Source organism: Streptomyces sp. NPDC026589 (assembly GCF_040638385.1).
GTDB lineage: Bacteria > Actinomycetota > Actinomycetes > Streptomycetales > Streptomycetaceae > Streptomyces.
In genome coordinates this window covers 327,384-381,954 of the sequence record NZ_JBEZYG010000007.1, presented here as the reverse complement: position 1 = coordinate 381,954, position 54,571 = coordinate 327,384, and the positions used below count along the sequence as shown (strand labels likewise).

Here is a 54,571-nt window from a genome sequence, read left to right as displayed (position 1 = left end):
CGTCGTCACGGTTGGCTTCGTGAACGAACTCGGCCCGCAGGACGAGGGATTCGTGGACTGCGTGGGTGGTCTCGTCCGACCAGGTCCGCCACTTTTCCCACTCCCCGTGCGACTCGAGAAAGTCGTTCAGGAGTGCTTCGTGGTTGCCAGCTGCGGCAACGTGGGCGTCTACGAGCCGGGTTGTTGCCGGGGCCGTCGGCGTGTCGGCCGTACTCGGTAGCGAGGTGCGAGCCTGTTCAGCTTCGCGCTCCGTGCTGGTGGCCGGCGCCGGGCCGGGGCGTACGGCGTCGCCGTAGAGGCGATCGAACTCGGTGATGGCGTCGACGGGGTTGTCGTACCGCATCGATTCGGTGCGCAGGTGGTTCTCCCCGTGGAGGTGGATGCTCTGGCCTTCGCGGTAGGTGCCGACGGCGACGGTGGTCCAGCCGTCGTGGGCGTAGGCGTGGATGATCAGGTGCCCGTGCCGGATGTCGTCGTAGATCTTCTGGGCGTCGTTGGACACCTCGCGGATCTCCTCGCGCGAGCACCAGGGCATGGGGTAGTTGGCCCAGGTCCATTCGGTGTCGATCTCCTCGCGCAGCTCAGGGGTGATGTCCACGGTGATGTTCTCGGCTCGCAGGGCGCGTGCGGCTTGCTCGGCGTAGTGCGGTTCCTCGCGGTCGATGCGCGCCATGACCATGGTCTGTTCGTCCAGCGGCTCGAAGCCGTGGATGGTGAGGAGGGCGTGGATCGTGCGGGTGGGGCTGCCGGTGATGGTGGCGGTGACGGCGCTGGAGCGGTCCTGGTACAGGCCGAGACGGATGCGAGGGGCGGCTTCGGGGTGCGGCAATCTGGTCTCGTTTCAGGGCTCCGGCCGGCGTGGGCCGGCCGGAGCGGGGGTCATCGGAGTGCTCGTGCTGCGGTGGCCCGGGCCGGCGGACCGGCCCGGGTGACGGCCGGGCTGCGCGGGGCACGGGGAGTCGTCGGTGGTGTGGGGGCGGTGCTGCTCTGCCAGCGGGTGCGCAGGGCGGTGAGGATGGCCAGGGCGCGGCGGCTGCCGGTGATCAGCTGGTGCGTCGTGTTGGCCGGGTCTTCGGCGTAGGTGGCGATCCGTGTGGCGACGTCGCACGCGCGGGCCAGCAGGGCGCGTTGGAGGATGCGTTCCCCCCAGTATTCGGCTGACCCGACGGGCGTGGAGACCAAGGCCATCAGGTCACCGGCGGCGAGGTCGGCGGTGAGGAGTCCGCGGTGCTGGGCTTCCCAGAGCACGGTGACCGGGTCCACGGGCTCGGCGCGGTGGACCAGCGAGGTCAGGCACTGCCACAGCGCTGCGTGGAGGGGCTGCGTGAAATCCTCGGGCTGGAGCCAGCGCATGTCGTTCAGCGCTGCCGGGTGCGCGGTGGCGGTGGCGAGGAGGAGTCGTTCCTCGTCGAGGGCTTCCTCGTTGCTGCGCGCCGTGGGTTGTATCGGCAGGACGGTGCGTGGCAGGGAGCCGGGGTGCGGTGCGAACTGTCCGGCGAGCGTGTCCAGGAACTGTGCGAAGGCGTCGGCCTGGGCCAGGGTGGCGACGGCCCGGTTGGGCAGGGTCGAGTCGGTCGCGGTCTGGTCGAGGCGTTGGGCGTGCATGAGCAGCGTGCGCCGGGCGTGATCGGATTGGATCATCCGGGCGTACGTGGGCGCGTGCTGGGGCCACGGGCAGACCTGGACGAGGGTGTGGAGGTAGGAGGCGGTCAGCCCGGGGGCCTGGGGACGGGCGGCGGCCAGGACGGTGTTGAGCCAGGCAGGGTCGGCACGGTGGTCCTCCGGATCGGGCAGCGGAACCGTGCGCATGGCCTGGAAGAGGGCACCGTGGGCGTGGTTGCTGAACTGCTCCGTTCCCAGGCCGCGGATGTCGGGAAGCCGGTGGGGGTCCAGGAGGAGCGCCCCGAGCAGGGACTGCTCGGCGTAGTGGACGGGCCGCGGAGAGGGCAGGTCGTCCAGGTCGTCCTCGTACGGGTCGGCGGAGTGGGGCATCTAGGCGGCCAGGGTGAAGTCGTCGGGGTTGAGGGTCTTGCCGAGATGCGGGGCCAGCAGATGGGCGGCGAGCCGGGGCGGCACCGCGTTGCCGATCTGGCCGAAGACTTGGCCCTTGTTCCCGGCCCAGGGATAGTCGGCGGGGAAGGTCTGCAGACGGCCGGCCTCCTGGGCAGTGATCCGGATGGACTCCGGCGCCGACTGCTCCTCGCCAGAGGCGCTGGGGGCGGCTTCGGCGATCCAGACGCATTCATTAGCGCGATGGCCGAAGAACAGGGTGCCGGCCGGCTCGTCGGACCGGCGGACCGTCGCGTTGGACTGGTTGTTGCTGCGCAGGGACCATGACCAGCGATGCGCTTCGCCCGTGAAGGTGGGAGCCGGCTCGTCGGCCGGCCGGTTCTCCCTGGCCCCGTGCCGAGCCGACCACCCCGCGCCCTCCCGGCGGGACTGCAGGACGAGGGTGCTCTGGGGCCTCCAGGTTCCGCGGTCGCGCGCGTCACTGAGGGTCTTGCGGGATCCGGACGGGAACGGCTCCGGGCCACCTCCCGGGCCTCCGCCGGCGCACACGGTCGGCACCGGGCGGTCGGTGGCACCCCAGCCGAGGGCATCGGCCATGGACACCCACCGGGCACGGCCCGGCCCGAACAGCGACTCCGGCTCGGCGACCTTCGCGTGCGTGGGCGGCGGGGGCTCGGCGGTACGGGTGCGGGAGGCGAGCAGGATCGCGCGCCGTCGCGTCTGCGGCACTCCGTAGTCCGCCGCGTTCAGGATCCCCGTCCACACCGAGAAGCCCCAGCCACGCAGGACCGCGGCGTACTGACGCCACAAGGGCAGGACGTCGGGCACTTCCTCCATCGCGATCCACTCGGGTTGGCCGTGCTGGTTGAGGGCGTGCAGGTAGCGCATGGGCTCGGCGGCGAGCAACGAGCGTTCGTCCTGGCAGGCGGTGAGGAGCTGCTCGCGGGTATCGCGGCCGACGGCGAGGTCGGCGAGAGCCTGGTGAACCAGCGGCTGGTCGCGAAGCCCGAGACGCTTTCCGGCCATCGACCATGCCTGGCAGGGCGGGCTGGCGATGAGGCCGGTGGTCCTTCCGACGAAGGGCCCCACCGGATACATCGCAACGTCGGTGCGGATAGTCAACTGCCGCGCCGCCGCGCGGGTCTTGCAGGCCCACGCGTCCCATTCCAGGCCGACGTCGCGCACCCCGAGGATGGTCAGAGCGTGGCTCCAGCCGCCGGGCCCGGCGAACAGATCGAGCACGATCACGTGGCCAGCCCGAAGTCGTCCCGGGTCAGCGCGTCCGCGTCGCCGCGGCAGGCCCAGGGCGAGCAGCCGTCTGTGACGCCTTCCTCCAGCGTGGCGGGGTCTTCGTCGTCTCCCAGTTCCTGCTGCATGGCGGCCCATTCGGCGGCGGTGACGTGATCAATGGGAGCGTCGGCCAGGGGTACGCGGGAGCGGTGCAGGAACGCCTCTCCCAGCAGCGGGTTGCCGCCGGCATTGGCACGGGCGTTGCCCTGGCGGATGGCGGCATCGAATTCGACCACGTCCGCCCACTCCTCGGGCGAGGTGTCACGGATGTGGCGCCACTGCGCGTTGCCGTGGAACGGGCAACCCAAGCACGACGACTTCGGGGTGTCGGCGAGGTCGAGGGAGGACAGGTACCGGATGCAGTCGGTGCGCGACCAGCCCAGGTCGATGAGCGGGTGCCGGTTCCGCATGTACTTCACGTCCGCGTCCTTGGCGCGGTGGAACTCGTCGGTGGAGATGCCGACCCACTGCTCGACGAACACCTCCCGTGGAATCCGGGCGGGGTAGGGGTAGCCGAGGAGGGCTCTGACCTGCTTCTTTATCGGTTTGATCTTGTATTCGCCGGTGCACTGCCGTCGGGTCATCCCGGCCTTGCCGTCCTGGTTGAGGATGTAGAGCGGCATGGAGGCGAACAGGTGGTGCGGGTCGAGGGCGTCGTCGCGGATGTTGCCGGTGGACACACGCAGGACGGGAATGCCGGCCGGAGCGGCTATCTCACGCTCCAAGCGGTCCAAGTGGTCATAGACGGCGCGGGGCTCCCATCCGGTGTCGGCGAAGATCGCGTAATCGACCTTGGGAAGGTCGCCTGCGGCGGACAGGGCGAGCAGGGTGCTGGACTGGACTCCGGCGCCGAGGGACAGGGCGCGGAACTGGGGCTGTTCGGTGATGGTGGGTCCTGGAGGGCGTGGGAAGCGGTAGGGGCCTCAGCGCGCCGGCGGTACGGGTACGGCAGGCGGCTGGGAGTGGTCTCGGCGCAGCGCGTGGCACCGTGCGAGGAGGCCGTCGAGCAGGTCGGCGGCCGAGGCAACGAACTGCTGCGGCGTGGGCCGGAGAACTACAGGCGGTGATGTCGGGGCGTCGGCTCTGCGGCACTGGTTCTCGACAGCCCGCGCCAGGGCGGCGGTCAGTTCCGCGCTCGCGTCCTGGGCCGCCTTGGCGGTGCGTGCCGCACGGTCGAGGCGGAGCAGGTGCGCGGACGAGTCGTGCGACGGCTCCCGCTCCAGGTCGAGGAAGAGGTGGAGCGCGCTGGCCGCGAGTGCCTGTGCCTCGGTGACCCGGTCGGTCAGGACCTGGGCGCAGTCGATGGGGGCGTGGCGCAGGCACTGCTGAAGGGCACGTGCGTCGGCCGCGATTCGGTCCACAGCCTCGTGGGGGCTGGAGGACTCAGGCATCGGGTGCCGTGCCGATCCCGGTACGCAGCGCGTGGGCGAATGCGGCCGTCACGGCGGCGGCCGGGGCCGGGTCCGACAGCAGAGCCCGGACGACCGGGGTGCCGATGACGACGGCGTCGACCAGGGGCGCCACGTGGGCCGCGAGGACGGGGCTGGAGATGCCCACCCCGGAGACCACGGGCAGCTGGCTTGCGGCGCGCAGCCGCTGGGCGAAGGCATCGAGGGTCGGCAGGTCGAGGGGGCCGCGGTAGCCGGTGGGGCCGGTACTGGCGGGTGCGTAGAGCGAGCCGGACGCACCGTCGACCGCGGTGCGGAGGTCGGCGTCTGCCGTGGTGCGCGGGACGAGGTGAGGCGCGGACAGACCTGCGGCGCGGGCGGCGCGGTGCCAGCGGAGCGTTTCATCGCGAGGAAGGTCGACCACCATCATCCCCGCAGCGCCCGCCTCGGCGAACAGGCGAGCCAGGTGTTCGGCGCCGTGGCGGAGGACGGGTTCCCAGTAGGTCATCACCACCGTCGGACGCAGCGACGCGGCGTGTGCGACGGCACCGACGGTGCGGTCGATGACCTCCCCCTTGACCAGGGCCCGGTGATAGGCGGACCGAATGAGGCGGCCATCGAGGGCCGGGTTGGCGCAGGGCAGACCGATCTCGAACAGGTCGGCCCCGGCCTGGGCGAGGCGGTCGAGCTGGTGGCACTGGATATCCGGATGATGAACGCCGGCGGGGACGAACACTCCGAGTGCGCACTGGGGTTGGGTGAGGACCGTGTGGAGGCGGGTGGCGGTTGCCAGGGTGTGTCCTTCTCAGTGGAGGCGCTGTCGCAGGTCAGCGGCGATGGCCGGCCGACGGGACGGGCGTAGTTGCGGCAGTGCGCGGTGCGGCGGGATGCGGGACTGGCTGGGGCGGCGCCGCGCGTGCAGTCGGTTCGGCGGTGAAGCAGGGCCAGACGGTGTCGAGGCCGTCGGCGAGGTCGCGCGTACGGTCCGTGGCGTCGCGTAGCCACTCCCATGTGGGGGCGGGGAGTTGACGCCAGTGGGCGTGGTTGCGTGCCCATTCGAGGATCTCGGCGGCGTTGCGGAGCTGCTCGGCGAGCTGCTGCAGAACCTGGCTCTGCCGTTCGGGCCCGTCGGCGGTGTGCGCGGCCTGCAGGAGCGCGTCGGGGGCGGCGGGAAGAGGCTCCTCGTCCGTGGGCAGGCCGTAGAGCTGGGCGTGCAGGGCTTGGGCGTAGACCGTCACGGGGCCGCCGCGGGAGCGGTAGCCGTGCTGGGCCGCGGCTTGGCGCCGGACGGTGAAGTGGACACTGACGTCGCGGGGAGCGGCGCCGGGGATCTGGTCGGCGAGCACTCGGGCGAAGTCGTGCACGGAGGGGGTGTCGGAAGGCGTAGGAACTCCAGAGATGCGGGTTCAGCGCCCGGCTGAGCGACGAGCCGGTTGAGGACCGGGCGGTGCGGTGGCTGGCCTTTGTGCCATCGGGCGTGAAGCGCGCCGAGGGGGATGGGTGTCCACGTGGTGACGGCGCACGGTGATCTCGCCGGAGGACGCCTCGGCGGAAACGATCAGGTCGCCCGGCTGTAGTTGGTGGACCTGTACGGTCAGCAGCGATGTGGCGGTGGCAGAGGCTTCGGGGGTCCAGCCAAGGGAGTGCAGAGCGGATTCGAGGGTGAGTTCGTGGCCGTGCATCCGGCCACGGATGACCTCTTCGGGGATGCCGGACAGGCGACCCCAGTCGGGCAGACTCATCCGCTGGCCCCACGCGCTGTAGGGCTGTCCGGTACCGAGGGTGGACCGGTTCTCGGGTTCCTCGGTGATGGCGATCTGCGGATTCCAGCCCGCCTTGATGCGCTTCCGGATGGTGCTGATGGAGGCGTTCGCTCGCGGGTCCACTCCCCATCGGTAGAGGGGCTTCGTCTCGCCGAAAGCGGTCACGGGCACCATGAAGTGCTCGCCGTCGGGCCCCTTGTCCAGGGCTTCTTCGAAGAAGAGGCCCTGGGTGTGGATGCGGCCGTAGAGCGTGTGGTACTTGATTCCCGACTGCTCGGCCCAGCCGCGGAGCGTCAGCGTCTTCTCGCCGAAGGTGAACTGCAGGGTGGGCAGTTCGTGCTTGGGCCTGATGACGGCTACTTCGGGATCCCAGCCCAGAGCGAGCCGTGTCCGCAGTGCTTCCTTCTTCACCTGGCAGCGGGGATCGATGGCCCATGCGCCGAGTGACTTGGATTCGCCGAACGCGGCGATGGGCCCTCGGGCCTTCTCCCAGTCGTAGCGGCCTATCCGTGTGTCCGGGGTGCGCGCGGCGGCGGCTGCGCCGGCCGCCGTCGTCTCGGGATTCGGGGTGTTCGGGGGGCGGGTCATCGGCTACGGGCCGGTTGCGGAGCGCCGCTCGACTGCAGGGCCGGGCGCGTGGTGGTCGGGGCAGCCGGGCGGGGGTAGGCGAAAGAGGCGGAGAGGTCGCGGCGCCCGGCCGGGCTCAGGTGCACGCGCTCGTCCACGAGCCACAGCTGGCAGTCCTCGCGCGTGATCAGGTCGCGGCTTTCCAGTGCGCGGATGGTGCTGATGCTGAAGTTGTCGTGCTCGCGGCGGTTCCACGGCCGGCCGTTGCTGATGGTGACTTCCCCACGGGCGACCGCAAGCAGTGTGCGGCTCTGGGTCCGCGACAGGGTGGGCGGCTGATGCGCGGGCAGGTAGCCGTAGTGGCGGCGTTCGGCGACGTACTGTTCGGCGGTCACCACGGCGTCGGAGGCGCCGAGAGCGGTGAGCTGCGAAACGAGGGTGAAGCGCCGTCCGATCTCCTGGCGGGCGTCCTGCTCACTCGGGACGGCCAGGAAGCCGTCGCCCAGCTCCATGGGCAGTCCCGCCTGTGCATGGATGAGGACGTCCCCGGCTTCGATCAGGTGGTCGGCCGCGTCATAGGCCAGGTGGGCGAGTTGGCGAATCCGGGCGTAGACGGCGCTGATGACGGGGCTGTGGTACATCGACTCCTTATTGAGTCTGGTGACGATGTCGAGCGCCGAGTTGGCCAGGGCTTGGGCACGCGTCGCCTGCGCATTCAGGATGTCAGCGGGCCGGTTCCCGTTCACCGCGTGTCGCAGATGAAGGTCGTGGAAGCGGGTGAAGTCGGATGCCAGGGCGAGGAGTTGATCGGCCGGATCGACGGAGAGGGTCTTCTCGGACAGGGGTGGCTCCGTAACAGGAGATGGTTAGCGATGGCGGGGGCGGCCGAGCTGGGCGAGGGCGTGAGCGACCTGTGGGTTGATCGCAGCCCCGCGGACCGGGGTGATCAGGCCGCTGTGCTCGTACCGGGTGCTGAGGGGGATGTCGGCGAAGGCGCGCTCCACCGCGTTCGGCGTGGCGAGATGGGCGAAGAAGTTGCCGACGAGGTGGTCGGGGGTGCGCCCCATGAAGGTGGCCAGCGGATCGTTCTCGAAGTAGACGTGCTCGACTTTCCAGGCATCGTCCGCGTCCGGCGTGTGCTCGATTCGGCAGTACCGGTCGGGCGAGACGAAGGAGCTGCTCTCGGCAGACCAGCCGTTGAGGGCGGCGATCTGCCCCAAGGGCTCGCGTGTGACCGGGATCCGCTCGGCGTGGCGGTCATCACCGAGGATCTGGGGCAGGGCCTGGGTGAACGCGGCCACTGCCTCCAGCGGTGCCTGTCGGCTGAACACCGCTTCCCAGTAGGGCTCGTGGTGGACGACCTTGCACCAGCGTCCGAGCGGCTGCAGCGGGACGAAGTCGACCGACACGCTGCCGTCGGGGCTGTCGATGCCGACGTCGCCGTTGCCGGCATCGTGCTCGGCCTTCCAGCCGAAGAGGTGGATAAGGGGGCCGATCACGTCGGCGATCCGGTCCCCGGCACCGGCCATGTACCGCGGGGAGACCATGACCCGTTCGTCGGGCGCGTACGGGCTCATCGGCGAACACCCTGCGCCGCCACAGTGGCCTTCGGGGCGGTGGACGCTGCCGTTGACAGGGCGGCGCGAGGCCGAGGCTCGGCCAAGGCGCGCTGCCCCGCCTCGGTCACGGTGATCTTCTGCCCCTGGAAAAGTGAGGTGCCGGTGTCGGAGCGGACCAGCTTGCGCTTGGCCAGAGCGCGGTAGGTGGCGATGGAGACGCGGGTGCCGTCCTCGGTAGCTACCCGGGTGACGCCCAGCCCCCGCGCCGAACTCTCACACAGCAGTCCGCCGGCGGCCAGCGCGGTGAGAGCGTCGTACTGGGCCGGGCTGAACGCGGCCCCTGCCGTCTGCCGGACGGCCGCCGTCTTGTGATCTTGAGCGGAGGTGAGGTCCTCGGTGATGCCGTGGGCGAGGTAGTGGCAGCCGGTCGCGCACAGGTCGAGCTGGTGGACGGCATCGTTGAGGTGCCCGCTCATCTTCGGAATGGCTTCGGCGTGCCGGTGGGCGCGTGCCGCCTCGTCGTCGGCCGGGTAACCGGCGAACTGCGCTCCTTCGTAGGGGTTGGCGAGAAGGGCATGGGCCAGGTCCGTGCCGGCGAGCGATGACGAGGACACGACCGAGGACAGCAGGTCCAGGCTGGCACGGCTGCCGGCGACGTGGGTGTACGCGCTGTTGTCGAGCGCGGTCAGGCGCACCATGGCGGTGGCAGTGAGGTCCTGAGCCTGCAAGAGGAGGGGGCCGATGCGGCGCAGCGCGTCCGTTCCGGGCGTGTACGAAACGTCGTGCACGCGCAGCTTGAGGGCTTCGAAGTCACGGGCCAACTGGCGGAGTTGGCGGACTTGTTCGTGGAGATCGGTCGGAGGCGTGGGGATGGGGGCTCCTGGGATGGTTCAGCGGCTTCGGGCGGTGGCCTGCGCGGCGGCCGGGAGGGGGCGGGGCGTCGTCCCAGGTGCCGCACTCGGTCTGGCCGGCGGCAGTTCGAGGACAGAGGCGAGGGAAGCGATGCCCGTCTCGGTGAGGCGCACGCGGTCCTGGGGCGGGCCCCCGACGTAGGCGGGGTGCGCCGAGTCCGCGGATCTCTCGACCAGGCCCCTCGTCTCCAGGGAACGCAGGGTGCTCATCAGCACCTTGGGCTCTCTGGAGCGTGTGAATTCGCGCTCCAGAGAGCTGCCGGCCACGACGTGCCCGCGGGCGATCTGGGTCAGGGCTTCGCACTGCACGGCTGTCAGCCGGAGATCGGCGACCGGGGCGGAGGCCCAGCGGCGTCTGCGCATCTCGGTGGCCAGGGTCACCGCGCAGCTGACGGCGGCTTCCGGGGCCAGGGCAGTCAGCTGGCGCGCTGTCCCGGCACGGAGGTCCGCCGAGGCAGTGGCGAGGAAGGCGAGCTGCTGCAGGCGCATGACCGTCTCGGTCAGCTCCACGCTCTCGTAGAGCCGTTCGCCCTGGATCGCCTTGATCGCGGATTGAGTGCTGGCTGCCGTGCGCAGGGCCGAGTCGGCATGGGTGTTCGGCCCGGACGTGGCGGTGGTGCGCAGGACGAGGTCGAGAGCGTCGTTGTGCTGGGTGTACTGGTCGGCCAGGTGGAGCAGCCGCTCGACGGATGTCGGCGGCGGTGGCACCTCGAACAGCAGGGCTTCGGTGGGCGGTGGCGTCATGCGCTAGGACTACGGCGGGTTGCGGGTGTCGAGGGTGCCGTCGGAGTGGTGGAGGGTTTCGGCGCTCGCTGTTCCTCTGCGAGGTGGGCGGGCTCGTAGGAAGCGAGGACGGCAGCAACGTCGGCGAGGTGTCGGGTGCAGGCGAGGGCCTGCTGGTTCGTGGCGGGGTGGGTGAGGGCCCGCAGGGTGACGTCGGGGTCGCTGTTGCCGCATTCGAGGCAGCAGCGATGGTTGGGATTCCAGTCGTCGGGGACGTCGTGGACCTGTGTCATGGGCGGCTTCCAGGTGAGCTGTCGGATGATGCGCGGCGGGGAGCGAGCGAGGCAGTCGCCCTACGCGGCGGGCCCGACGTCGGACTGCTTCGGGGCGGCCTTGGCGATGGCTCGGGCGGTGATGCCCTTAGAGGCGCGGTCGGAGGCGGCGGAGAGTTCGCCGGCCCCGGGTTCGAGATACCAGGGGCGCAGATCGAGCATGGCTGCGCGCATGCCGGTGGCGAACGCGAGTGCGGTGCCCTTGGGCAGCGCGCGGATCGCGTCCGCGGCCAGGATGCGTTCCTGCCGCATGGACACGGAGGTGGACTTGCCGGACTCCGAGGTCGAGGTGGAGGTCGTCTCGACATCGTGGTCGCCGATCAGCCGGGAGAGCTTGTCGGCGAAGTCGGGGTCGTCGATGCCGGAGCCGATCACCTTGATGGTGGAGGCGGACCACAGGGCGTCCATGCCCGCGTCAGACCAGACTTTCTGGCCCTGGCGGTAGCTCTGCAGGATGGTGATGGGGATGATGCCGCGCGAGCCGAGGTGGGAGTACAGGTCCGGAAGGTCCGAGATTTTGCAGACGTTCGCGGCCTCGTCGAGGATCGCGAGCATCGGCGGGTCCAGGCGTCCGCCCGCGCGTTCGGCCTGGGCGGTCGCGGCCCGCATCACGCTGTCCGCGCACGCGGCGATCAGCGCCGAGGCGCCGCCACCGCCGTCCTTCGACAGCAGGTAGAGCGTGTCCGTCGAGGTGACGAACGTGGACGGGGTGAACTCCGGCACGGTCTTCTGCGGGGTAACCCAGTCGGCGATTTCCGTGTTGAGGAGGGCGGCGGCATACTGGCGGGCCGTCTCATAGATGCCATCGCGTGTCTCGGGCGGCCCCTCCACCGTTCCCTTGAGTTGAGCGGCGACTGCGGCGAAACCGTTGTCACGCAGGATGTCGAGCGGGCTTCGGTCGGCGGGGAAGGCGAGCCAGGCCATCACGTCGGTGATCGGCCTCTCGGCCAGCGCGGCGGCCAGGAACAGCTGGCTCAGGATGTTCGACCCGGCCTTGGACCAAAAGTCACCCTGCTGACTCGCGTCCACGGAGGCGGCGAGGAAGTGGCCGGCCAACCTCCCGGCGCCGTCGAGGGTCTTGGCGTCGGCCAGCGGATTCCACCACATTGCCCGTTCGGCGTGGGCGATCTGCTGGGGGTCCATCGACCAGGTCCGGCCGACGGCTGCCCGTGCGTCGATCGTCGCGGTGTAGGCATCCCCGGCGGCTTTGTTGGAGGTGAGGAGCACCGGGCCGGGCGCTGCCAGGATGGACGGGATCGCCAGGCTGGTGGTCTTTCCGGAGCGGGGCGCCATGATCGCGACGGCCACGTCCTCGTATCCCATCCGCACCTCGTACTTGGTGCCCTGGAGGTTGCCGAGCAGGATGCCGGAATCGGCTGCGTCGATGTGCTTGGCGTCCTTCAAACTCGGGCGCAGAGAACGGGCCTTGGCAGTGATGGCCTTGGACATCAGAGGTTCGATGTCCTTGTGTTTGGCCATGCCCACGACGCGCTTCTTGCGTCCGTTTCCGCCGTTCTTGTGCCGCTTGTAGAGCACGGCGGCGGTGACGGCAAGGGCCAGCAGCAGGGTGCCGGGAACGATGCGGGTTCCGATCAGCAGGGGCGTCTCACCGAGGTGGGGCCAGAGCTGTTCGGGATGGAGGAGGGCCTGGACGGGGTGGTAGGGGGCGCCGGGGCCGGCCTCGGTGATCTTGGCGGTGATCGTGCCGCCCACCCAGGCCAGATTGGACAGGGGGACCGCGATGGCAAGGGCGATGCCCAGGACGCGGAAGGCTATGTCGTATCCGTCGGTGGACGCGGAGTTGGGCTGGGGCAAGGGGCTGTTCCAGGGAGCGTGGAAGGGGCGCTGTGATGCTGCTCAGCGGGTGCGGCGCGGCGTGGGGGCCGGCGGCGGAGCGGAAGGCGCCGATGCGGAGTTGCGTTGGGCGAGGGCGGTGGTGCGGTTCCTGAGCGCGAAGGCGACGGAGTCTGTGCTGACCTGCCGGGTGCTGGTAGTGCCGTGCGTGACGGCCAGCGGGGGAACGTGGTGTGGATGCCGGACGAGGGGCGTCGTGTCGGCCAGTGCGCCGAAGAGCGCGGACACCACGTGGGACGGCGTGTTGCCGTCTACGTGCGCGCGCCAGATCGCGTGGCGGTGATGGACGGACGTTTCGACGACCCAGCCGGCACTGCGTCCGCTCTCGTCGACAATCCGATCGACCCGCGCCAGGCCGTTGGGCGAACTCATCCCCTTGGGCGAGGTGAGACCGTCGTGGTGGCGGGGAGCGTGCCAGCCCGCCGCGTGCAGCGGACGGTACGGGTCGACCGACGCCGTCGGCGGTGGGGCGGGAGCGGTGAGCGTGTCGGTGACCGCGGCGATGATCTCGACCGGGGTCTGGGCGTCGAAGGTGATCTCCCAGGCGCGTTGATCACCGTGGTGCGCATGACGCAGGGTCCACCACGGCTCGGCCGGGTTCGGGTCCGGTGCGATGCGCAGCTGGGCGAGCTGGTCGGGGCTGGTGAGGATGACCCGCGGCACCAGCGGATCCCCGGCGGTGCTCCAGCCGCAGGCGCGACGGAGGGGAACAGTGACCCAGGCCGGGTCGCCACTGCCGGCCAGATAGCCGGGCGATATGAGCGTCTGCTCGATGGACTCGGTCACCGTGCTCCCCTCCGCACCCTGGCAGCAACGGCGGGTGCCGGAGTCGCAGCGACCGCCGTGGGCGCGCCGGCCTTTGACTGCCGTTCGGCCAGCGCGTTGACGGCGAAGACGGCTTCGCCGTGGATCGCCCACTGGTCCAGGTAGTGCCACGCTTCCGCATAGCTCTCGGCGAGCGGTTCCTCGTAGGCCGACGTGCCGGGCCGGGCGCTCTCGGGCAGCGCGGCGCGTACGGTCAGCCAGTCGTTGTAAACGGCGTACAGGCGTTCCGTGGCCTCACGCAGCTCCCGTACCCGCCAGGCGTAGCGCCGCGTGCGGTCGGATGCCGGGAGCTGGGCGAGCTGCTGTTCGGCGACATACACCAGTTCGTCGGCGTGGTAGTACACGCGGCCGAAGGCAGCCAGGGTGTCGGCGTCGCGTTGCTGCTGGCGCCGACCGTAGGCGTCCTCGTCGTGGGGCTGGAACGTCTCGGGGTCGCAGTGCCGTGCGGAGTAGTGGTCCCAGGCGGCGAGGATCTGCCGGCTGCGACGCAGGTAGTGGGCGAGCTGGCGCAGGTAGAGCCAGTGCTCCTCGCCCCCGGGTTCAAGTGAGATGGTCAAGAAGGTCCTTCGGGCGAGCGGTTGTGGTTGGGCGCGGTGCGGAGCGGATGGGGCCGCTCCGCACCGCTCAGCGGCTGCGGGCCGCAGCCGTGGTCGTCTCGACACCGGGCGCCGGGGCCGGCCGTGTGGTGAGTGCGGTAGCGCGACGGGCCTTGCGGGCTGCTGTTCGGATGGCCTTGAGCCGCTCGTCGTGTGCGGCGGCGAGCTGATCACCTATGGCACCGCGTTCCACCTGCGTAACCAGGTGGGAGTGGGGGACGTCGTAGCGGCCTCGGAAGACGGGGGCCGGATCGGCGAGGGCGGCGGCGAAGCCGGCGAGGAGGTGGCGAGGGGTGCTGTCGTCGAAGTACGCGTGCCACACCCGGGTATGGCCGCCGAGCCCGTTGGGCAGTGCGACTTCGGCAGTCCAGTCGAAGTGGGAGCCGGCCGGCGTGGCCCGCCGTTCCATGGTGGTGATGCCGTCCGGGTGGCGTGCGTGCTCGTATTCGTGTTCGTCGCGCTCGTAGGTCCAGCCGGCTGCTCGCAACGTCGGCCAGATGTCCGGCTCACCCTGGGGAGCGGGGCGCACGAGCGCGTCGGTGAATCCGGCGATGACCTCGGCCGGCGTGTTGGCGCCGAAGGACGCGTGCCAACCGCCCCACGGCGTCGACGAGATCCGCCACCAGGAGCCGTACGTCTCCGGTATGGGCTCCAGGACGAGGGTGTGCTGGTAGTCGGGGCTGGCCAGGACGACGTGGGGGAAGTCGGGGTCGCCGAAGTTCTTCCACCCGGCGGCCCGCAGGGCCTGAGTGACATGGCGCGGATCTCCGGGGCCGGCGAGGTGGCGGGGCGTGGTGTCGCACCACATACGGGACCAGGGGTCGTCGGCTTGGCTGGCGATGTACGGGCGTGCCGTCACGTGACCGTGGCCGGCCCGGCTGCCTTGGACGCGTAGCCGCGCAGGCGCTGCACGTCCCAGTGCAGGACGTGCCAGTCGGTCGCCTCCTGGGCGGCCTCCCGAAGTCCGGTGATGATCAGGCGGATCTCGTCGTTCTCGGCGCTGGTCTGCTCGGCTATGAGGCGCGCGGCGCTGCGCAGAACATCGCCGAGCAGGATGGGCACTCCAGTGTCCTCGTCGAGAAGTCCGGCGAGGAGCGGCAGTACGTCCGAAACGGGCGGCTGGGTCCGTAGGTAGTCCTTGGCCTGGGCCAGGGTGGCGGTCGCCTGCGCGACCTGGTCGGTGCTGGGCACAGAAGGGTTGGGCATCAACGTCCTTCGGGGAAAGGGAATGGGGAGGGCGTACGGCACCTGGTCAGCGGTGCTTCCTGTGGCGGGGCAGGCCCCGGGGCGGGGGCGGCGCTGGCGGCGATGGGTCCGGTGAGCCCGGACGTCGAGCCGCTTCGAGGCGCTGCAGATGTCGGCGACGGTGCTGTTCGGGGGTGACGGCGCTTCGGTGGGAGTCGAGGTACCCGAAGGCGAGGGCCGGAATCTGGCCCTCGTCGCGCAGCAGCGTGCCGGGCTCGGTGAGCGCGGTGACGAATCCGGCGAGCGCGGTGGCCGGAGCGGTTTCGTCGATGGAGGCGATCCAGATCCGCCGACGCTCCCCCTCGGGGTGAGGTGCGGAAACCTGGACGGTCCAACGCCACTGAGGCGTTTGCGATATGGAGGGAACCAGGGACAGGAGTGCAGTCTCGTCCGGAGACACGGCCGCCCTCCCTTTCCCGCTCCGGAGCAAGGTCCACCCCCGATGGACCGCGAGGTCCCACAGGCCCACGTCGCGCTCCGGTGCTGGGCTGTCGAGGGCGTCGGTGAACCCTGCGATCATCTCGACGGGCGTATGACCGCCGAACTGGGCGGACCACGCGCGGTTCTCAGCCGGGTGGATACGCCACCAGGCGTGGTGTGGGTCGGGTTGAGGCTTCAGGGTGAGGTGCAGGCGACCGCCGGGGCTCTCCAGCAGGACGTGCGGGAAGCCGGGCACCGCGTGGTTGCTCCAGCCGGACGCGAGCAGGTACTCGGTCACGTGCCGGGGGTCGCCGCCTCCGGCCAGGTGGGGCGGCGAGACCTCTTCCAGCCAGCGGACGGTGTTGACGCGATGCAGGGTCGGGCCGTTGACACGGGAGTAGAAGCGTTCGTGGCTCACCGCTGCCGCCCGGCCTTGGCGGGCGGGCGTGCTCCGGGGCCTTGTGGGCGCGCCTTGTTGGTGGCGAAGGCGTTGCTGGTCCAGGTGGCGGTGCGAGCCGCGGTGATCCTGGCCTGCTGCCAGGCGCCCAGTTGCGAGGGCAGCACGGACACGGAGGTGGTGCGGATCCTCTGGGAGGGCGGGATGTGGCCGAGGGGCCGCATCACCGGCTCCGGATCGGCGAGCGCGGTGCTGAACGCCTGCACGAGGTGCATCGGCGTGGTCGGCGTGAACACGGCCTCCCACACCCGGCCGTGTTCGTTGCGGGCTCCGGCCCACCAGTGCGCCTGTCCGGGGGCCGACTGGTGAAAGCGGACGAACGCGTCGCCGTCGGGGCTGCGCGCGGTGAAGTGCAGTCCTGGCTCGGTATCCCAGCCCTGTTCCTGGAGGGGTCCCCACACGTTGGGGGCGTGCGCGGTTTTCGGCCGGGTGAGCGCGTCGGTGACGCCGGCCACGATCTCGACGGGGACCTGGCGGCCGAGGGTGGCGTGCCATGCCTCCTGCGTCGCGGTCTGCCTCCCGCTGATGGTCCAGCCGCCGGGCTGGATGTACGGGTCGTATCCGATACGCACGGACTTGTCGGGGCTGTCGAAGACGACCGGTCCACCGTTCTTGGACCTGTCCTTCCACCCGGAGGCGCGCAGGAACTCGGTGACGTAGCGCCCGTCGCCGCCGCCGGCGAGGTGGCGGGGCTCGACGAGGTAGTGCTGCTGGGGCTGCTGGCTGGTGGGGCCCCAGCCAGCCCACTGTTGGTTCTTCTTCACCGGCGCCGCCGGATGACCATCGCGGACGCGACCGGTGCAGCGGTCGGTCTGCTGGAGGGGGCGGTGGGCTTGGCCACCTGCTTGATCGTGTCGGTGTGCTCGGCGAGGTCGCGGCCCACGCTGTCGAGTTCGTTGGCGGCGCGGCCGAGGGCCAGCCAGACCTCGGGGGGCAGGATGCCGTGCTCGGAGTGGACCTTCGCGAAACGCGATCCGGTTTCCACGAGTTGGGTGACCTCGCCGAGGATGCCGGTGTCATAGTCGAGGACGCCTGCGAGGATCTGGGCCGCCTCGTGCGGCGGCGCCAGGGCGAGGAGGCGACGGAGGCGGCCGATCTGCCCGGCGACGGCTCCGGCCAGTTGCACGGAAGGGAGGTTCGAGTCGGTCATGGGCCTCCTGAACAAAGCGGTTCGGCGGTGTTAGTCGTGGAGTCGGAGGCGGTTGCTGTCGACGAAGAGGTGGGCGTCGCGGCGGCGGGCTTCGTCGAGTGCCGCCTCGGGGCGTCCGCCGGCCAGCGGGATGGTGCGTTCATTGCTGCCGACGGTCACGGCGCGCAGGTATCGGCGGAACAGGGCTGTGACCAGGCGGGGTTTGCGGCTGGAGCTGATGGGTGGTGGTGCGCGGTCGGGTTCGTCGGTGACGGGGGCTCCTGGTGAGGGTCGCTGCCGGCCCCGGTGGTACGGGGACAGACTGGTCGGGTGACGGACAGGTACGGCGCGGATGCCGGGGCGTGCTTCTGGTGCCGGTCGTCTCACCGGCGGCGGGTGCCTGGCGGACGGTCGGTGGATCGGACGGCGGCCACGGCCGGCGGAGGGGCCGGGGCGCTCTGGTTGCGCATCGCTGTGGCGGCGTCGGTGTAGGCGGCGGAGTCCCAGACGTCATCGGTGATGTGGACCATGTATCCGGCCTTGTGCAGCCAGGGCACCGCATGGGTGGCGAGCTGTTTCTTCGCGGCTTCGTCGAGGTTGCCGGGCGCTTCGTGCCAGATGCGGACGGGCTCGCCGGTGGCCAGGGTCTGGCGTTCGAAGCCGAGGCGGTCGAGCAGGGCCAGGAGCGGTTCGGGCGCGCCGGTGGGGGTGTCGGCGAGGACGGTGTCGGTCAGAGCCTTGCGGTAGATCGTGACGTCGGTGCCTTCGTCGTCAGCACGGTTTCCCACGTGCGGGTGGCTCCTCTGGGTCGGGCTATCGCCGTCGGGCAGACGGCGCGGCCGAGGGGGCTGGAGGCGGGACGGCCTTCTCGGGCGCGGCGGCCGGCGAGGTGTGCCGGGCGGCCTGGTTGCGGACCTGCGTGATCCGCCGGGCGCTGTCGGAAAGGCTGCTGGTCGTCTCCATCAGCTGGTCCACGGGTTCTTCATCGAGGCCGGCTTCGCATCGGCGCTCGCCCCACGTCGCCCACGTGGTGATCAGGGACTGCACCAGCTGCGGGAGCAGCCCCTCCTCCGGGGCGGCGATCTCTGACAGGACGGCGGCGACGTCCTGATCGGTCTCGGCGGCACGGGCGCGCTCAGCGAGTCGGTCGAGATAGCGGCGGGCGGCCTGCCGGTCGCCGTCCGGAACGGTCAGGGTGTTCAAAGAGGGATCGAGATGGACGCTGTACCCGGCCAGGAGCAGGGCGTGGGCCGCGACCGTGGCGCCATGGCGCTGGTGCTCGACCGGCAGGTGGTGGGGGAGACGGTGGTAATCACGGCCGGCGACCGGGGCCGAGCAGAAACCACCGATGGTCTGCAGGATGCCCGCCGCACGAGCGTCGCCGCCGATCGCGACGACCAGCTGGGTGCGCGGGTCGCGGGTGATGGTGACGTAGTCCAGGGCGAAGAAGGTCGGCTCGTCGTCGCGGTGCGTCATCGGCTTCGTTGCGGGGAGGCGACGGTCGGCGGCGGCGCGGCCGGGGCGGTGCCCAGTGCCGGCCGCGCCTGCGGATGACGCAGCTGGACGCCGAGGCCCAGCGTGCTCAGGCGGGCCCCAGCGGCTCGTGCGGAGACGGCCTGTTCGCTGGTGTCGTCACCGGACAACACGTAGACGTCGCGGTCCGGGTCGAAAGTGAAGCCGCTCTCGGTCAGGACCTGGGCGATGTCGCGGCGGTCGGGCTTGTCGACGACGAGCGAGCCGTCGTCCCAGGTCATGACGACGCGCTGTGGACCGGTCTGCCGTAGTGCCAGCTCGTCGGCGTTGCCTCGCGCCTGGGCGAGCGCTACGTAGTACCGGGGCAGCAGATCGAGGGTGACGTCCGCGGCGGCGCTGAACGGGTCGGCGTCGACCGCGATGCCGTCGGGCTCGCGTACGCCGCTGAATGCCTGGTCCGGTACTTCGTCGGGGGCCATGGCGGCGATGAGGTATCCCTCGCCGGGGCCCGGCTGCTCGGCGACGAAGAGGCGGGTGCCGTCATGCCGGGCCAGCACGGCACAGTGGTCCACGTTGCGCTTGGCCAGGGCCTCGGCGACGTCATTCATGTCCCACACGCGGTCGGTGAGGACGTGGTGGACGTTGAGGCCGCCACGGTCCGGGTGGTACGTGCTGGTCCAGTCGCCGGGCAGTTCGCCGGCGAGGACGGCAGCGAACGAGCCGAGGCCGCTGTCGGGGGTGGGGTCGGGCATGGTCTCCTCAGAGAAGGAAGGGGAGCGGGGGTCAGTGCCGGGGGCGTGCGGCGGGGGTGGGTGCGGCAGGCGGTGCGACGGGGCTGGTGGCCAGGCGCGGTGGAGGCGGCGGGCAGGCGCAGACGGCGGATGCTTCGGGTTCGTCCGGTCCGACTTCGGCGGCGCAGGTGCGGCGCTGGGGGTGGTCCTGGTGCCGGTCGGCGAGGTCGTTGCGCATGTGGGTGAGGTCGGACCAGATGACGCTGAGCCGGTGCTCGACGAGGTACTGCAGCCGCTTGGAGGTGTGCGGATCCGGGGCTTGGCCGAGATCGGAATAGAAAGAGGCAGCCGCGGTGAGGACATCGCCGAGGGCGATGAGCACGCCGTCGTGGGAGGCCGTCAGCTCGGTCAGTACGTCGGAGACCTCGTCGCTGGTGGTGGCTTCGCGGATCTGCTCGGCTAGGTGAGCGACCTGGGAGCCGAGCGGCAGGTAGTGCGGCTCGCGCGTCTCGGTGTCGAAGGCTTCGTCGGCCTCGACGTGGTAGCTGACGGCGCGGAGCCGGGCGACGGCTCGGATGGCGAGACGTGTCTCCTCGGCTGCGTCGAGGCCGACGGGCAGGCGGTGATAGGTCTCGTGGAGGCGGACGACGGGGACGAAGCCGGTGCGCTGCAGAATGCTGTGGGCTTCCAGATCGCCGCCGCGGGCGAGGACTTCCCCGGAGTGCTCGTCGCGCCCCAGGTTCAGATGACGATCGGCAAGGGCCAAGAGGCGGTTCTTTCTGGCGGGTCAGTGGGCAAGGCGGGCACCGGGAGGAGCGGGGGCTGCCGGTGCCCGGTATGGCGGAGGTATCGGTCGCGCCGGGGCCGCTGGAGCGGTGGGCAGGGCGGCGGCGGTGGCGTCGAGATCCTGCTGGATGCCGTGCAGGCGGCGTGCGATCAACTCCAGCTGGTGTGCGCCACCGTGGGCGTGAGCGTGTGGGAGACGGTCGAGGCGATGAGCCGCGTGCTCGACGAGACCGCGGACGGTGGACAGCGGCCCGGTGTTCTCGTCGGCGAGTTGCCCCAGCAGCCCGGCGAGTTGCGTGGCAGCATCGCTGATGTTGGCCTGTGAGGTGGCGTACCGGGCGGCGAAGCGGGCGGCCGAATCCGGGGCAGGGCCTCCGCGGGGCGAGATGAGGCCCAGGTCGGCCTCGATGCGTCGGCCCTCGGCGGTCACGAGAGCGAGAAGCCGATGCGGCTGCTCTGCCCAGGTGCCGTCCACCCGGAGGAGGTTGGCGAGCAGATCGAGGCGGCCGGGCTGTGCCTGAATGGCGATCCAGCGGCAGCCCTGATGGTCGCCGGGGCGCTGGATGCCGGCGGCGCGGGCGATCCGGTGGGCGATCTCGGACCACTCCGGTCCGGTGAGGTCGCGGTCGTCGGGGGCCAGGCGCACGTCCGCGTGCCAGATGGCGCGGTGGTCGCCTTTCGGGTCGGCGGGGAAGGGATGCTGCCAGGTGGGGTCGTCCAGATGCTCGGCCCACTCGGTGGCGGTCCAGATCTGCTGTTCGTCGAAGGGGGTGTAGTAGTCCAGTCCCGGCCAGTGGGCGACCACCGTGTGGTCGGTAAGGCCCTCCTGGCTGCTGACGGGGCGGCCGAGGGCCTCGGCGAGCGGCTCGCTGGTGTTGAGGGCGCGCGGGTTGATGCGGATGATCATGGGGTGGGGTCCGGGCCGTTGCGGATGAGGCGGGTCAGGTCGTGTGCGGTGGTGATGAGGAGGCGCTCGCGTACCAGGTCGGCGTGGACTGCCAGTTCGCCGGGCGCTAGCAGCTCCAGAGCGTGGTCGATGGCGGTGAGGGCCTCGGGATAGTGGCCCAGAGTCCGCCGGGCCGAGGCCATGCGGAACAGTGCGATCGGATCGTCGAGTCCGCCCTTGGGGAGCAGTCCCACCAGCATCAGCAGCAGGGGCGCTCGGCCGGGAAGGAACGTGCCCAGCCACACACCGTGCAGCAGGACGTGCAGGGTCTTGGGATGGCCGGGCGCGGCAACGAGGACCCGGTGCATGACGGCGAGGCCGTCGGAGCGTGACTGCCCCAACCGTGAGAAGCCGTACAGGGCTTCGCTGTACGGGTCTTCGTTCAGCACGCTCACCGGCACCTTGTTCATGAGGTCCTCGATGTCGCGGCAGCGGAAGTCGTAGCGCAACGAGCTGAGGTAGAGGTGCCGATACGCCCGCTGGACGACCGGGTCGGGCCCCGCGTCGGTGACGTGTTCGACCGTGAGCAGCGCGAGCGCGCTGTTCCCGGAGGCGCGGGCCCGCCACGCGACATCGGAGCAGACGTCGGCCGACTCCTGCCAGGTCGCATCCAGCTCACAGAGCGCTTCGGCCAGGCGTGCTGGCCATTGCGAGCCGCCGATCGTCTCGATGGCGATCGACGCCGCGCGTGCCAGAGCGGCTGCGCGCTCCGGGCGCGGCAGGGTTTGTGTCACTTCCCGCCCCGGGCGTCGGCGATGTGCACCACCTGGTTGAGGTGGGTGACCGAGTACCAGCCGCAGTCGATGTCCTCGTCGGCACCGGCCAGACGCGGCACCAGGTAAGTGCGCAGTGCCTGCCGGTAGATGAGGCAGTCAGGGCAACGGCTGGAGAGGTGGACGAGGTAGCGCGGGTGCGCGGTGATGTAGGAGCGCTCGCCCCCGGCCGCGTCGAACAGACGCCAGCCGTCCTCGTCGGTCGGTGTGTGCCATGAAGGGGTGACGACCTTGTAAGCGTCGCCCCACAGTTCGCTTCCGGCGACACCCTTGAGGATCGCGACCCGGTCTCCGGGACGGAAGTGGGCGTGGGTGACGTCGCGTTCGGGGGTGACGATGTCACCCGGGGCATGCGGGTGGCGGGAAACGGGCACAGCAGGGTTCCTTCCACGAGGTGCGCGGGGAGGCGGTGGGAGGATTAAGGATCCGGACGATCCCCGGTTTCGGTAACCGGGGATCGTCGGGTATACGACCCCGCGTTCTACCGGAACGGGTTCTCGGTTCCGATGTCGTCGGACGTTGCGGCATCCAGGAGTTCGGGCAGGTCAGAGCCCTCGGCGTCGCGCTGGTCGATCCACCATCCCGCCCGCGTGACGGTGCGGATCTTGTCTTCCAGGACGGCCCAGTCGGTCTCGTTCCAGGTGCCCTCGCTCACCAGCGCACCGTATGCGCTGGTGACGAGCTGGTGGCGGGAGCGCCCGCCCCAGTCGAGGGCCCGCTCGGGTCCTTCGAGCGGCGGCATGTCGAACCGCTCCGCCCACTCCGTGGCAGCCCGCTGCTCCTCAGCGCGCTTGGCGGCGAGCCACGCCTCCTTGGACTCCGTGTCGGAGTCGCGGGCGGCCATCCAGCAGTCGGTGCAGTCGCGGCCTTCGAGCCAGCGTGCGAATCCGGCCCGCCGGTCGGCCGGACGGTCGGACAGGTTGTGCGTCACTTCGTGTCCACAGTTGTGAACGATTTTCCAGCTCGTACGGACAGCCATTTGTGTTTTGATCTCCTTGCTCTGAGGGGTAGTTCAGGGGGAAAGACTTAGATCTGGGCGGTTCACGCGGTCGTCCCGTGCAGGTCAGCGATGCGCGGCGTGGGCTGGAGCGCGGCGGTGCCGTCCACGGAAACGCGGGTTGCTCGGGGTGGCGAGACGGCGGCGGGCGCCGAGCAGTACCACCAGGCAGGCGACGGCTCCGGCGGTCGGTAGCGCGGCGGCGGACGGGCCCGTGGACAGGACGCCCGCGAGGGCGGTGCCCGCGGCCTGCCCGGTGCCGACTGCGGCGATGAGCCAGGCGTACGCCTCGGTGCGGGTGCCGACGGGGGCGAGCGCGTCCACGGTCAGGAACGCGCTGGTGATCAGCGCGGTGAGGAAGAGACCCGGCAACGCCGTGAACGCGGTCGCGGCGAGCGGACCGGGGGCCAAGGCGAGCGGCACCCAGGCGGCGGCGAACAGAAGCGCCGTGGTGACGAGTTGACTGCTCAGACGACCCGGCCAGCGGCGTCGGCCGTACAGGATGCCGCCGACGAGACTGCCGATGGACAGTGCTGCGGGGATCAGCCCGGACAGCAGGGCCACGCCGTGCCGGTCGGCCATCGCCACCGCCCACACGTTCATCGAACCCAAGGCGAAGCCGACACCGCCGACGGCGAGGAACAACAGCCGCAGCCCGCCATGCTGCAGAGGCCCGAGGAACCCTCCAGCATGTGCAGCGGCGGGGCGCCACCTCCTGGACGGCGCGGCACTGAGCACCGTGGTTGCGCCAACCAGTCCCAGCACCGCGGTGACCGTCATGGCCACGCCGGGGCCGTGCGCGGCGGACAGCAGGGCGACCAGCGGCGGTCCGGCAACGTAGATCAGCCCTTGGGCTCCGGTGTCGAGCGCGAGGGCGGCACGCTGCCGCTCGGGGTCCGGCAGCACGGCGCCCCACAATGCGCGCAGGTTCGCTTCCAGCGGGGGCGTGCTCAAACCCGCGAGGACCACGAGGCTGGCCGCGAGTGCCGGCTGGAGGACGGCGTCGGTGTGCGGCAGCAGCAGGAGGCAGACCGAGGTGATCAGGACGGCGGCGGTTGTGACCCGGGTCTGCCCGCGCCGGTCGACCATCCGTCCCAGGGCCGGCTGTCCGATGGCGCTGGCCAGCCCGTACAGCGCGCACAGCAGCCCGCCGGCAGCGAGGGATCCGCCCTGCTCAGCGATCAGGAGGAGGATCGCGACGGGGGCCATGCCGTTGGGCAGTCGCCCGGCTAGGGTGCCCACCAGCAGTCGGGCGACGTGGCGCTCGGCGAGTAGCGGCCGGGATGCTGAGCGGGCCGGCGGGCGGCTGGTACAGGGCTTCAACGCGGGAGCTTTCCGTGATTGGTCCGGTCGGGCGGCGGCAGCGGAGGTCAGTGGGTCCGTCCGGTAGCAGCGACCGCAGTCGGCGGCTTGGGCGGCGTCGCAGTGGCGATGGCTGGGTGGGAGGGCTTCTCGAACGGGACGGCTGAGGCTCGGACCACGTCGACGAGGTTTTCGCCGGACTCGAGCCACAGCGCAATCGCTGCGTCGATGTCGCCCGGCTCCCCTCCTCCTCGGGTGCGGCTGTCGGCCTGAACCGGGGCAAGGAGGCTTTCGAAGCGGACGAGGACGGCGGCATCTGGTGCGGGCAGGGTCTTGTTGCTGGCCCGGCGAGTCGCCTCGATCAGGTAGGGCGCGTGAGAGAGGAAGCGCTCCAGCGCGGCCTCCAGGTCCACGGCGTCCACGGACCCCGGCTCGGCGTCTCGCACCCAGTGCAGGTCCTCCTGCACTTCGTGCAGCCGCGCTAGGACTACCAGTTGCTCGAATTCGGGCAGGAGGCGCGAGCGTACGTCGGCGGCAGCCCCGTGGGCGGTGGTGGCGATGATGGTGCGGGGCGCGCCGGTTCCAACTATGTGGACGTGGTCCGGGGAGGGCAGCAGGGTTCCGACCAAGTAGCTGCCGTCCCAGGGACGTTCGGTCAGGAGGAGTTCGGTGCCGCCGGCGTCGCGTAGAACCGCCGCGCAGGAGGTGCGGTACTTCGACAGGGCGGGGCTGGCCTCCCACACCCAGTCCAGCAGGTGGGCGGGGATGGATCCGTCCGGGTAGTGCTCGATGTCCACGTCCCATGGTCCGGGCAGGCACTCGGCGACGATGTGTGCGATGTCGCCGAGATAGGGACGCTCGCTGGTGACGACCGTGGCCTGGCAGTCGCGGGCCGTCTCGTGGAGCTGGGTGAGCGCCGCACGTGCTTGGGCACGGTCGTCGAGGGACAGCCGATGGGCCTCGCCCTGGTGCCGGGTGAAGCCGGACAGTTCCAGGGCGGTGGTGGCCCACCGGTGTCGCTCGCCGCCGGGGAGCGCGACGATGGTGTTGCCTGCGGCGAGGTGGAGGGTGATTACGGCGGAGGAAGTCAGGACGGCGGGCCTTTGTGTCGGGGGCGTCGGATCAGCGACGCTGACGTCGCGAGGTACCCGGGGGTGCGGACTGCACGGTCATGGCGGCCTTCGTGCGGCGCTGTGCCGCCGGTGTGCTCGCCGAGGGCGCGGCAACGTGCAGATCCTGGTCGAGATCTACCTTGTAGCGGGCGGCCGTGAGCATCTCGGCTGCCCAGGTGGCGTGCTCGTTCTCCCAGGTACGGCCCAGGTCGAAGGGCAACCGGATCCACACGCCCCCCAGCGCGGGGTAGGTGTCGAATCCGGCGCGGGCCAGGACGCTCGCGGCGAAGGCATCGACCCCGCCTTCGACTTCGACTTGGCCACCCCGGCCGCGGGTGATCTGGATCGCTTCGCCGTTCATCGGCTTCGCCCCTTACCGGCGGACTGGGGCCGGCCGTTGACAGGGACGGCGGCGGGGCGCGCCGGAGCTCCGGGGAGCGTGGTGGTCGGGGCGGTGAGCCGCTGCGGTGAGCGGGTGGCTGCGGCGTGCGCGATGCGGTTGCGGCTCTCCACCAGTCCGTTGCGTACAGCGGGCTGCGGTGGACCGGCGCTGCGGCCCGGGTCGAGGGAGTAGTCGGCCTGGACCTCGTAGCCGTGCCGACGAAGGTCGTGCACGGCCTGGCGGGTGCGGCGGATGCCGTCCTTCTCGGGGTGGGTGAGCCGGTACAGACCCGGGGTGTCGGGGACGGGCTCGAACTGTTCACGGACCAGGAACCAGTCGGCGAGGTGCGCGGGGATGTTCGCGGTCGCGGCGGCCACGAAACCGTGGTCGGGATGGGCGCCGAAGCGGAAATGGTCAGACAGAGGCGAATCCTTTCTGTGAGCGTTCAGCGGCGCGTCGGCGCGGAGCACGGGGCGGGCAGCGCTGCGGGGCGGGCGGTCAGGAGTCGCGGGGTGGGCGCGGACAGTGCGACCGGCCCACCCGGTACGGCGGCGCGGACCTGGCGCTCGAACACCTCGCTGTCGGAGAGCCATGTCTCGATCGCGGGCAGGACGGCGAGGCCGAGCCGCCCACGGACCTGACTCCATTCGTGGGCCGGCAGCGTGGCCGGGATCGAGTACAACTCGTCGCGAAGGTTGTTCCATTTGTCCCAGGCGTCCTGGCTCTGGGCGAGCGCCTCGCGCAGACGGTCCAGCGCCGCGGCATCTTCGGGCCAGGCAGTGACGGCTGGACGGCAGCGGGTGAGCAGGAGCGGCGCGTGTTCGAGCACAGCGCGATAGGAGAGCCACGCTCGGTCGGCGAAGTCCCTTTCCATTCCCGCGATCAGACGGGAGTCGCGGAGCGGGACGCCGTCGCTGTACCGGCCGGAGTCCTTGATCGCCTGGAGGGTCTCGTGTTCCTCCCGGATGCGCGCCAGGCCGTTCAGAACGTTGTTCAGGTCCTGGTGGTGCAGGGCGCGCCGGTGAGCGGGCAGGAACGTCTCCGCGATGGCGCGGGCGGCGAGACCAGGATCGGTGGGCAGCACGATGCTGCGCGGCGTGGTCGGGTCATCGTGCGGATCCTCTTGCTCCCGGTCGGTGAGTGCGCCCAGGAGGTAACCGCTGCTGTGGCCGGGGCGCTCGATGAGCAGCAGCTCGGTGCCCGAGCCGTTCTTCAGGACGGACGCGAACGGGATCCGGTGGTCTTCGAGGGCCCGGTACATCTCGCCGGCCTCCCACAGCATCGGCCAGAGGTCTTCCTGCCACAGCGGGTGGGAGTAGATCTCCAGTTCGGCGCTCCACGTGCCGGGCAGCTGTGCGGCGATCTCGGCGCCGATGTCGCCGAGGTAAGGCCGGGTACTGGTGGTGATGGTGGCACCATGTGCGTGGGCATGGTGAACCAGAGCGCTCGCGGTGCGTCGAGCTGCCTGCGGATCGGCCAGCGGTGCGGTGGACGCACCGTTGGGCAGGCGCGCGAAACCGGCTTCTTCCAGCGCCCGTTTGGCCTGCTGGTACTTCTCGCCGTGCGCTATGGCGACCAGGCCCAGGTGGCGGCTGGTGGTGAGGGTGATCTCGGCGGTGGGGTTAGGCATCAAGGTCCTGGTGGATCGAGTCCGCAGGAGCGCGTTCGTCCAGGGGGACGGGGCTCAGCGGGTCTTCGGGGTGCGGTTGGGCTCCGTGCTGCGCGGCGGTCCGCCGTGGGGAGGCTGCGCCGTGGGCCGGCGGGACGGCGGTGGGAGGCGTTCGATGGTCACCAGCGGGATGACGACGCCGGGGAGCGGGAAGGACGTGGAACGCAGAGTAGGCCGGTGATCGAGCGTTTCGGCGGCGACCGCGTGCAGGAGCAAGGGCGGCGTCTTCTCCGTGAACGAGATGTCCCACAGGTGACCGACGTCCTCTGGAGAGGCGGCCAGGTGCCAGGTGACGGATGCGTCCCCGTGGATGGGCGGTGCCGACGAGTCCACAGGGCGGTTGACCACAGCAGCGTGTCCGTCGCGCGAGATGAACCCGGAGAGTCCGAAGTCGTCGAAGTGGGTCCAGGAGTCGGCGTCGACGTAGAGCTCCAGCAGGCCGGGCTCGGCACCGATGCCGTAGACGATGTGATCCGGGTCGGTGGCCAGTTCGCCGGCCAGGGTGCCGAGAAGCGTGGCGACGCACTCGATCGGCACGAGGCCCGACATTTCTGCCCGCCAGCGCTCAGCCGCTTCGTCGTCGGTGCGGGCCGAGATCACCATGTGAGGGCCTCGGCCTACGGCTGTTGGGTCGTGGCGGATCGTGATGCGCCGGCAGGGGCTGGTTACGGTCAACGTCGACTCACCGGTGTCCGCGTTCCACGCGGCTTCCTCGACGAAGATGTCGAGGAGCAGTTGGTGGTCGGTGGGGAGGCTGGCGGCCAGGTAGCGGGGAGAGATGAGGATCTCTTCCCGGGGCCTGTCCTGGTCGGGGTCGTTGGGCATGGTTCTTCCGGTGGGATCGAGGTGCGGGCGGCGGAACGGGGTCCTCAACTACGCAAGGGCGGAGGCGGCATCGCGGCGAGGGCGCGTCGCGGCGTGCAGGCTGGCACCGAAACCATGAGCGAAGACCCTCGCCATTTCTTCCAGTTCCTGGTAGGAGTCCTGCGCCGTCATCTGCGCGGGGTGCTTGCGGTACCGGTAGACCGGAACGGGCAGCATGATCCCCGGAGCGAGGCAGGTGACGGCGAGAGCGCAGTAGTCCTCGCCCTGCACGAGGCCACCCATGGGCGCCGCGCGCACCAGGTCGGTTCGGGCCAGGAGGGTGGTCGGGCCGAGCGGGATGGTGTCGGCCGGCTCCTTCCAGTACCGCCACACGTCTCCTGCCTCATGCCGACCGGGCGGCGTTGGACACCGCCACAGGGTCGTGGAACCGTCTTCGTGCAGGTCCTGGCTGTATCCGGCACACCAGCCCACCCCGGTCTCCTCCAGCGTGCGCAGCCGTAGCGCCAACGCCCAGTCGGTGAACTCGTCGTCATCGTCGGCCCACTGGACGTACTCGGTGCGTACCTCGTTGAGGGCCAAGTTGCGGGCACAGGCCGCGCCGACCGCTCGCGGGAGGGCGAGGGTGCGGATGCGCGGGTCGGCAGCGAGAGCGGCCGGCAGTCGGGCGGGGTCGGCGCCGTCGAGGACGACACACGCCTCCCAGGGGACACTTTGGCGGCACAGGCTGGCATGCATGTCGGCGAGGAAGGCCAACCGCTCGGGGCGCAGCTGGGTGGCGATGATCACAGTGATCTTCGGGTGAGAGTGCGGGGACAGAGGGCTTCTCCGGGTGGGCGTCGATGAGGAGGGCGCGGGCCTCCGGGCTACCGGCGGGCGGACTTGCGGGGCGTCGGGGCCGATGCGGGAGCGGTGGCGGACAGGCGCGGGGCGGCTCGCGGCGGCACGACCGGAGCCGGGGCCTCCGGGTTCCACGCGCCGGGGTCGGTGCGGATACGGCTGCGCGGGTCGGTGTCCCACGCGACGACGGGTCCGCGGTCGTACGCCAGTAGGCCGATCACTTCGATGCCGCTCTCGTGCAGGACGTAGGCCCACTCCAGGCCGTCGGTGCCGTCCTGGGTGATCAGTTCACGCTCGGCGGGTGTGCCGTCGGTGTTGCACACGTTGGTGAGCTGACGGCTGGGGAACTCTTCGCCTCCGGTCAGCGTGCGGCGCAGCGCGTCGGGTGCGCCGTCGAGGAGATCGGTGCCCAGCTGCTCCCAGCCGATGTGGACCTCGTCGATCAGGTGCTGGGCCATCGCCTCCAGGTCACCGGCGAACCGGTTCTGGTGTGCGGAGAGCAGCAGCGGGAGTTTGCTGTCGGGGTAGCCGTCGAAGTGGACATACATGCCGGCGTAGCCGGTGGAGGTGGGGCGGGCGATGACCGCGCGGGTGGACAGATCGGTCTCCTGGGGGTGGGGCTGGTCAGCGTGAGCGGGGGTGCGCCGCCGGGGCGGGGATCGGCTGGGCCGGGGCGGCGGCGGTACGGGCGGTGGCGGGAGGCGGCGTGGTGGCGGGAATCGGCCGGTCGGGCCGCCACAGGAGGGCGGTGTCACGGAACCGCACGCGCGGGTCGGTGCTCCACGCAACGACTGGGCCGCGTCCCGCGCCGGGCTCGCCGAGCACCTCAATGCCGTGCGGGTGGAGGACATAACCCCAGTTCAGTCGCGATGCCGTCCGCTCGGTGTAGATCAGCGGCGGTTCGTTCGCGCGCGCCGGGTATCGCTTACCGGGTTCGTCGTGCCCGCCGACGAGGTGCTGCCGCAGGGCCTCGGGTGCTCCGTCGAGGAGTTCGGTGCCGAGGTAGGACCATCCTTGCGGCGCGTCGTCGATGAGGTACGCGGCCAGGGCGTCGGTGTCACCAGCGAACCGGTTCTGGTGTGCGGAGAGCAGCAGCGGCAGCTGATGACTGGGGTAGCCGTCCCAGTGGACGTACGTTCCGGCGTAGCCGGTGGTGCCGGTGGGGCGGGCGATGACAGAACGAGTGGACAGAGGATCTTCCTGTCGTGGGCGGGGTGGGTCAGCGGGAGGTGCGGCGCGTGGGCGCTGTCGGCGTGGCAGGTGCCGCCGCCACGGACGGCCCGGGTCGCGTGGGTGCTGACCGGTTCGGGCGCCGGTAGATGCTGGCCAGGTGGTCCTCGCTCAGGTAGGCGAGCTGATCACCGAGTGCGGACAGCTCCTCGGCGTGCTGGCGGTAGCGGGCGGCGAAGCCCGGTTCCTGGTTGCGCTCGCACCACTCGGCCGCGGCCTCCAAGAACAGGTGCAGCTCGCCGAGACCGCTGTGCCCGTCGCCGAGGACGGCCTGCGCGACGGTGTTCAACTCGGCGGCCGAGCGCGCACGGTAGACCTGCTGGGCCCAGTTGCTGATGCTGTGACCGGCATCCCCGGTGGGGAGCGAGGCGCTGAACTCCCGTGCGTCGTAGGCGGCCCAACGGTGCAGGTCGTCAACGGTGGGCCGGTTCTCCGAATGGGCGGTGACCTGCTCGGTGGTGCGGCCGACGTTGTCGTACAGCTCGAAATCAGGGTTAGTCAGGGACAAGGGACTCTCCCGGTCGGCTAGGCGTGGTCCGTGCGAGCGGAGCCGACGGGCGGGCCCGAGGCGTCGGCGAGTGCGGGTACCGGCTTCGGTGCGCCGGGCGTGCTGGGGTTCTTCTGCACGGACGGTGTGTCGTCGCTGTGGCAGGCGGTTGCGGCGCAGGCGAGCAGCGCGGCGCAGGTGAGGAGCGGCAGGGCGCGGAAGGCGTTGCGGATGGGGGTGCTCCAGGGGTGCGGTCGGAGTGGATCAGCGGGTGCGGGACGGGGCAGCGCTGGGCGGAGTGACGGGGGTGGTGGCGTTCACGCGGGTGCTGCGGAACGGGGCCGGTGGAGCGGCGAGCCGGTCGGCCGCCTGACGGAGTCGGGCCCCCGACGCGTGGAGTCGACCGCGGGCACCGTCGACCCGGGCGCGCAGCAGAGCCCGCGTGGCCTCGATGTCCTGGTTGCGCTGCGTCGAGCGTGGTGAGGCGGCGAGCTGGTGCAGTGCGCCGGCGTGGGCGACGGCTACACCGAGGTCGGCGAGGGCGTGCCCCAGAGCGCCGACCGTGTGCGTGAGCTGGGTGACCGTGCGCCGGATGATGTCCGCCTCGCGGTCTCGACCGCGTCGTTCGGTGCGCGCGGCGAAGGCCGCCGCGGCGGTGAAGTGGCTGATCAGTCCGGCGACGTCGCGAGAGCTGTCGGCCAGGTCATCGAGGGCGTTGACGCCGGAGTGCACCGAGTCGGTGAGCGGCAGCTCGTCGGCCACGCTGTGGATGCGCTCGGCTAGCGAGTGCAGCTGGCCTACCTGGTCGTATGGGAAGGGCAGATGGACTCCTCATCGCGTGCGGCGGGTGACGGTGCGGTCAGCGGGTTCGGGCGCGTGTACGTCCGGCTGGCGGTACGGCAGGAGCGTGTGGTCCCGGGTGCGGTGGTGTGGGGCGGCGGGGGGCTTCGCGCGGGCGGGCAGCGCTCGGCACGGCGTCGGGTCTGCCGAAGAGGGGTGCGCCGCCGAGGAGGGAGGGGTTGCCGTCGAGTTCGTCGAGCCATCTGAGGAGCTTGGGAAGATTCTTGTCGGGCCCGTAGGCCAGGTACGTGCCGTCGGCGCTGTCACAGCCGAACCACTCGGCAATTCCCAGGCGAGAGCGGGAGTTGACGCGGCCCATGTGGGCGCCCTTGCTGCGGGCCTTGGCCTCGCGTGCCAGCCGTTCGGCTACCGGGCCGAGTTTCCATTCGGTCGATCCGGCCAGGAAGATCACATCGAAGCTGTCCCAGGGCAGCAGTCCGGGTTGGTCGCAGCCGTCCTGGGCCGCGAAGGCCGCGGGGACGCCGAGCTGCCGGATGCGGGCCAGCCACGGCAATGACTCGGTGAGGGTGCCGGCAGCGTCGAACGGCTGGTCCGGGGCGAGCGCCCACAGGCAGCGATCCGGCCCGTATCTTTCGACGGTGCGTGACAGCCAGGCGAACCATGATTCGGCACCGGGCCAGTAGCGGCCTTTGCCGTCGCTGCCGAACTTGGAGTTGTCGCAGGCGTACAGGGCGCCTTCGGGGATGCGGCTGCCTTGCGCTGGGGTGGTCATACAGCCGATGCGTCCGGCGCTCATCGCGGCCCGTATGTCAGGTCCCGAGGGAGTGCCGAGGTAGTGCAGTGTGCACCTCCCCGGCGGTGACGCCGGCCGTCGTCCGGGCGACGGCGCGGTCAGCGGTGATGGCTGGGAGCGGCCGTGGGCCGCGAGGGCGGCAGCACGGTGGTCGTGGTCGGTGCGGCGTGGCGCAGGTTCACCCCGATCCCCTGCTCGGCGAGTCGGCGGGCGACCGCCTGAATCCGCAGGGCACGGCCGTCCTCGCCGTACGCATCGGGCAGCAGGAAGGCGCTTTGGTGCGGGTGGTACTGGAATCCGTGCGCGTACAGCGTCATCCGCGCCTGCTCGGGCACGCTTCCGTACGGTGCCCCCAGTGCCCCGTCGTCGTACCAGGTCAGCGTTACCACCTGGGCAACCTGTGGCGGAGCCTGCCGATGCGGGGGCTCGGGTTGCTCGGCGGCGTTGCGGCGCACTGCCTCGCGGGCCTGCCTATAACGGGGCAGGACCCTCCGGGCGATGAGGGCTGCGGCGCGTGCGGCGTCGTTGGGGACGACGATGCCGTGCGGCTCGTCGACCCCGTCGAAGTGATGAGGCTTGGTGACGGCGTCGTCGGGCGCCAGCGGAGCGACGACGAACTGGTGCGGGTAGCGCGGCCGGTCGGCGAGATAGAGGTGCTGTTGGTCCGGGCCGTGCAGTACGGCGTCGTGTCCGAGCACGAATTCGGTGGCGATGTAGCTGACGTGGCCTGTGTCCCAGATCTGTTCGGCCACGGGGAACTGGTCGGGGTAGGCGAGGTGACGGTGATATTCACTGGTCCATGCGCCGGGCAGGCGGTCGGCCAGATCGGCGGCGAAGACGTCCAGGTTGATGCGTGCTGACGGCATGGGCTCCTTACGGAGTGGTGAGGCGGGTCTATCTACCGCGGACCACGCGGGCAGGCTGCGCGATCGTGGGCGCCGGAGCGGGCACGGCTCTTGGGCGGCGGGTCCGGGAGGCGGCGTCCTCGGAGGCTGTCACCTGCCGGTAGGCATCTATGGCTTCCTTGAGCCGGTCGACCGCATCGTCCCGGCGGGCGGCGAGGATGTCGATCTGTGTGCCCCTGTTCTGCAGGACGCCCAGGGAGTTGATCGACGTGTTCCCGGCAGCGGCGCGCGTGAGAACGGATACCGCGTGCTGGGCGGCGCCGGTGAACTGCTCGTGTACGTGGTCCAAGTGGCGTGCGGCCGTGTAGACGAGATCGGCCAGGACGAGATCGGGGCCTTCGGCGTGCAGGCGGCCGAGGGCTCGGGGCCAGGCGCCGAGAGCGTCGTGCACCATCTGGGAGCCGGGGCCGGCTGAAGGCGGAGGGTTCGGGTTGACCATGGGATGATCCGGGGATTGGGGACGGCGGACACGTCTCGACTGGCGATCAATGCATTCGGGCATCCGTATCGAAAAGGGTCATTTCGTGCGGATGGAGTAGATGTTGGACGATGAATGATCGTCCGGCGACCTTCCAGAGTCCTCGGCCGCGGTTCAGGTGGGAGATCGCGTCCGCTTCCACGGACGTGAGCCCCAACAGTGCGGCGGCTGCCTGGAGTTGGTCGGTCTCCTGGCGGTAGATGATGCGGGTGGAGCAGTCGGCGAGAAGTCCTTCGGCGAGCGCCCGTCCGCGGGATCCGGCGTCACCGGCGGTGAGCAGGTCGGATAGCCGGTGGATGACCATGAGGTTGGCGATGCCGAGGCCGCGGCTCAGCTTCCACTGGGACTGCATCCTCGCGAGTAGGCCGGGGTGGCGCATCAGGCGCCATGCCTCGTCGTAGACGATCCAGCGCCTGCCTCCGTGCGGGTCGGACAGCGCGGATTCCATCCACGCGGAGGCGCACGTCATGGCGAGGACGAGGGCGGTGTCGTCGCCGGAGCCGCCGAGGCGGGACAGGTCGATGGTCAGCATGGGCGAGTTGGGATCGAAGGCCACGGTGCTGGGGGCGTCGAACATCCCCGCCAAGTCCCCGTGGACCAGCCTGCGCATGGCGTGGGCCAGGTCGCGGGAGGCGTCGCCGAGGCGGCCGGACATGACGCCGCCCGCCGTGTCGAGTTCGTCGGGGTTGTTGAGGGTCGCGGCGATGTCGCCGAGCAGCGGGGTGCGTCCGCTTGCGGCGGCGCGGGTGACGACGGCGTCGAGGGCGACGTCGAGGCCGGTGTGCTCCATCGGCAGCAAGTCCCGCCCGAGCACGGTGCGAGCCAGTGAACCGAGCAGCAGCAGACGGCGTTTGCGGATTTCGCTCGCCCAGTCGGTCTCGGAGACGCTGTTGGGCCGTGGCGCCGCGTCCAACGGGTTTAGCTTGCCGGGCAGTCCCGGCCCGAGGGCGATCGAGGTGCCGCCCAAAGCCTGGGCTACGGGAGTCCACTCGCCTTTGGGATCGCACGGGACGTAGACGCGGTATCCGAAGGCGATCGAGCGCAACGCGAAGGACTTTGCGAGTGCCGACTTGCCCTGTCCGATCACTCCGGCCAGCAGGACGTTGGGGTTGGTGAAGCCTTCGATCTTGCCGTACAGCGCGAAAGGATCGAAACAGAAAGAGGCTTCGGCGTGGACGTCGCGCCCGATGTAGATGCCCTCGGCACCCAGGCCGCCCTCGGCAAGGAAGGGGTACGCCCCGCTCGCGGTAGCGGTGGTCATGCGGTGGGCGGGCAGCTTGATCTTGTTGTTGCGGGAGGATGCCGGGCCGGGGCGACCTGCGGGCGGGAAGAGCGGCGACGGCATCTGCTGCTCCTCCGCCCCGACTCCGGTGGTGTGGGCGGCTGCCTCGGCTCGGGCCTTTGCCGCGGCCTCGGCGAGCTGCCGGCTGGCGGCTTTTCGGGCGGCGCGGTCGGTGCCGTGCGGGGTGAACAGGGGGCTGGCGCTGGCGCGGCGGGCTCGGCGCGCGGGCCGGTGACTCATGGCAGGCCGGCTTTCACAAGGTGGCGGTCCGGAGCGGTACGGGGATCAGACGCGGGGGGAGGCGCTGAAAAGGAGCGGCTTGCGGTAGCCGGTGCCGTCGCCCGACCAGTCCAGCTCGATGTAGCCGTCGGCGAGGTACTGGTACCGGCCGCTGGGCTTGGTCTTGAGCGTTCCGGTCTCGTACGAGCCGTTGCCGTGGCCGCTGCTGTGTTCGAGCGCGCGTTCCAGGCCGGTGTAGTTGGCGTACTTCACGACCGGGTCCGTGCCGGCGGTGGACTTCTTGGTCTGCAGGTGGAACCTGGCCTTGTTGAAGGTGAAGCTGCTGCGCTGCTTGGCCGCGTAGGGGCCATCCCAGTAGACCTTGGCCGTGGTGTAGATGTAGCCGCCGCTCCGCTTGGCGCAGAGCCGTACGTCGAAGTCCCAGTTGTCGGAGTCGGGGCCGGTGTACGACGGGTCGTCGACGGTGTAGCTGCTGGTCTTGCAGTGGTAGCTGGCGGCGGACGCAGGCGTGGCGGTGGCCAGGGCGGCGGTGCCGGCGAGCGTGGTGACGACGAGGGCGGTGGAGGTGGAGCGCTTGAGCTTGCGCATGAAGGGCCTTTCGGTGGTGCGGGTTACTGGGCGCAGGTGGTGGTGTGGCCGGGCGCCGGGGTGTTGAGATCGGCCGGAGTCGTCCTGCGGCGGACGACGTGGCCGGCGGCGAGGTGGCGCTGGCAGATGGTCAGGACGGGCGGCCCCTCGGGGAGCCGCTCGGGATGGCACTCGGTCTCCGTCGAGGCCGTGTCCGCCACGGGCAGGAGGTGGAAGGCGTCGTGCACGGCTGCGGTGGCCTGCCACAGCCGGGTGTGCGCGGTGGCCAGATGTCGGCCGGCGCCGGGATGCGGCGGCCGGGCGGTTTCGGCGAGCTGGTCGAGCAGCTGGTGCAGCGAGGTCAGATGGGCGTGCAGCACGTCGAGGTGCACGCGGTCCGCGGGCGAGGCGGGGCGTTCGGGCCGTGGGGCGTGGGCGCGTGTGTGGTGGCGGATTCCGGCGCTGGCGGCCCGCAGATACGGGTACGCGTCGCCGACGGGGATGGCGGAGGTCAAAGGGGAAGAGTTCCTTCATGCCGCGGTGGCGGGACGTCGGCTGGTGCCGGGGCTGGGTTACAGGGCCGTGCGGGCGAGCGGAAGTGCGCCGAGCGTGAAGGCATCGGGCTGCTGGAAGATCAAGCGCCGCAGGTCGACCTGGGCGGTGACGGCGGCGGTCTCGATCTGCGCACAGGCGGCGTCCAGCAGGGCGTCGGTCTCGGCGGAGACGGTGAGCAGTCCGGTCAGGGCCACATCGGCATGGCCGGCGATCAGCTGGCGCTCGCGGGTCTTGACGTCCGCGTACTCCACGCTGTCGGCCTCGGAGTCGACCTGCCCGCGGCGCGAGCGCTCGTTCGCGTCGGCGATGATGGCGGCCTTCTTGCGCTGGACGTCGCGCATCGCGGACTCGATCCCTTGGGGCACGTATATAAGGGAGAGGGCGCGCCGGACTCCGGCGGTGAACATCAGGCCGTGCAGGAACCCTGCGGACGTCTCGGTGCGGGGCCAGTCATCGACCCAGTAGGTGGCGTGCCGCGCGGAGTCGGTGGCGAGCCGGTCGTACTCCTCGACCTGGACCACGGGCCCGGCGGCGGCCGGGTCGGCTTCAGCCCGTCCGGACTCCGACCACTGCTGCAGCGCGGACAGGGCCTTGGGGTCGTAGCTGGTGCGGATGACGGCGGCGATCTCGCGGGCGGAGAGCCAGCCGGTCACCGTCAGTCCGACGCTGCGTGCGGCCTGCGCGATGGAGCTGGTGGTCTGTTCCAGCACGGTGAAAGCGCCGGGTAGCCCGCCGCCGGCCTGGCTGATGAGCCGTTTGGCGGCCTTGAGGTCGAGGGAGATCGCCAGGTATGCCTCGTGCGGGGCGGCGGCAGGCCCGGCGGAGGCGACCAGTTCGCTGTAGACCTGCCCGGCGACCGGCGTTTCGGGGTGGCCCTGCTGGTTCCAGTGGCGGGAGAGGGTGTCGCCGCTGTCGGGTACGGTGCGCTCCAGGACCTGCACGGTGGCGACGTGTCCGGTACGGGCGATGCCCGCGAGTGCTCGCCCCCACCCGGCGACGTTGTGGTTCTGCGTCGCCGGATCCAGGAGCGCGAAGGCCCTGCTGGAGACCCGGGCGACGGCCGTCAGGGTCTGGTGGTGTGGGTCGTGGACGGCGGAGGCCCCGTTGGCGGAGTCGCCCGGGGTGACCACCCGCAGCGAGGCGGCGGTGCCGGGCAGATGCAGGACGCCGTCCTGGCGGGGCCGGGTGACGGGCCGGGCGAGCCACAGGGTCTGGCCGGTGCGGCGCCGATGGGCGAAGCGCAGAACGATCGGCGCCCAGTCGATCAGCGAGCGGCCGTGCCGACGGATGGCGACCAAGGCGGCGACCACGGCCCACAGCGGTGTCAGGGCGATGGCGCCGAGCAGTCCCGTGGAGACCACGGCGGCCATCAGTAGCGCCAACGCGCAGGACACCAGGACGAGCTGGGGAAGGGACAGGCCGAGCAGGATGCCGCGCTTCGACCGGTGGGGGAATTTGACGGTGAGCGGTGTGACGGTGAGATCAGACAAGGGCCGTTCCGATGGTGCGCGGGGGGGTGGCCGGGGCGGCACGCGGCGAGGGGTGCGCTGCGCGCGCCGCCCCGGAGTCGGGCAGTGGCTACAGGCCGGCGGGCGGGGGCGGTGGTGCGCCGGTCCCGCTGGAGGTACTGCCTGAGTCCGGTGCCGGTGGAGCGCCCTGGGGCGAGGGCGAGGACGCTCCGGCGCTGGGCTGGGACATGAAGCCACTGCCTCCCCCGGAGGGCGAGCCGGAACCGCCGCCCCCTGCGGGGGCGCCGCCTACCTGACCGCTGGTGTCGTCGCTGGGACTGGTCGGGGGCGGCTGGACGGCCTTCTCCAGGCCGTTCTTGATCCCCTCGGCTCCGGAAGAACCCTGCGAACCCTGGCCTTCCTTGCCACCGGCGCCCCCGGTGGGGTTGGCGGCGATGTCGCCCGGGAACCCGCCGCCGGCATCTGGGCCCTGCGGCGCTCCGCCCGCTCCTGCTCCTGCTGCCGCGCCGCCCGTTCCGGCGGTGGCCGCAGCGGCAGCGGCCTTACGGCCGGCCTTCTCGGCGTGCTGCCTAGCCAGCTGAGCACCGGCACCACCGGCTCGGTGAATCGATTCTCCATCTGTGCCCTCGGCCGCCCAGTGCACGAATTTGAACACGGCGTACGGGCAGAGCAACACCAGAACCATGATCACGATGCCCGCCATGACGTCGGCGAGCGCTCCGAGGCCGTCCTTGGCCTCGGTCCTGCCCATGGCGGCGATACCGAGCACGAAAATGATCGTCATCAACAACTTGCTGACCACGAGGGTGGCTGTGGCTTCGATCCAGCCGCGCCGCCAGCGGCGGGCGGCCTCCCACCCGCCGCCCGCACCGGCGAAGACGGCTAGCGTCACCATGACGAGAATGCCTACTTTTCTGACCATCATGACGCACCAGTAGAGGAAGGCTCCGCCTGCGGCGACGAGTCCGGCGAACGTCGCGACCAGCCAGCCCAGGGTGGACAGGGCGCCGATCTGGGAGACCTTCACGATGCGGCGGACGGCCGTTTCGATGGACAGGTTCGAAGCGGCGAACAGGCCGTCGGACAAGGCGTCGACGACTTCGCTGGCGACCGTCGTCAGGGCGATGGCGCAGAAGGCGAACAAGACGCCCGACATGGTGCCGGTGAATGCCTGGACGAGGGCCTGCCCGTCGCGTTTGACGGCGGCCCGGATGAGTTGCGCGCAGAACGTCCCGACCAGGACAACCAAGCCGATGGGCAGAAGCAGCTCGTAGTTGTCGACGAACCATCCCGCCCGGAGGTCGACCTTGGTCGTGCTGTCGACGGCCTTGGCTGCCAGGTCGGCTGCCGCAGCGGCGAGTTCGCCGGCGCTCTTGGCCATCCAGTCACCGATGGCTTTGCCGGGATCGCTCGCGAAGTCGATGGCCTGGCCGACGGAGCACAGCTTGTCCGCGAGAGGGAAGTCGCAGAAACCCAAGGGAAGTTGGCCTCCTTACTTATTGGCGGGGTGGGTCACTGCGTGACGTTGGGGGCGATGGCGGCCAGGCGGCAGTCGAGGCTGGGTCGGCACTGCACGGCGAGGGTCACGGCGCGCTCCTCGGCTCCGCCGCCGCCCTTCTTCCACTCGATCTGCTGCCGCCCGTTGACGGTGACCACGTAGATGTACGCCTCGGTGATCGCGGAGGGGGCCTCGGCCAGGGCCGTCTTGAAGGCACCGGGGTAGTGGCCTTCGGTGGCCGTGCCGGTGGCGTGCTGGTCCTGGTCGGCCATGCGTGACCACAGCAGCGGGTCGGGCACCTGGCCGGAGACCGACGCCCAGTCGGCGTACTTGGTCTCCTTGGTCATCCACGCGCCCATGCCTGCGAGCTGCTGGTCACGGTCGGTGTCGCGGGTGTCGTACGACCAGAGCATCGCCGCTGCCGCCTTGGCGAAGGCGACCGGTTCGCTGATCTGCGGTGGCTTCGGGACCGAACCCGACCCGCCCGCAGGTTCCGGGGCGGCCTCGGAGGGTGAGGAACTGCTCGACGGGGACGGTGCGCCGGCGCTCTGGTCGCGCTCGCCGCGGCCGGTGAACCAGGCGGTGGTGGCGGCGATGATGAGCAGCGCGGTGATGACCAGGGCGAGGACCGCGACGCGCTTGTTGGCCGACCAGCTCACGCCGTACCCGGACAGGGAGAGGAATCGCTTCTGCATCACTGGATCTGCGACCCCAGGTTGGAGAAGAACGCGACGATTCCGTTGGCGGCGCCGAGGCCGAGCGCGGCGCCCGCGGCTACGACGGCGCCCTTCTTGCCGTTGGCTTCGGCCTGGTGGCCGCCGGTGTGGTGGCCCCAGGCCCATACGCCGAGGGACACGGCCAATGCGCCCACAACGGCGATGATTCCGAACAGATTGATGCTGTTGATGACATTCTTCAACACAGACAGGCCGGGCAGACCGCCGCCCTTGGGGGAGATACCTGGGTCGTAGGCGAGGAAGACGACGGCGCGGTCAGCAAGAGGTATGGGCATGGGTGTGGCAGGGCTCCTTGCGTACGCGGCCGGGCAGGGACCGGCGAGAGAGGTGAGCGAAGGGGGGAGTGGCGCGCGGGGCGCGAGAGGAGGGCCCGGCGGGGTCGCCCGGGGCGTGTCCGGGCGGCGCGCGGCGTCAGAGGACGCGGCGGACGGCGAGGATGTCCCAGTCCGTGAGCGGGGTGATCCGGACCGGCTTGGTGGTGCGCGGTGCCTCGATGACGAGGCCCTCGCCCATGTACATGCCGACGTGCTCAGGCCGTTCGGGGGTGCCGCGGCTGAAGACCAGGTCGCCGGGCTGGAGCTGGGCGGGCGACACGGCCTCGCCCTCGTGGACCTGGGTGTACGTGGTGCGGGTGAGCGTGACGCCGACCTGCGCGTACGCCTGCTGCATCAGCGAGCTGCAGTCGCAGCGCTTCATCGGGTCGGGGCCACGGGAATCGGTGCAGGACCCGCCCCACTGGTAGAGCGTGCCGAGCTGGCGCATCGCCCAGACGATGGCCTTGCGCGCCTCCGGATCGGCGTCCTTGGGGATCGAGAAGCCCTTCGGGACGCTCCCGGCGGGGATGCGGCCGAAGCGGGAGCCGTCCTGGTCCGGCGCGCAGCCGGTCGTGCCGGAGGAGGGCTTCGTGCCCTGGTCCGCTTTCTGCCCGCCGGTTTCGGTGCTGCCCGGGAAGGTCTTGACGATGGCGGACTGCAGGGTGGTGGCCAGGGTCTCCCACTGCGCGTACGCGTCCGGGAAGCCGGACAGCTGGACGGCTTGGGCGGCTTGGGTGACGGTCATCTGCTGCCAGCCGCTCACCTTGAGCAGACCCTTGTAGAACTGCTCGGAGGCGTAGACGGGGTCGCGGATCTGCTGGGCGGTGCCCCAGCCCTGCGAGGGGCGCTGCTGGAAGAGACCGAGGGAATCCCGGTCGCCGTAGCTGAGGTTGCGCAGTCGGCTCTCCTGCATCGCCGTGGCGAGCGCGATGACCTGCCCTTTCGCGGGGACCTTGAGGGAGAGGCCGGTGGCGACGATCGTCTGGGCGTGGGGGACCTGCTCGGAAGGAAGGTCCAGGCCCTCGATGTCCGCGTCCGTGCCGGACGCGCCGTCGAGGATTTTGGTGACCTGTTCGGCGACCTTGTCCGTGTCGAGGTCGGGCAGGCAGATATCGAAGGAGTTGCTTCTCTGCGCGGCGTCGGCGGCGGAGGCCATCACCATGCCCGTGCCGCCGATCAAGATCGGGATGCTGAGGACGACGCCGAGGCCGGCGGCTATGCCCTTCAATCCGGCCTGCCTCCCGGCAGACGGTCACGGGAAGCGGGCAGGGGAGGATGGAGCGATGTCACAAGCGGGTCCTTGGTGAAGCCCGGCGGCGCGTGCGTCGTTGAGGAAAGGGCGCGACGGCCGGGGTGGTGGGTAGATCGTGGCCCGGGTACACGGGGGCGAGTTGCCGCTCGCACCGGCACGGGGCGTCGGGTCAGGTGTGCCAGGACATGGGAAATCTCCGTGAAGGCGGGGACGGGATGTGCCATTGACGGTGTTCGTCGGGCAGTTCCAAAACAGTAAGGGCGGATCCCCGGTTGCCGAAATCGCCTCTGCCCAAGGCTCTGTTTCGGGGGTTTCGGCGTCGATAGCGCTCAACCGGGGATCGTGCCCTACAGTTTTGGCTCCTCCTCTCGCCCCCCGCTGCGCGGACTGCGGATCCTCCCTGCCCGTATTCGGTCCGCTGGGTCACATCCGGGCGAGCCGGAGCGTCTATCCCCCCGCCACCTGAACCGAATTGGGGTTCCTCTTTGCCTTTTTCCCTGCACCAGGGCGACGCCCTCACCGTCCTCAGTACTCTGCCGGACAACTGCGTCGACTCCGTGATCACCGACCCGCCGTACAACAGCGGCGGGCGGACGGCGAAGGAGCGTACCTCCCGGTCCGCGAAGCAGAAGTACACCTCTGCCGATGCCCAGCACGGCCTGCCCGACTTCACCGGCGAGAACATGGATCAGCGCTCGTACACACTGTGGCTGACGCAGATCATGACCGAAGCGCACCGCATGACGAAGACCGGCGGCACTGCGCTCCTCTTCACCGACTGGCGTCAACTCCCCGCCACAACAGATGCATTCCAGGCTGCCGGATGGCTGTGGCTGGGGCTCCTGACATGGCACAAGCCGCAGGCGAGGCCACAGAAGGGCAAGTTCCGTCAGGACTGCGAGTACATCGTCTGGGGCGCCAAGGGCAAGATCGACGCTGCCGCCAACCCGGTCTATCTCCCCGGGCTCTACAGTGCCTCGCAGCCCTCGGGTGCCAAGCGCCAGCACATCACCCAGAAGCCTGTCTCCGTGATGCAGCAGCTGGTACAGATCGCCCCGCCGGGCGGCACGGTGCTGGACTTCTGCGCCGGCTCGGGCTCCACGGGCGTCGCCGCCCTGGTGGAGGGCCGCGACTTCATCGGGGTGGAGAAGACCCAGCACTACGCGTCGATCGCGGCCGACCGGCTCACCGAGGCTCTCCAGCAGAGCCTTAACCAGGAGGACTTGACCCTCACGGTCTAGTGCATCTTCTGCCGGGGCGGCGTGGCTCGGAACGCGCTCTGTATGCGCCGCTCGTGCCGTGCGCAGAGTTATAGCAGCCCAGTCCCGGTTACCGAAACCGGGGATTATCCGGATGGTAGGAGCCGTAACTCACGCCCTATGCCTGCGGCTCAAGGAGGCCCTTTATCGTGCCTGAATCCATAAACCCCCCGGGCGACGGGGAGATGGAACCGGTCCGGCTTCCGGACTCGGACCTGGAAAGCATCGAGGCGAGCGTCCGCAAACTGCTGGATCAGTCTGCGGAGCAGGCCCGCCAGCTCGACAGCCTCGCCTCCATGCCACCGCCTGCGGACTCGCCGTTCGGTGCCTTCGGGATGCCGGGCATGTCAGGGTTCGCGGGCCTGCCGTCTCCGGCCGCCCCACCCGAGCCCCGCCCGATCCTTGAGCTGGAGGGCGAGGAGTACGAGGACGAACTGGACTCCCTGTCCGACTGGGTGGATGACTTCCTCGTCCGGGTCTACGGGGCGGAGGTCACGACCGCCGCCCCGTGGTGCGAGCAGTGGCAGGAACATCCCGATGTCGTCGCCTGGCTCCACGCACTATGGCTCGCCTACCAGCAGCACAAGGATCCGGAGGCGGGGCCAGCCGGTCTGTTCGTTTGGCACCGGGACTTCCTCACCCACGCCATGGCCACCGTGCGGGCGGCCGGCGGTCCGCTGTCCGCGTGCATGACCGATCCGGACCGGCCCGCGCACCGCCTGCTGCCCGGCCCGCCGCCTTCGCACCGGACCACCACGGCCGAAGAGCCCGAGGCGCCCGACGAGCCCGAGGAGAACAGCGAACTCGGCCAGGGCGACGGATGACGGGCCGCGAGGACCGGCCGGCCTTCGGCCTCTCCTTCGACCCTCGGGCCCTGACCGACCTGCTCCAAGCCCCCAGCGACATCAGGGACCTGGCCCTCGCCCAGCTCCAGGACCTGGTAGACGCACGCCTTTTCGGCAGCAAGCTCACCCGTGATCTTGTCGGATGCCGCAAGGTCTACGTCGATCACCGCAACGCCTGGCGCATCGTCTACGCCCAGCGTCCGGCGCCCGCGAACTCCACGCACACCACTGAGATCCACGTCGTGGCCGTACGCCCGCGCGCGGCACACGACGTATACGACACCGCCCGTGCCCGCCTGGGTTTCACGCGGCGCCCGCTCGGAGAGCGCACCCACGCTGCTCGTACCCGCTCGCCGCAGCTGACCACGCGCCAGCAGCCCGTACCCAAGCCCGGTCCACCGCCCTACGCGATGCCCGGCCTTCCCCGACCCGCCTCCCCAACCCTGAAGGGCCCTGTTCGTTGACGCAGTTCCCCACCCTGATCGACCAGATCGCCGCCGCCCTACTAGCGCCGGCCGAGGTCACCGAGAACCCGCACCACCGCGCCATCCTCGACGTGTTCGGCGAAACCCAGGAACTCGACCGACAGCTCGCCGAGCTGGCAGCCGCCGATCTTCCCGGGGTCAGCGCAGGCGAGCAGTTGGACACGCTGACCGACCTGCTCGTCGAGCGCATGGCAGCGGGGGCCGAGCTGAGCGCACTGCTGTCCACCTCCTGCTGCTGCGCTGCCGCGTACGAGCCCGACCCGCCGGGCGAGTACGACCCGGCGGAGGACGACGAGCCCGACTTCGACCCGGACTTCGAGGGCTTCGACGACTTCGAGGACCCGGAGGGCATGGACGAATCCGACGACCTCCACGAGGAGGCGGTCGAGGACTTCCTGTCCTGCCCCAGCCGCCCGCAGACCATCGTCCACGCCTGCCTCGATGTCTTCGACGACCACGGCTCCCCGGAGTACGTCAGCTCCGCGGAGCTGGTCGAGCGCCTGCGTGAACTGCCCGGTCACGCCGATCCGCGCTGGCGCTACGCCGACCTCAACGCTCTGCGGCTGTCCCTGATCCTGCGGCGCTCCCACGGCGTCCAGTCCCACCGGCCGCGGGCGGCCGACGGCAGCCGCTACCGGGCGTTCCGGCGCGCGGACCTGCTGGGCGCCCTCCCGGACTGACCCTGCTGACGCACCCCGCTCTCGCGCAGACCCGCCTAGTGACGGCGGCGGACGGGGACCTGGTCGCCGCCTTCCACGCGCAGTGCTCCGAGGCGAACCTGCTGCGCCGCTGGGGCCGGACCCGCCTCCTGCCTCGTGACCTGACACGGCTGCTCGACCAGGCGCGGTGCTGGATCGGGCTCGGCGCCGACGGACGGCCACTGGCCCTCGTCTGCGTCGGGCCCGTCAGCCGGGAACCAGGCGTCGCAGACCTCGGACTGCAAGTCGCCGACGACCGGCACCGTCAAGGCATCGGCACGGCCCTTGCCCGGCACGCATCGGCCGCCGCCCGCGCGCGCGGAGCGCACACCCTCACCGCGTTCACGCAGGCGTCCAACACAGCGATGCTCCGCCTCATGGACAGGCTGGGCCCGACCCGGCACACCCGCGACGGCGCGTACGTCGAGGTCCGCGTCGCTCTGGACGCGTCTGCTCCGGATCCAGAAACCCCTCCGCCATGACCTCATCCCCTCCCGACCGGCCCACCCGGACCGCCCTCGATCACCGGATCGAGACCGCGGTGGGCCGGAGCGTCGAGGAGCTGCGGCAGCACCGCCACGACGGCCTCCTCGACGCACCGCATACCGCCTTGGCAGATGCTCACCACGACCTCGTGGCGGCCGAACGGGATGTCGGCTTCTACCGCTTCCGGCTCGCCCGTCTCGCTTCCAGTGATCTGCCCGTGGACCAGGCACTGTTCGTGCGGATTGACCGCACCCTCGACCAGCTGGCGCAGGCCGCCCGACGGCGAGATGCCAAGCAGGTCACGGCAGCCGCCGCTCTGGAGCCGATCGAGGCTGGCGCTCCCCGGCAGGTGCCCCGACAGATCCCGACCAAGGACGTCGCGGCCCTGCTGGCCATCGCCCAGGGCGCCAAGCTCCACGAACATCTCGTCACCCACCGGCTGGCCGTGGCGACGCCCACGCGCACCCGCATCCCGTACGCCCAGCTCCAGCGCCTTGAGGCCAGCGGCTTCGTGGAGCGCGACAGCTCACACCCGGTGCAGGCCGGACAGCCCGTCACTCTCACCGACGCCGGCCGGGCCGTCCTGACCGGTCCCCACCGCGCTGGCGCTCCCGGGACCGCGCCCGCGCTACTACCCCCGGCCTTTCCAGCCGTTTCCCGTCCCCGCCGCTGAACGGCGCCGCGCGCCACGCGCACGGCGCCCAGGCGTCATCGAACGAAAGCCGCGATGCCCAGCTACGAACCCGACTTTCGTCTCGACGGATACGAAGCCGTCAACAAAACCGTCGCCGAACAGTTCTGGCAGCACATCGGCATCGAGCAGGACGATATGACCGTGCTCGCCGAACACCACAGCGCCGACGGCGAGCACAGCTTCTTCGTCATGCACAACCGGTCCGTCACCTGGGGTATCCCCGGGGAACCCCAGATCGCCGCCCTGCACCTCAAACGCGACCCGGCGACCCACACCTTCCGCTTCGCCAGCGAGATGCGTCCGCTGCCGTCCATGGCACAGTCCTGGCTCATCGCCCGAGGCTGCCCCGAGGAGGACATCCTCCTGCCCGACGACATGGGCACCGCCCCCGCGAACGACGGCACCCGCGAGCTGGAGAAGCGTCTGCGCAGTGACGGCGACCACTTCGCGCTGCTCACCAGCTACACGGGCGACAGCGAGCCCATGGAGACCACCGTGCTGCTGCGCGCCCTCGACGAGAAGGCGGCACTGCCGTTCCGGGTGCTGCTCGAACAGGTCGACAGCGACGCGTGGACCCACACCCTTCGCGAAGGCGGCTTCCCGACGTTCGAGGCCGCCACCCAGTGGTGGGAAGCGCACTGGAGCGGCGACAAGCCGCCGCTGCCCGCAGCCGCACCTGCGGCCCGGCGCACCACTGCTGCGGCGCCCGGCATGCCGGCCCGCCCCGCAATGCCGCGCGGACAGATCCGCTGAACTCCCGCCAGCGCACGGGCCTTTCTCTCCTCGCATCGGACGGAATGCCGCGAAGCGTGCGTGAGGTGGCGCGGAACATAGCACGCAATCCCCGGTTACCGAAACCGGGGATTCTGCGGACTCTTGTTCTCACCCCGTACGGCATCCGCCCGGGGTGGGTTCCGCATTCCCTCTCCATCGCAGTTAGGAAAAACTCCGTGCGCATTACTCGCGTTGTCGCAGCCACAGCGGCGTGTGCGGCGCTCACGCTGCCTGCCGTCACTGCTACGGCTGCCAACGCCGCAGTTCCGAGTGGTATCCCTGCCTCCGCCTCGTGCCGCAAGGCAGAGCCGTACAAGGTGCACGGGACCAGCGCGGTCACCCTTCGCTCGAAGGCGTCGTCGAAGTCGACTGCCGTCGGAGTCCTTTACCGGAGTCACAAGTTCACCGTCCACAAGAAGGCCAAGAGCGGCTCGTGGGCCTACATCACGGACAAGAAGTCCGGCGTAACGGGCTGGGTGTCCGGTACGTACGTCTACCGGACTGTCTACATGTGCCTGGACTGACCAACCGAGCCCCATTTCCCGTTCCTGCACCGGAATCCTCGAATTGAAGGGAGCGACGCTGTGCCCGATGCCAGCGAAGACGTGATGAGCGTCCTCACCGAGCGGATCGAGGACCGATTCCAGATGCCGCTCGCCGACCTGCGCCGTGCGGTTGAGAAGGCACCGCAGGCCAACCCCGAGGCGACCACCCTCGTGCACTGGTACGGCCTGCTCGCCGAAACGCAGCAGGCACTCGACACCGCGGAAGACGCGCTCGTCGAGGCCCTGGGCACTCAGCCGGCCAACGTACTCGACGATCCCGACATGGAGCTGGCCCACCAGGTCAACTCCGCTGTCGCTTCCCGTGACGGCCGCGCCATGGTCGTGAACTACCTCCTCGACCCCAATGCGCCCGGCAAGCGTGGCCCCGGCATGTGGCGCGGCGCGTCCCCCGCGGCCCGCCGGGCTCCTGCCCTGCCCACCTCCCCGCCCAGGCTGCCCAGCGCGCGGAACACGACAGCGAGAGGCGCAGCACGGTGAGCGTCATCGACACGTCGACCAGCCGCGATGCCGCATTGCAAGAAGCGTTCGGCGCCGAAGTGGACGTGCTGTACGCCCAGGCTGCACGAGGTGAGGCGAACGCCGTACTCCAGAGCGCACTGGAGCTGCGGAGCTTCCTCGCCGTCGCCGAGGAGCATCTGGAACGGGCGCACAACATCGCCGAGGCCGACGGCCGCATGGGCGAGCTGTCCAGCGCCGACCTGGACCGTCACGACCAGTGGATCGAGGCCGCTGTGGCCAGTTGCGACCTCTACGAGTCCGCCCTCGACGAGCTGCTCCTCACTACTCCGCCCAGCGACCCGAATGGTCCGCGCGCCGGGCCTAGACCCAAGGTCACCGCCACAGCTCCGCCCACCCCGGCCGGACCACGTGCCGGGGCGGTGCGGGCCCGACGCCCCTGAAAGCCATACCGATTGCCCCAGCCAGACGACCCCGCCCACGCCGTTTCCCAGATCGTCGCCCAGCGCATCGAGGCGCTGTACGGACAGCCGCTCGATGAGCTGGAAGCCCTCGCCGACGTCCCGGAGAGCACCTTGCTCGCCGCCCTGACCGGCAACCACAGCGCCCTGGCCTTCGCCGAACGGAACATCGCCTTCCAGCTGGATCGCCTGCGCGAACTCATCGCTCCCAAGAGGGAGATTGGCCAGTTCGACGCCGGCCACATCCTCGACTGCGCCCGCCGCATCGCGGAGTCCGTCGCCACCCGTGACGCCTACGCCAAGAGCACCGGCGCGGTCCTGGGCGGCCTGCGCCGCGCCACGTCCCTGGAGACCCAACCCCCGGCTTCGCCCGTTCCCACGGCCCCGCCGGCCGCCGTCTCCCGCACCCGCTGATCCACTCGTACCGCTTGAGGAGCCCATTCCTTGGCCACCACCGCGCCGACCCCCTCCGCATCGCACGACCTCTCCGGCGTCACCAAGACCCTGGATCTCCTCGCCCCGCGCTGGAGCGTGTGGGTGCTGATGACCCTCTCCTCGCAGACGCTGCGCTACGCCGAGATCAAGCCCCGGCTCCCGTGGCTCGCGGACGGCCAGCTCCACCCACGGTTGCGCCACCTCACCAGCGCCGGTGTCGTCGAACGTACGGAGTACGCGCCGCGCCACGTCACCTACGGCCTCACCAGCCGCGGTGCTGCGCTGATGCCGGTCCTCGCCACGATCGCTTCCTGGGGCGACACCTATCTGGAGAAGGGCCTGGTCGCCAACAAGGCCACTGGCGAGATGGAGCCCGAGCGGATTCCGCCGGCCCAGAACATCGATGATGCGCTCGCCCTGATCGCGCCGCGGCACGCCGCCCCGATCCTGTGGTCGCTCCAGGCCCGGGGCAGCGCGACCGCCAAGTCCCTGGCCACCGAAGCGATGCCCGGCTACGGGCTGACCGCCGTCTACAAGCCGCTGGAGCGCCTGGTCGAAGACGGCCTCATCACGGCCAACGGCTCCGGCGACTACCAGCTGTCCGCCAGCGGCCGGGCACTTTCCCCCGTGTTCCAGGCGATCTCCGCCTGGGCTGCCACCCCGCCCGCTGAGACCGATGCCCGCCGTTCTCGGGGGCAGGGCCTGGCCCCGTCGAACCGTTCCGGGCCCTGGGCGACCACCCCGTCGCGGCGTCCGGCCCCCGCATCTCCGGCAACTACCGCAGTACGGGCAGCCGGCCCCGCCCTGACCACTGCGTCGCCGAACGGCCCGGCGTGGAAGGCGGGCGACCTCTTCTCCCACCAGATACCCGCCCGTCCGATCTCCCCGGCGGGAGGTCCGCGCCGATGACCCGCGCCCTGCCCGACAGCCTCCTGAACGAACGCCGCGCGATTCGGACCCTCACCCTGCCGGGCCTGATTCGCCTGATCACCGAGATCGACGACAACGGGCCCATCAGCCACCGGTACGGCAGCCTGCAAGGTGCCTTCGGCGACCTCACTCCCGGGCAACTGCGCCATGCCATCGACACCGCCCGCGCCCTAGACCTGGTCCACTCCGACGAGACGACCCCCGACCGTTACCGGCTCACCGAGAGCGGCGAGGCCCTCGCCGAGGTCTACGACACCATGGCCCGCTGGGCACGAGCCCGCCAGTTCCCCGCCACCACAAGCGACTTCGTCACCCGGGTCCAACACACCCTCCAGCTCCACATCCGCGACCCGCACCCGAGCGGGCCAGCACTGGAGCCGTCGGCACCTCGTAACGCCCTGGCGGACTGGCTGCAGTCCAACCCCCGCGCTCTGGACCACGCCAATGCCCGCTCCTCTCAGGAGCCGGCGGAAGGCGGGCGCGCTGCGTGAAAACCCGTGTCGGACCGCGGCATGCCCGCCGCCCGGTCCCCACCCTGCTGCGCGGCATCTACCTGCCTCGCAGCATGGACTCCGGCGCGCTCGCCATGACCACGTACGGCATTCCGCTGCTGGTGTTCGCCACCACCAACTCCGCCGCACTGACCGGTCTCGCGTTCGCGCTGGAGTGGATCCCGCGCCTCGGCGCCTTCGCCCTCGCCGGAGCGATGACCGACCGCTACGGCACCACCCGAGTCTTCCGCCTCGCCTCCGGGACACGAGCAGTCGTCGTCCTGGCCGCCGCGCTGACCCTGCCCGAACTGCAGAGCGGTCTCAGCACCACCATCACGGTCATGGCGCTCGCCGCCCTGACCGGCGTGCTCACAGAGTTCTCCTACATCGCCGCCGAAACCGCGGGCGGCGTGGCCAGCCGAGCGGCGGGCGAGCGGGCCCACCGCGTGCAGTCCGTACTGCTCGGCATCGACCAGGTCGGCACCCTGGCCGGCCCCGCACTCGCCGGCCTGCTCCTGGAGCATGCCGGGCCATCCGGGATGCTCACCGCGACCGCCGCCTTCTCCCTGCTCGCCTGTGCGTTCTCTCCCCGGCAACCCGCCCAGCAGCGCACCACTGCTCCTGAGCCCATCCTCAAGGGGCTTCACACCGGCTGGACCACCCTCAAGTCGCTCCCCGCGCTGGCCTGGCTGATCACAGGGTTGACCCTCTCGAACCTGGCAGTCGGCCTCCTCCAGGCCGCGGCCCCGGTGATCGTGGTCAAGCAGCTCGGACACTCCAGCACAGACGTGGGCGTGATCTGGTCCGTAGCCGCCGCAGCAACACTGGTCACGGTCGCCGTCAGCCGGCGCGCCATCGACCGATGGGGCCTATGGCCGGTCGGTGCCCTCTCCGCCTTCATCGCCTCCATCGCCTGCCTGGCCGTTTCACTGACCCACACCTACACCGCGTACCTCGTGCTCATCGCGGTGCTCATGGCCAGCGAGGGCGCCATGACCGTCGTACTGCGCACCCTGCGCTCTCACCTCATCCCCGCCAAGGTGTTCGGCAGCACCCTTGCGGTGACGATCCTCGTCCTCCTGCTGCCCTTCCCCGTGGCCGGAGTCCTCATCGCCGCTGTGCCGCCCACCCTGCTCGGCCACGTGATCACCGGCTGCGCCGTCCTGCAGGCCCTCGGCCTCTTCATCTCCTTCGCGCGACTACGCGCCCTTCCCGGCCTGCGCACCTCCCTCGCCTGACCTGCCGGCCGCCCCGCCGCTCACCTTGGAGACCCATCCGATGCCCACGACCGACGCCACGGCGGCCCAGACCGTACGGCTGGCGCTCCGTCCCTCGCTTCGCGCCGGCTCCCGGCCCACGCTCACCGACCAGTTCCTGGCCTACGACTCCGAGCACCCCTACGTCTACCGAGCTCTGGAGCGGCTGACCGCCGAGCGGATCGCCGCCGGCGCCACCCGCATCGGGCTCAAGGGCCTCTTCGAAGGACTCCGGTGGCGGCTGCCCCAGGGCGTACGCGGCCTCAACAACAACTACACCGCCTTCTACGCCCGCAAGCTGATCGAGGACCACCCTCACTGGGCTCCCGCCTTCGAGCTGCGCCGCCGCCGCACCCCCTGAACCCCTGCGCGCCATCTCTCAACTACACCTCACCCAGACACCTTTGGAGCGCCCTTGCCCGCTCGCACCATCCTCGTAGTGACGACCTCCGGTCCGGAGGCGCAGGCGTACCGCGGCTACTGTCTCGAAAGCGTCGCCGCCTCCTACGACATCGTGCTGATCACTCCCGACGAGCCCACGTGGGAGGAGAAGGAGTTCATCAGCGACTTCGAGATCGCTGACCCCGACGACGCCGAGGCGCTCGCCCAGGCCGGCCAAGCCCTGGCCGACCGCCACCAACTGGCCGGCGTGGCGACGTGGACCGAGTGGTACCTCACCCAGACCGCCCGCCTCGCACGCCGGCTCGGCCTGCCCACGAACAGCCCGGAGGTGATGGAGGCGGCCCGCAACAAAGCCGTCGCCCGCACCCTGTTCGCCCGGCACGCAGTCCCCTCGGCCTCCTCCATGACCGCACGCACACTGCTGGAAGCGGCACTTGCCGCCGAGACCATCGGCTACCCCATCGTCCTCAAGCCCGCTGCCCGCGCCGCCAGCATCGGCGTCATCCGCGTGGACAGCGCGGAGGAGCTGCCCGCCGGCTTCGAGTTCGCCTCGGCCGGAGCGCGCGACGGTATCGAAAGCACCCACGTCCTGGTGGAGGAATTCCTCGACGGTCCGGAAGTGAGCGTCGAGTGCGTCACGTACCGCGGCCACACCACCGCGGTCGCCATCACCCGCAAGACCCTCGGTGACCCGCCGTTCTTCGAAGAGGTCGCCCACTGCGTCGACGCGGCCGACCCACTGCTCGCCCAGGTCGCCCCCGTCGCCGCGGCAGCCGTCAAGGCGCTCGGCATCACCGACGGCGTCCAGCACGTCGAGATGCGCCTGGTGAACGGGCGCCCACGCCTGATCGAGGTCAACGGCCGAGTCGGCGGCGACATGATCGGCCACCTCGTAAGCCTGGCCACCGGCGTCGACCTGCCCCGCGCCGCCGCCGACGTGGCCTGCGGACAGGCTCCCGACCTCACTCCGACTCACAGCCGGGCGGCGGCGATCCGGCTTGTCTACCCCGCCTACTCCGGCACCCTCACCGAGCGCCGCCTCGACGCCAACTTCCCCTGGCTCGAACGCGTCAGCTTCCAACGTGAAGTCGGCGACCGCCTCGTCCTGCCGCAGAACGGCGGCGATATGTACACCGCCCGCATCGGCTACCTGATCACTACCGGAGCCAGCGCCGCAGAGGCGCAAGCCCGCTCCACCGAGGCGTACCGGCACCTGGCCGTCCAGGTCACCCCCGCCTAGAGCCTCTCCGCGCGTCCGCCCCGACCCTCCCGGATGTCCCATTGACTGATCCCGACCTCGACATCGACGGCGATGTTTACGTCTTCCCCCGCTACCTGGCCGGCACCACCGGCATCGGCGACCCCGCCCTTGAGCCTCTGATGCAGCTCGGCTGGGAGCTGGCCCACGACGACCTCGGCAACGCCTACCTCAACGCCCCCGACCACAAGGTCCGTCTCGGCTTCCTGCCCGAAGGCGACGACGACGGACTGTGGCGGATCAATGCCTATGCGGATCGCTTCGGGCCGCCTGCCTGGGGCGTCAGCTTCAACGACAGCTGCCCCACCGAGTTCGTCACCTCCTTCACCACGGCCCTGGCCCAGGCTTACCAGGACGGGCCCGAGCACTACCTCGCACGGCCCGACCCCACGGATACCGAACTCGATGCCTTCAACGCGGTCGTTCCTCTGATCAACCGCGGCTGGAAGATCCAGCATCCAAGGTGGGGTGTGCTGGAACTGCAGACCCCGGACGGGATGGCCGGACTGGAATACGCCACCGGCCGGCTCGACGCGGAGAGGGAACTGACCACGCTGGAGGCCCGCTGGTACATGTGGGGCGGGCCGAAGAACGGATACGCCCGCTGGTACGCCACCGCCTCCACCAACACCCCCACCGCGCTGGTGAAGGCCATCACCCAGAGCGTGTCCGACCCCGCGCCGCTGCCGCGCTGGAAGGACTTCCTGTCGCGCGGACTGCGTGAGCACGCCCAGCTCGTGCCCGTCGCCCCGCCGCCCCCGGTGCCCACACCTCTCGACGTCCACCGCACCGCGTCGAGACGGCGTCCCGCGCTGACCACGCGCAGCGTCCCGCGCTGGAGCACCACGACGACCCCCTCGGCGATCTTGCCCGCGCGTCCCTCCCGCCCGCGCCGCTGACCTGCTGGATTTCCCTTTACCTGTGAGGTCATGTGTCCCTTCACGCACAGCAGTTTTTCGATGACATCCTCCAACTGCCTCTCCACCAGTACGCCGTCGTCGGTCATGCCCTGTACGCAGCCCCGCAGCCGAACTCACCTCTGCGGCTACGGATCGACTTCGCCCCGACCATCCGCAGCGACGAGTACAACGGACTGCGCCTGCGCGTCATCCACCCCGACCAAGGCGAAGTCGACACGGTCCTCCTCCGCTTTTCCGAGCACGGCACCTTCGAACGACGCGATGCCGCCCGCGCTCTTGTTGCCGGAATGGACGGCTACGCCGTCATCCGCGACTGGCACACCAGCGGGCCCGCCTGGGACGGCGCGGACGGCACGGGACTGCGCACCGTGATCGAGCAGTACGTCCACCTGTGGTTCCCGCCGCCTGCCGTGTCGCGACCGCCGGCTCGACCGGTCGCCCAGTCCACACCCACCCCCGGGGCTTCACCCCGCACCCGCTAACCAAGCAGCAGACGAGGAGAGTTTCGGATGGCGCCGCCGCGCTGGCTCCCACCCCACCGAAGACAGCCGCCCACGACCCCTTCGGTTCCTGCTCCGCCACCGCCGCCGGGCCCGAACGGCTTCTGGATCACCGACCCGGATTTCCGCGACCGGTTGCACAATG

Annotated in this window: 71 protein-coding genes (2 of these 71 only partly in view); 19 read left to right on the top strand and 52 right to left on the bottom strand. The window is 70.6% G+C overall.

The features are described 5' to 3' along the window. The 52 genes from AB0F29_RS15460 to AB0F29_RS15205 form a co-directional block, all read right to left on the bottom strand. Positions 1-829, bottom strand: partial view of a DUF317 domain-containing protein gene (locus AB0F29_RS15460; RefSeq protein WP_361871954.1) — the 5' portion only. Its footprint begins 524 nt before the window's first position; 829 of the gene's 1,353 nt are visible here — the first part of the coding sequence; the start codon lies at positions 827-829; its stop codon lies beyond the left edge, outside the window. A gap of 50 nt (positions 830-879) precedes the next feature. Then, complete coding sequence (locus AB0F29_RS15455) at positions 880-1,992, bottom strand: DnaB-like helicase N-terminal domain-containing protein (protein WP_361871951.1); 1,113 nt, start codon at positions 1,990-1,992, stop codon at positions 880-882. Next, positions 1,993-3,258, bottom strand: coding sequence for a DNA cytosine methyltransferase (locus AB0F29_RS15450; RefSeq protein ID WP_361871948.1), 1,266 nt, complete (start codon positions 3,256-3,258; stop codon positions 1,993-1,995). It lies immediately after the preceding gene. Next, the gene (locus tag AB0F29_RS15445; protein WP_361871990.1) at positions 3,255-4,127 is read right to left on the bottom strand and encodes a hypothetical protein; all 873 of its coding nucleotides are present in this window, start codon (positions 4,125-4,127) and stop codon (positions 3,255-3,257) included. The genes AB0F29_RS15450 and AB0F29_RS15445 overlap by 4 nt, the downstream gene beginning before the upstream one ends. Before the next feature lie 96 nt (positions 4,128-4,223). Beyond that, a complete protein-coding gene (locus tag AB0F29_RS15440) occupies positions 4,224-4,691 on the bottom strand; it encodes a hypothetical protein (RefSeq protein ID WP_361871946.1) in 468 nt (155 codons plus the stop codon). Further along, on the bottom strand, positions 4,684-5,481 hold the full coding sequence (trpA, locus tag AB0F29_RS15435; RefSeq protein ID WP_361871987.1) for a tryptophan synthase subunit alpha: 798 nt from the start codon (positions 5,479-5,481) through the stop codon (positions 4,684-4,686). Before trpA ends, AB0F29_RS15440 begins: the two co-directional genes overlap by 8 nt. Before the next feature lie 34 nt (positions 5,482-5,515). Continuing rightward, positions 5,516-6,052 carry a hypothetical protein gene (locus tag AB0F29_RS15430; protein WP_361871944.1) on the bottom strand — a complete coding sequence of 179 codons (537 nt, stop codon included), beginning with the start codon at positions 6,050-6,052 and terminating at the stop codon, positions 5,516-5,518. Positions 6,053-6,094: 42 nt separating this feature from the next. Further along, complete coding sequence (locus AB0F29_RS15425) at positions 6,095-7,039, bottom strand: hypothetical protein (RefSeq protein ID WP_361871941.1); 945 nt, start codon at positions 7,037-7,039, stop codon at positions 6,095-6,097. Further along, positions 7,036-7,764, bottom strand: coding sequence for a hypothetical protein (locus AB0F29_RS15420; RefSeq protein ID WP_361871939.1), 729 nt, complete (start codon positions 7,762-7,764; stop codon positions 7,036-7,038). The genes AB0F29_RS15425 and AB0F29_RS15420 overlap by 4 nt, the downstream gene beginning before the upstream one ends. A gap of 120 nt (positions 7,765-7,884) precedes the next feature. Continuing rightward, entirely contained in the window at positions 7,885-8,595 is a 711-nt protein-coding gene (locus AB0F29_RS15415) for a DUF317 domain-containing protein (RefSeq protein WP_361871936.1), read from the bottom strand. After that, positions 8,592-9,398: a hypothetical protein gene (locus tag AB0F29_RS15410; protein WP_361871934.1), complete on the bottom strand. Its 807-nt coding sequence runs from the start codon at positions 9,396-9,398 to the stop codon at positions 8,592-8,594. Before AB0F29_RS15410 ends, AB0F29_RS15415 begins: the two co-directional genes overlap by 4 nt. Positions 9,399-9,467: 69 nt before the next feature. Further along, entirely contained in the window at positions 9,468-10,232 is a 765-nt protein-coding gene (locus AB0F29_RS15405; protein ID WP_361871931.1) for a hypothetical protein, read from the bottom strand. After that, entirely contained in the window at positions 10,229-10,504 is a 276-nt protein-coding gene (locus AB0F29_RS15400; protein ID WP_361871928.1) for a hypothetical protein, read from the bottom strand. Before AB0F29_RS15400 ends, AB0F29_RS15405 begins: the two co-directional genes overlap by 4 nt. Positions 10,505-10,564: 60 nt before the next feature. Continuing rightward, positions 10,565-12,358: a TraM recognition domain-containing protein gene (locus AB0F29_RS15395; protein WP_361871926.1), complete on the bottom strand. Its 1,794-nt coding sequence runs from the start codon at positions 12,356-12,358 to the stop codon at positions 10,565-10,567. A gap of 42 nt (positions 12,359-12,400) precedes the next feature. Next, positions 12,401-13,183 (bottom strand): DUF317 domain-containing protein, encoded by a 783-nt coding sequence (locus AB0F29_RS15390; RefSeq protein ID WP_361871924.1) that lies wholly within the window; start codon positions 13,181-13,183, stop codon positions 12,401-12,403. Beyond that, positions 13,180-13,779, bottom strand: coding sequence for a hypothetical protein (locus AB0F29_RS15385; protein ID WP_361871921.1), 600 nt, complete (start codon positions 13,777-13,779; stop codon positions 13,180-13,182). The genes AB0F29_RS15390 and AB0F29_RS15385 overlap by 4 nt, the downstream gene beginning before the upstream one ends. A gap of 67 nt (positions 13,780-13,846) precedes the next feature. Beyond that, a complete protein-coding gene (locus tag AB0F29_RS15380; protein WP_361871919.1) occupies positions 13,847-14,677 on the bottom strand; it encodes a DUF317 domain-containing protein in 831 nt (276 codons plus the stop codon). Further along, positions 14,674-15,024 (bottom strand): hypothetical protein, encoded by a 351-nt coding sequence (locus AB0F29_RS15375; protein ID WP_361871916.1) that lies wholly within the window; start codon positions 15,022-15,024, stop codon positions 14,674-14,676. The genes AB0F29_RS15380 and AB0F29_RS15375 overlap by 4 nt, the downstream gene beginning before the upstream one ends. 46 nt (positions 15,025-15,070) lie before the next feature. Beyond that, on the bottom strand, positions 15,071-15,901 hold the full coding sequence (locus AB0F29_RS15370; RefSeq protein ID WP_361871914.1) for a DUF317 domain-containing protein: 831 nt from the start codon (positions 15,899-15,901) through the stop codon (positions 15,071-15,073). Further along, positions 15,898-16,704 carry a DUF317 domain-containing protein gene (locus AB0F29_RS15365; protein WP_361871912.1) on the bottom strand — a complete coding sequence of 269 codons (807 nt, stop codon included), beginning with the start codon at positions 16,702-16,704 and terminating at the stop codon, positions 15,898-15,900. The genes AB0F29_RS15370 and AB0F29_RS15365 overlap by 4 nt, the downstream gene beginning before the upstream one ends. Next, positions 16,701-17,090, bottom strand: a complete 390-nt coding sequence (locus tag AB0F29_RS15360; protein ID WP_361871910.1) for a hypothetical protein — start codon at positions 17,088-17,090, stop codon at positions 16,701-16,703. The genes AB0F29_RS15365 and AB0F29_RS15360 overlap by 4 nt, the downstream gene beginning before the upstream one ends. 30 nt (positions 17,091-17,120) lie before the next feature. Beyond that, positions 17,121-17,249, bottom strand: a complete 129-nt coding sequence (locus tag AB0F29_RS15355) for a hypothetical protein (RefSeq protein ID WP_361871908.1) — start codon at positions 17,247-17,249, stop codon at positions 17,121-17,123. A 203-nt stretch (positions 17,250-17,452) separates the two neighbouring features. Continuing rightward, positions 17,453-17,857, bottom strand: coding sequence for a hypothetical protein (locus AB0F29_RS15350; RefSeq protein WP_361871905.1), 405 nt, complete (start codon positions 17,855-17,857; stop codon positions 17,453-17,455). 25 nt (positions 17,858-17,882) lie between these two features. Then, entirely contained in the window at positions 17,883-18,545 is a 663-nt protein-coding gene (locus AB0F29_RS15345; protein ID WP_361871903.1) for a hypothetical protein, read from the bottom strand. Beyond that, positions 18,542-19,294: a hypothetical protein gene (locus AB0F29_RS15340; RefSeq protein ID WP_361871901.1), complete on the bottom strand. Its 753-nt coding sequence runs from the start codon at positions 19,292-19,294 to the stop codon at positions 18,542-18,544. Before AB0F29_RS15340 ends, AB0F29_RS15345 begins: the two co-directional genes overlap by 4 nt. Positions 19,295-19,325: 31 nt before the next feature. Continuing rightward, positions 19,326-20,039, bottom strand: coding sequence for a hypothetical protein (locus AB0F29_RS15335; protein ID WP_361871898.1), 714 nt, complete (start codon positions 20,037-20,039; stop codon positions 19,326-19,328). A 21-nt stretch (positions 20,040-20,060) separates the two neighbouring features. Next, positions 20,061-20,966, bottom strand: coding sequence for a hypothetical protein (locus AB0F29_RS15330; protein ID WP_361871895.1), 906 nt, complete (start codon positions 20,964-20,966; stop codon positions 20,061-20,063). Further along, entirely contained in the window at positions 20,963-21,739 is a 777-nt protein-coding gene (locus tag AB0F29_RS15325; RefSeq protein WP_361871893.1) for a hypothetical protein, read from the bottom strand. The genes AB0F29_RS15330 and AB0F29_RS15325 overlap by 4 nt, the downstream gene beginning before the upstream one ends. Beyond that, on the bottom strand, positions 21,736-22,152 hold the full coding sequence (locus tag AB0F29_RS15320; protein WP_361871890.1) for a hypothetical protein: 417 nt from the start codon (positions 22,150-22,152) through the stop codon (positions 21,736-21,738). Before AB0F29_RS15320 ends, AB0F29_RS15325 begins: the two co-directional genes overlap by 4 nt. A gap of 107 nt (positions 22,153-22,259) precedes the next feature. Then, positions 22,260-22,757, bottom strand: coding sequence for a hypothetical protein (locus AB0F29_RS15315; RefSeq protein WP_361871888.1), 498 nt, complete (start codon positions 22,755-22,757; stop codon positions 22,260-22,262). 84 nt (positions 22,758-22,841) lie between these two features. Next, a complete protein-coding gene (locus tag AB0F29_RS15310) occupies positions 22,842-24,098 on the bottom strand; it encodes an MFS transporter (RefSeq protein WP_361871885.1) in 1,257 nt (418 codons plus the stop codon). A gap of 47 nt (positions 24,099-24,145) precedes the next feature. Then, positions 24,146-24,874 carry a hypothetical protein gene (locus AB0F29_RS15305; RefSeq protein WP_361871882.1) on the bottom strand — a complete coding sequence of 243 codons (729 nt, stop codon included), beginning with the start codon at positions 24,872-24,874 and terminating at the stop codon, positions 24,146-24,148. 325 nt (positions 24,875-25,199) lie between these two features. Continuing rightward, positions 25,200-25,550, bottom strand: coding sequence for a hypothetical protein (locus AB0F29_RS15300; protein WP_361871880.1), 351 nt, complete (start codon positions 25,548-25,550; stop codon positions 25,200-25,202). Further along, positions 25,547-25,948 (bottom strand): hypothetical protein, encoded by a 402-nt coding sequence (locus AB0F29_RS15295; protein ID WP_361871877.1) that lies wholly within the window; start codon positions 25,946-25,948, stop codon positions 25,547-25,549. The genes AB0F29_RS15300 and AB0F29_RS15295 overlap by 4 nt, the downstream gene beginning before the upstream one ends. A 68-nt stretch (positions 25,949-26,016) precedes the next feature. Further along, complete coding sequence (locus tag AB0F29_RS15290; protein WP_361871874.1) at positions 26,017-27,201, bottom strand: hypothetical protein; 1,185 nt, start codon at positions 27,199-27,201, stop codon at positions 26,017-26,019. Positions 27,202-27,255: 54 nt separating this feature from the next. Further along, positions 27,256-28,065 (bottom strand): DUF317 domain-containing protein, encoded by an 810-nt coding sequence (locus tag AB0F29_RS15285; RefSeq protein ID WP_361871872.1) that lies wholly within the window; start codon positions 28,063-28,065, stop codon positions 27,256-27,258. 48 nt (positions 28,066-28,113) lie between these two features. Then, positions 28,114-28,851, bottom strand: coding sequence for a glycosyltransferase (locus tag AB0F29_RS15280; RefSeq protein ID WP_361871870.1), 738 nt, complete (start codon positions 28,849-28,851; stop codon positions 28,114-28,116). Between the two features lie 77 nt (positions 28,852-28,928). After that, positions 28,929-29,450, bottom strand: coding sequence for a hypothetical protein (locus AB0F29_RS15275; RefSeq protein WP_361871866.1), 522 nt, complete (start codon positions 29,448-29,450; stop codon positions 28,929-28,931). Between the two features lie 76 nt (positions 29,451-29,526). Then, positions 29,527-29,667: a hypothetical protein gene (locus AB0F29_RS15270; RefSeq protein WP_361871863.1), complete on the bottom strand. Its 141-nt coding sequence runs from the start codon at positions 29,665-29,667 to the stop codon at positions 29,527-29,529. A gap of 454 nt (positions 29,668-30,121) precedes the next feature. Next, a complete protein-coding gene (locus AB0F29_RS15265; RefSeq protein WP_361871861.1) occupies positions 30,122-30,640 on the bottom strand; it encodes a hypothetical protein in 519 nt (172 codons plus the stop codon). Between the two features lie 243 nt (positions 30,641-30,883). Continuing rightward, entirely contained in the window at positions 30,884-31,381 is a 498-nt protein-coding gene (locus tag AB0F29_RS15260) for a hypothetical protein (protein WP_361871859.1), read from the bottom strand. A 97-nt stretch (positions 31,382-31,478) separates the two neighbouring features. Then, positions 31,479-32,192 (bottom strand): hypothetical protein, encoded by a 714-nt coding sequence (locus AB0F29_RS15255; RefSeq protein ID WP_361871857.1) that lies wholly within the window; start codon positions 32,190-32,192, stop codon positions 31,479-31,481. 119 nt (positions 32,193-32,311) lie between these two features. Beyond that, positions 32,312-33,079 carry a hypothetical protein gene (locus AB0F29_RS15250; RefSeq protein ID WP_361871855.1) on the bottom strand — a complete coding sequence of 256 codons (768 nt, stop codon included), beginning with the start codon at positions 33,077-33,079 and terminating at the stop codon, positions 32,312-32,314. 28 nt (positions 33,080-33,107) lie between these two features. Beyond that, positions 33,108-33,557 (bottom strand): hypothetical protein, encoded by a 450-nt coding sequence (locus AB0F29_RS15245; RefSeq protein WP_361871853.1) that lies wholly within the window; start codon positions 33,555-33,557, stop codon positions 33,108-33,110. A gap of 46 nt (positions 33,558-33,603) precedes the next feature. Beyond that, positions 33,604-35,118 (bottom strand): ATP-binding protein, encoded by a 1,515-nt coding sequence (locus tag AB0F29_RS15240; protein WP_361871851.1) that lies wholly within the window; start codon positions 35,116-35,118, stop codon positions 33,604-33,606. Positions 35,119-35,163: 45 nt separating this feature from the next. After that, entirely contained in the window at positions 35,164-35,706 is a 543-nt protein-coding gene (locus tag AB0F29_RS15235; RefSeq protein WP_361871848.1) for a hypothetical protein, read from the bottom strand. Between the two features lie 23 nt (positions 35,707-35,729). Beyond that, positions 35,730-36,200 (bottom strand): DUF6238 family protein, encoded by a 471-nt coding sequence (locus AB0F29_RS15230; RefSeq protein WP_355957527.1) that lies wholly within the window; start codon positions 36,198-36,200, stop codon positions 35,730-35,732. A 57-nt stretch (positions 36,201-36,257) separates the two neighbouring features. Continuing rightward, positions 36,258-37,730 carry an SCO6880 family protein gene (locus AB0F29_RS15225; protein ID WP_361871846.1) on the bottom strand — a complete coding sequence of 491 codons (1,473 nt, stop codon included), beginning with the start codon at positions 37,728-37,730 and terminating at the stop codon, positions 36,258-36,260. 88 nt (positions 37,731-37,818) lie between these two features. Then, positions 37,819-39,186: an ATP-binding protein gene (locus AB0F29_RS15220; protein WP_361871844.1), complete on the bottom strand. Its 1,368-nt coding sequence runs from the start codon at positions 39,184-39,186 to the stop codon at positions 37,819-37,821. Positions 39,187-39,221: 35 nt separating this feature from the next. Next, positions 39,222-39,902, bottom strand: coding sequence for a hypothetical protein (locus tag AB0F29_RS15215; RefSeq protein ID WP_361871841.1), 681 nt, complete (start codon positions 39,900-39,902; stop codon positions 39,222-39,224). Beyond that, positions 39,902-40,219 (bottom strand): DUF6112 family protein, encoded by a 318-nt coding sequence (locus AB0F29_RS15210; protein WP_361871838.1) that lies wholly within the window; start codon positions 40,217-40,219, stop codon positions 39,902-39,904. The genes AB0F29_RS15215 and AB0F29_RS15210 overlap by 1 nt, the downstream gene beginning before the upstream one ends. 136 nt (positions 40,220-40,355) lie before the next feature. Further along, positions 40,356-41,486, bottom strand: coding sequence for an NlpC/P60 family protein (locus AB0F29_RS15205; RefSeq protein WP_361871836.1), 1,131 nt, complete (start codon positions 41,484-41,486; stop codon positions 40,356-40,358). A gap of 509 nt (positions 41,487-41,995) precedes the next feature. On the opposite strand from AB0F29_RS15205, the gene AB0F29_RS15200 reads away from it, so the two are divergent. The 19 genes from AB0F29_RS15200 to AB0F29_RS15110 form a co-directional block, all read left to right on the top strand. Further along, a complete protein-coding gene (locus AB0F29_RS15200; protein WP_361871834.1) occupies positions 41,996-42,751 on the top strand; it encodes a DNA methyltransferase in 756 nt (251 codons plus the stop codon). Between the two features lie 203 nt (positions 42,752-42,954). Next, positions 42,955-43,593, top strand: coding sequence for a DUF4913 domain-containing protein (locus AB0F29_RS15195; protein WP_361871984.1), 639 nt, complete (start codon positions 42,955-42,957; stop codon positions 43,591-43,593). After that, on the top strand, positions 43,590-44,078 hold the full coding sequence (locus AB0F29_RS15190) for a hypothetical protein (protein WP_361871831.1): 489 nt from the start codon (positions 43,590-43,592) through the stop codon (positions 44,076-44,078). The genes AB0F29_RS15195 and AB0F29_RS15190 overlap by 4 nt, the downstream gene beginning before the upstream one ends. Beyond that, the gene (locus tag AB0F29_RS15185; RefSeq protein ID WP_361871828.1) at positions 44,075-44,779 is read left to right on the top strand and encodes a DUF3631 domain-containing protein; all 705 of its coding nucleotides are present in this window, start codon (positions 44,075-44,077) and stop codon (positions 44,777-44,779) included. Before AB0F29_RS15190 ends, AB0F29_RS15185 begins: the two co-directional genes overlap by 4 nt. Before the next feature lie 38 nt (positions 44,780-44,817). After that, positions 44,818-45,279, top strand: coding sequence for a GNAT family N-acetyltransferase (locus tag AB0F29_RS15180; RefSeq protein WP_361871825.1), 462 nt, complete (start codon positions 44,818-44,820; stop codon positions 45,277-45,279). Then, positions 45,276-45,956: a hypothetical protein gene (locus tag AB0F29_RS15175; protein ID WP_361871823.1), complete on the top strand. Its 681-nt coding sequence runs from the start codon at positions 45,276-45,278 to the stop codon at positions 45,954-45,956. The genes AB0F29_RS15180 and AB0F29_RS15175 overlap by 4 nt, the downstream gene beginning before the upstream one ends. Before the next feature lie 54 nt (positions 45,957-46,010). Next, on the top strand, positions 46,011-46,730 hold the full coding sequence (locus tag AB0F29_RS15170) for a hypothetical protein (RefSeq protein ID WP_361871821.1): 720 nt from the start codon (positions 46,011-46,013) through the stop codon (positions 46,728-46,730). A gap of 197 nt (positions 46,731-46,927) precedes the next feature. Then, positions 46,928-47,275, top strand: a complete 348-nt coding sequence (locus AB0F29_RS15165) for an SH3 domain-containing protein (RefSeq protein ID WP_361871819.1) — start codon at positions 46,928-46,930, stop codon at positions 47,273-47,275. Positions 47,276-47,335: 60 nt separating this feature from the next. Beyond that, positions 47,336-47,794, top strand: a complete 459-nt coding sequence (locus tag AB0F29_RS15160; RefSeq protein ID WP_361871817.1) for a hypothetical protein — start codon at positions 47,336-47,338, stop codon at positions 47,792-47,794. Further along, positions 47,791-48,216 carry a hypothetical protein gene (locus AB0F29_RS15155; protein ID WP_361871815.1) on the top strand — a complete coding sequence of 142 codons (426 nt, stop codon included), beginning with the start codon at positions 47,791-47,793 and terminating at the stop codon, positions 48,214-48,216. The genes AB0F29_RS15160 and AB0F29_RS15155 overlap by 4 nt, the downstream gene beginning before the upstream one ends. Positions 48,217-48,228: 12 nt before the next feature. Beyond that, positions 48,229-48,648, top strand: coding sequence for a hypothetical protein (locus AB0F29_RS15150; RefSeq protein ID WP_361871814.1), 420 nt, complete (start codon positions 48,229-48,231; stop codon positions 48,646-48,648). 30 nt (positions 48,649-48,678) lie between these two features. Next, the gene (locus AB0F29_RS15145; RefSeq protein WP_361871811.1) at positions 48,679-49,578 is read left to right on the top strand and encodes a winged helix-turn-helix transcriptional regulator; all 900 of its coding nucleotides are present in this window, start codon (positions 48,679-48,681) and stop codon (positions 49,576-49,578) included. Next, positions 49,575-50,090: a hypothetical protein gene (locus AB0F29_RS15140; protein WP_361871808.1), complete on the top strand. Its 516-nt coding sequence runs from the start codon at positions 49,575-49,577 to the stop codon at positions 50,088-50,090. Before AB0F29_RS15145 ends, AB0F29_RS15140 begins: the two co-directional genes overlap by 4 nt. Beyond that, the gene (locus AB0F29_RS15135) at positions 50,087-51,328 is read left to right on the top strand and encodes an MFS transporter (RefSeq protein WP_361871805.1); all 1,242 of its coding nucleotides are present in this window, start codon (positions 50,087-50,089) and stop codon (positions 51,326-51,328) included. Before AB0F29_RS15140 ends, AB0F29_RS15135 begins: the two co-directional genes overlap by 4 nt. A 40-nt stretch (positions 51,329-51,368) precedes the next feature. Continuing rightward, positions 51,369-51,707 carry a hypothetical protein gene (locus AB0F29_RS15130; protein ID WP_361871803.1) on the top strand — a complete coding sequence of 113 codons (339 nt, stop codon included), beginning with the start codon at positions 51,369-51,371 and terminating at the stop codon, positions 51,705-51,707. A 69-nt stretch (positions 51,708-51,776) separates the two neighbouring features. After that, positions 51,777-52,988, top strand: coding sequence for an ATP-grasp domain-containing protein (locus tag AB0F29_RS15125; protein ID WP_361871981.1), 1,212 nt, complete (start codon positions 51,777-51,779; stop codon positions 52,986-52,988). 41 nt (positions 52,989-53,029) lie between these two features. After that, the gene (locus tag AB0F29_RS15120) at positions 53,030-53,905 is read left to right on the top strand and encodes a DUF317 domain-containing protein (RefSeq protein ID WP_361871800.1); all 876 of its coding nucleotides are present in this window, start codon (positions 53,030-53,032) and stop codon (positions 53,903-53,905) included. A 32-nt stretch (positions 53,906-53,937) separates the two neighbouring features. Then, complete coding sequence (locus tag AB0F29_RS15115; protein WP_361871798.1) at positions 53,938-54,408, top strand: hypothetical protein; 471 nt, start codon at positions 53,938-53,940, stop codon at positions 54,406-54,408. A 27-nt stretch (positions 54,409-54,435) separates the two neighbouring features. Then, positions 54,436-54,571, top strand: the beginning of a protein-coding gene (locus AB0F29_RS15110; RefSeq protein WP_361871796.1) for a hypothetical protein. The gene runs 362 nt beyond the window's last position; 136 of the gene's 498 nt are visible here — the first part of the coding sequence; the start codon lies at positions 54,436-54,438; its stop codon lies beyond the right edge, outside the window.

Excerpts from the sequence above, each read along its gene's own strand:
- AB0F29_RS15405 (WP_361871931.1), bottom strand. The coding sequence starts at position 10,232 with ATGACGCCACCGCCCACCGAAGCCCTGCTGTTCGAGGTGCCACCGCCG.
- AB0F29_RS15285 (WP_361871872.1), bottom strand. The coding sequence starts at position 28,065 with ATGCCCAACGACCCCGACCAGGACAGGCCCCGGGAAGAGATCCTCATC.
- AB0F29_RS15245 (WP_361871853.1), bottom strand. The coding sequence starts at position 33,557 with ATGGTCAACCCGAACCCTCCGCCTTCAGCCGGCCCCGGCTCCCAGATG.
- AB0F29_RS15415 (WP_361871936.1), bottom strand. The coding sequence starts at position 8,595 with ATGAGCCCGTACGCGCCCGACGAACGGGTCATGGTCTCCCCGCGGTAC.
- AB0F29_RS15255 (WP_361871857.1), bottom strand. The coding sequence starts at position 32,192 with ATGACCACCCCAGCGCAAGGCAGCCGCATCCCCGAAGGCGCCCTGTAC.
- AB0F29_RS15400 (WP_361871928.1), bottom strand. The coding sequence starts at position 10,504 with ATGACACAGGTCCACGACGTCCCCGACGACTGGAATCCCAACCATCGC.
- AB0F29_RS15360 (WP_361871910.1), bottom strand. The coding sequence starts at position 17,090 with ATGACCGACTCGAACCTCCCTTCCGTGCAACTGGCCGGAGCCGTCGCC.
- AB0F29_RS15290 (WP_361871874.1), bottom strand. The coding sequence starts at position 27,201 with ATGCCTAACCCCACCGCCGAGATCACCCTCACCACCAGCCGCCACCTG.
- AB0F29_RS15215 (WP_361871841.1), bottom strand. The coding sequence starts at position 39,902 with ATGCAGAAGCGATTCCTCTCCCTGTCCGGGTACGGCGTGAGCTGGTCG.
- AB0F29_RS15375 (WP_361871916.1), bottom strand. The coding sequence starts at position 15,024 with ATGCCCAACCCTTCTGTGCCCAGCACCGACCAGGTCGCGCAGGCGACC.
- AB0F29_RS15275 (WP_361871866.1), bottom strand. The coding sequence starts at position 29,450 with ATGTATGTCCACTTCGACGGCTACCCCGACAGCAAACTCCCGCTGCTG.
- AB0F29_RS15190 (WP_361871831.1), top strand. The coding sequence starts at position 43,590 with ATGACGGGCCGCGAGGACCGGCCGGCCTTCGGCCTCTCCTTCGACCCT.
- AB0F29_RS15330 (WP_361871895.1), bottom strand. The coding sequence starts at position 20,966 with ATGATCATCCGCATCAACCCGCGCGCCCTCAACACCAGCGAGCCGCTC.
- AB0F29_RS15130 (WP_361871803.1), top strand. The coding sequence starts at position 51,369 with ATGCCCACGACCGACGCCACGGCGGCCCAGACCGTACGGCTGGCGCTC.
- AB0F29_RS15170 (WP_361871821.1), top strand. The coding sequence starts at position 46,011 with ATGCCCAGCTACGAACCCGACTTTCGTCTCGACGGATACGAAGCCGTC.
- AB0F29_RS15140 (WP_361871808.1), top strand. The coding sequence starts at position 49,575 with ATGACCCGCGCCCTGCCCGACAGCCTCCTGAACGAACGCCGCGCGATT.
- AB0F29_RS15340 (WP_361871901.1), bottom strand. The coding sequence starts at position 19,294 with ATGCCCGACCCCACCCCCGACAGCGGCCTCGGCTCGTTCGCTGCCGTC.
- AB0F29_RS15455 (WP_361871951.1), bottom strand. The coding sequence starts at position 1,992 with ATGCCCCACTCCGCCGACCCGTACGAGGACGACCTGGACGACCTGCCC.
- AB0F29_RS15210 (WP_361871838.1), bottom strand. The coding sequence starts at position 40,219 with ATGCCCATACCTCTTGCTGACCGCGCCGTCGTCTTCCTCGCCTACGAC.
- AB0F29_RS15195 (WP_361871984.1), top strand. The coding sequence starts at position 42,955 with ATGGAACCGGTCCGGCTTCCGGACTCGGACCTGGAAAGCATCGAGGCG.
- AB0F29_RS15250 (WP_361871855.1), bottom strand. The coding sequence starts at position 33,079 with ATGCCGTCAGCACGCATCAACCTGGACGTCTTCGCCGCCGATCTGGCC.
- AB0F29_RS15175 (WP_361871823.1), top strand. The coding sequence starts at position 45,276 with ATGACCTCATCCCCTCCCGACCGGCCCACCCGGACCGCCCTCGATCAC.
- AB0F29_RS15345 (WP_361871903.1), bottom strand. The coding sequence starts at position 18,545 with ATGACGCACCGCGACGACGAGCCGACCTTCTTCGCCCTGGACTACGTC.
- AB0F29_RS15425 (WP_361871941.1), bottom strand. The coding sequence starts at position 7,039 with ATGACCCGCCCCCCGAACACCCCGAATCCCGAGACGACGGCGGCCGGC.
- AB0F29_RS15300 (WP_361871880.1), bottom strand. The coding sequence starts at position 25,550 with ATGAACGGCGAAGCGATCCAGATCACCCGCGGCCGGGGTGGCCAAGTC.
- AB0F29_RS15240 (WP_361871851.1), bottom strand. The coding sequence starts at position 35,118 with ATGAGTCACCGGCCCGCGCGCCGAGCCCGCCGCGCCAGCGCCAGCCCC.
- AB0F29_RS15315 (WP_361871888.1), bottom strand. The coding sequence starts at position 22,757 with ATGGCTGTCCGTACGAGCTGGAAAATCGTTCACAACTGTGGACACGAA.
- AB0F29_RS15235 (WP_361871848.1), bottom strand. The coding sequence starts at position 35,706 with ATGCGCAAGCTCAAGCGCTCCACCTCCACCGCCCTCGTCGTCACCACG.
- AB0F29_RS15440 (WP_361871946.1), bottom strand. The coding sequence starts at position 4,691 with ATGCCTGAGTCCTCCAGCCCCCACGAGGCTGTGGACCGAATCGCGGCC.